General features: G+C 68.5%; 56 protein-coding genes and 1 tRNA gene (1 of these 57 running past the window's edge). 30 read left to right on the top strand and 27 right to left on the bottom strand.

Going from position 1 to position 54,700, the window contains the following annotated elements; genetic code table 11:
* The first annotated feature begins 35 nt into the window (after window positions 1–35).
* Window positions 36–320 (top strand): hypothetical protein, encoded by a 285-nt coding sequence (locus ACQ3HB_RS09480; RefSeq protein WP_430919753.1) that lies wholly within the window; start codon window positions 36–38, stop codon window positions 318–320.
* Between the two features lie 44 nt (window positions 321–364).
* On the opposite strand, the gene ACQ3HB_RS09475 is transcribed toward ACQ3HB_RS09480, so the two are convergent.
* On the bottom strand, window positions 365–1,033 hold the full coding sequence (locus tag ACQ3HB_RS09475; protein ID WP_430919751.1) for a response regulator: 669 nt from the start codon (window positions 1,031–1,033) through the stop codon (window positions 365–367).
* Window positions 1,030–2,751, bottom strand: coding sequence for a sensor histidine kinase (locus ACQ3HB_RS09470; RefSeq protein ID WP_430919750.1), 1,722 nt, complete (start codon window positions 2,749–2,751; stop codon window positions 1,030–1,032). Before ACQ3HB_RS09470 ends, ACQ3HB_RS09475 begins: the two co-directional genes overlap by 4 nt.
* 200 nt (window positions 2,752–2,951) lie before the next feature.
* Here ACQ3HB_RS09470 and ACQ3HB_RS09465 point away from each other — a divergent pair, with 200 nt between their 5' ends.
* Window positions 2,952–4,391, top strand: coding sequence for a CitMHS family transporter (locus ACQ3HB_RS09465; protein ID WP_430919779.1), 1,440 nt, complete (start codon window positions 2,952–2,954; stop codon window positions 4,389–4,391).
* Between the two features lie 39 nt (window positions 4,392–4,430).
* Here ACQ3HB_RS09465 and ACQ3HB_RS09460 read toward each other — a convergent pair whose 3' ends face one another.
* A complete protein-coding gene (locus tag ACQ3HB_RS09460) occupies window positions 4,431–4,907 on the bottom strand; it encodes a LysM peptidoglycan-binding domain-containing protein (RefSeq protein ID WP_430919749.1) in 477 nt (158 codons plus the stop codon).
* A gap of 181 nt (window positions 4,908–5,088) precedes the next feature.
* Between ACQ3HB_RS09460 and ACQ3HB_RS09455 the strand changes: the two genes are divergently transcribed.
* Complete coding sequence (locus ACQ3HB_RS09455; RefSeq protein ID WP_430919748.1) at window positions 5,089–6,087, top strand: Gfo/Idh/MocA family protein; 999 nt, start codon at window positions 5,089–5,091, stop codon at window positions 6,085–6,087.
* An 18-nt stretch (window positions 6,088–6,105) separates the two neighbouring features.
* Here the strand turns inward: ACQ3HB_RS09455 and ACQ3HB_RS09450 are convergent, their stop codons facing one another.
* Window positions 6,106–7,275, bottom strand: coding sequence for a glycosyltransferase family 4 protein (locus ACQ3HB_RS09450; RefSeq protein ID WP_430919747.1), 1,170 nt, complete (start codon window positions 7,273–7,275; stop codon window positions 6,106–6,108).
* A 192-nt stretch (window positions 7,276–7,467) separates the two neighbouring features.
* Between ACQ3HB_RS09450 and ACQ3HB_RS09445 the strand changes: the two genes are divergently transcribed.
* From ACQ3HB_RS09445 to ACQ3HB_RS09435, 3 genes are all read left to right on the top strand, one after another.
* Complete coding sequence (locus tag ACQ3HB_RS09445; RefSeq protein WP_430919746.1) at window positions 7,468–8,679, top strand: ROK family transcriptional regulator; 1,212 nt, start codon at window positions 7,468–7,470, stop codon at window positions 8,677–8,679.
* A gap of 193 nt (window positions 8,680–8,872) precedes the next feature.
* The gene (locus ACQ3HB_RS09440) at window positions 8,873–12,574 is read left to right on the top strand and encodes an AAA family ATPase (RefSeq protein WP_430919745.1); all 3,702 of its coding nucleotides are present in this window, start codon (window positions 8,873–8,875) and stop codon (window positions 12,572–12,574) included.
* Between the two features lie 2 nt (window positions 12,575–12,576).
* A complete protein-coding gene (locus tag ACQ3HB_RS09435; RefSeq protein WP_430919744.1) occupies window positions 12,577–12,798 on the top strand; it encodes a hypothetical protein in 222 nt (73 codons plus the stop codon).
* Between the two features lie 39 nt (window positions 12,799–12,837).
* Here ACQ3HB_RS09435 and mscL read toward each other — a convergent pair whose 3' ends face one another.
* Genes mscL through ACQ3HB_RS09420 form a run of 3 tightly spaced genes read right to left on the bottom strand, consistent with a single transcriptional unit; the run spans window position 12,838 to window position 14,329 of the window.
* Window positions 12,838–13,284: a large conductance mechanosensitive channel protein MscL gene (gene mscL / locus ACQ3HB_RS09430; protein WP_430919743.1), complete on the bottom strand. Its 447-nt coding sequence runs from the start codon at window positions 13,282–13,284 to the stop codon at window positions 12,838–12,840.
* Window positions 13,285–13,336: 52 nt separating this feature from the next.
* Complete coding sequence (locus ACQ3HB_RS09425; RefSeq protein WP_430919742.1) at window positions 13,337–13,705, bottom strand: FmdB family zinc ribbon protein; 369 nt, start codon at window positions 13,703–13,705, stop codon at window positions 13,337–13,339.
* 24 nt (window positions 13,706–13,729) lie between these two features.
* The gene (locus ACQ3HB_RS09420) at window positions 13,730–14,329 is read right to left on the bottom strand and encodes a 5-formyltetrahydrofolate cyclo-ligase (protein WP_430919741.1); all 600 of its coding nucleotides are present in this window, start codon (window positions 14,327–14,329) and stop codon (window positions 13,730–13,732) included.
* Between the two features lie 149 nt (window positions 14,330–14,478).
* On the opposite strand from ACQ3HB_RS09420, the gene galU reads away from it, so the two are divergent.
* The 5 genes from galU to ACQ3HB_RS09395 all read left to right on the top strand — a co-directional run bounded on the left by galU (window position 14,479) and on the right by ACQ3HB_RS09395 (window position 18,246).
* Window positions 14,479–15,375 carry a UTP--glucose-1-phosphate uridylyltransferase GalU gene (gene galU / locus ACQ3HB_RS09415; RefSeq protein ID WP_430919740.1) on the top strand — a complete coding sequence of 299 codons (897 nt, stop codon included), beginning with the start codon at window positions 14,479–14,481 and terminating at the stop codon, window positions 15,373–15,375.
* A gap of 149 nt (window positions 15,376–15,524) precedes the next feature.
* Window positions 15,525–16,178, top strand: coding sequence for a GNAT family N-acetyltransferase (locus ACQ3HB_RS09410; RefSeq protein WP_430919739.1), 654 nt, complete (start codon window positions 15,525–15,527; stop codon window positions 16,176–16,178).
* Between the two features lie 168 nt (window positions 16,179–16,346).
* On the top strand, window positions 16,347–17,345 hold the full coding sequence (locus ACQ3HB_RS09405) for a hypothetical protein (RefSeq protein WP_430919738.1): 999 nt from the start codon (window positions 16,347–16,349) through the stop codon (window positions 17,343–17,345).
* A gap of 191 nt (window positions 17,346–17,536) precedes the next feature.
* Entirely contained in the window at window positions 17,537–18,118 is a 582-nt protein-coding gene (locus tag ACQ3HB_RS09400; RefSeq protein ID WP_430919737.1) for a hypothetical protein, read from the top strand.
* Between the two features lie 52 nt (window positions 18,119–18,170).
* A tRNA-Ala gene (locus ACQ3HB_RS09395) sits at window positions 18,171–18,246 on the top strand.
* Between the two features lie 79 nt (window positions 18,247–18,325).
* Here the strand turns inward: ACQ3HB_RS09395 and ACQ3HB_RS09390 are convergent.
* Window positions 18,326–18,823, bottom strand: a complete 498-nt coding sequence (locus tag ACQ3HB_RS09390; protein ID WP_430919736.1) for a MarR family winged helix-turn-helix transcriptional regulator — start codon at window positions 18,821–18,823, stop codon at window positions 18,326–18,328.
* A gap of 100 nt (window positions 18,824–18,923) precedes the next feature.
* On the opposite strand from ACQ3HB_RS09390, the gene ACQ3HB_RS09385 reads away from it, so the two are divergent.
* Both ACQ3HB_RS09385 and ACQ3HB_RS09380 read left to right on the top strand, forming a co-directional pair.
* A complete protein-coding gene (locus tag ACQ3HB_RS09385; protein WP_430919735.1) occupies window positions 18,924–19,154 on the top strand; it encodes a hexameric tyrosine-coordinated heme protein in 231 nt (76 codons plus the stop codon).
* 59 nt (window positions 19,155–19,213) lie between these two features.
* Window positions 19,214–19,834, top strand: a complete 621-nt coding sequence (locus tag ACQ3HB_RS09380; protein WP_430919734.1) for a TetR/AcrR family transcriptional regulator — start codon at window positions 19,214–19,216, stop codon at window positions 19,832–19,834.
* Here ACQ3HB_RS09380 and ACQ3HB_RS09375 read toward each other — a convergent pair.
* Window positions 19,793–21,301 (bottom strand): MFS transporter, encoded by a 1,509-nt coding sequence (locus ACQ3HB_RS09375; RefSeq protein ID WP_430919733.1) that lies wholly within the window; start codon window positions 21,299–21,301, stop codon window positions 19,793–19,795. The two genes, ACQ3HB_RS09380 and ACQ3HB_RS09375, sit on opposite strands and share 42 nt — an antisense overlap.
* A gap of 60 nt (window positions 21,302–21,361) precedes the next feature.
* Between ACQ3HB_RS09375 and ACQ3HB_RS09370 the strand changes: the two genes are divergently transcribed.
* Entirely contained in the window at window positions 21,362–22,003 is a 642-nt protein-coding gene (locus ACQ3HB_RS09370) for a TetR/AcrR family transcriptional regulator (RefSeq protein ID WP_430919732.1), read from the top strand.
* Window positions 22,004–22,032: 29 nt separating this feature from the next.
* Here ACQ3HB_RS09370 and ACQ3HB_RS09365 read toward each other — a convergent pair whose 3' ends face one another.
* Window positions 22,033–22,626, bottom strand: a complete 594-nt coding sequence (locus tag ACQ3HB_RS09365; RefSeq protein WP_430919731.1) for a TetR/AcrR family transcriptional regulator — start codon at window positions 22,624–22,626, stop codon at window positions 22,033–22,035.
* Between the two features lie 132 nt (window positions 22,627–22,758).
* On the opposite strand from ACQ3HB_RS09365, the gene ACQ3HB_RS09360 reads away from it, so the two are divergent.
* From ACQ3HB_RS09360 to ACQ3HB_RS09345, 4 genes are all read left to right on the top strand, one after another.
* The gene (locus ACQ3HB_RS09360; protein WP_430919730.1) at window positions 22,759–23,820 is read left to right on the top strand and encodes a hypothetical protein; all 1,062 of its coding nucleotides are present in this window, start codon (window positions 22,759–22,761) and stop codon (window positions 23,818–23,820) included.
* A 108-nt stretch (window positions 23,821–23,928) separates the two neighbouring features.
* A complete protein-coding gene (locus ACQ3HB_RS09355) occupies window positions 23,929–24,639 on the top strand; it encodes a DedA family protein (RefSeq protein WP_430919729.1) in 711 nt (236 codons plus the stop codon).
* Between the two features lie 48 nt (window positions 24,640–24,687).
* Window positions 24,688–24,888: a hypothetical protein gene (locus ACQ3HB_RS09350; RefSeq protein WP_430919728.1), complete on the top strand. Its 201-nt coding sequence runs from the start codon at window positions 24,688–24,690 to the stop codon at window positions 24,886–24,888.
* A gap of 305 nt (window positions 24,889–25,193) precedes the next feature.
* Complete coding sequence (locus ACQ3HB_RS09345; protein ID WP_430919727.1) at window positions 25,194–25,847, top strand: MurR/RpiR family transcriptional regulator; 654 nt, start codon at window positions 25,194–25,196, stop codon at window positions 25,845–25,847.
* Here the strand turns inward: ACQ3HB_RS09345 and ACQ3HB_RS09340 are convergent.
* Window positions 25,829–27,301, bottom strand: a complete 1,473-nt coding sequence (locus ACQ3HB_RS09340) for an MFS transporter (protein WP_430919726.1) — start codon at window positions 27,299–27,301, stop codon at window positions 25,829–25,831. The two genes, ACQ3HB_RS09345 and ACQ3HB_RS09340, sit on opposite strands and share 19 nt — an antisense overlap.
* Before the next feature lie 277 nt (window positions 27,302–27,578).
* On the opposite strand from ACQ3HB_RS09340, the gene ACQ3HB_RS09335 reads away from it, so the two are divergent.
* Window positions 27,579–29,051, top strand: coding sequence for a serine hydrolase domain-containing protein (locus ACQ3HB_RS09335; RefSeq protein ID WP_430919725.1), 1,473 nt, complete (start codon window positions 27,579–27,581; stop codon window positions 29,049–29,051).
* Window positions 29,052–29,069: 18 nt separating this feature from the next.
* On the opposite strand, the gene ACQ3HB_RS09330 is transcribed toward ACQ3HB_RS09335, so the two are convergent.
* The 4 genes from ACQ3HB_RS09330 to ACQ3HB_RS09315 all read right to left on the bottom strand — a co-directional run bounded on the left by ACQ3HB_RS09330 (window position 29,070) and on the right by ACQ3HB_RS09315 (window position 33,290).
* Window positions 29,070–29,483 carry a VOC family protein gene (locus ACQ3HB_RS09330; RefSeq protein WP_430919724.1) on the bottom strand — a complete coding sequence of 138 codons (414 nt, stop codon included), beginning with the start codon at window positions 29,481–29,483 and terminating at the stop codon, window positions 29,070–29,072.
* 113 nt (window positions 29,484–29,596) lie between these two features.
* Entirely contained in the window at window positions 29,597–31,711 is a 2,115-nt protein-coding gene (locus ACQ3HB_RS09325) for a heavy metal translocating P-type ATPase (RefSeq protein ID WP_430919723.1), read from the bottom strand.
* A 143-nt stretch (window positions 31,712–31,854) separates the two neighbouring features.
* Entirely contained in the window at window positions 31,855–32,232 is a 378-nt protein-coding gene (locus tag ACQ3HB_RS09320; protein ID WP_430919722.1) for a hypothetical protein, read from the bottom strand.
* Window positions 32,232–33,290, bottom strand: coding sequence for a serine hydrolase domain-containing protein (locus ACQ3HB_RS09315; protein ID WP_430919721.1), 1,059 nt, complete (start codon window positions 33,288–33,290; stop codon window positions 32,232–32,234). Before ACQ3HB_RS09315 ends, ACQ3HB_RS09320 begins: the two co-directional genes overlap by 1 nt.
* Before the next feature lie 275 nt (window positions 33,291–33,565).
* Here ACQ3HB_RS09315 and ACQ3HB_RS09310 point away from each other — a divergent pair, with 275 nt between their 5' ends.
* The gene (locus ACQ3HB_RS09310; RefSeq protein ID WP_430919720.1) at window positions 33,566–34,480 is read left to right on the top strand and encodes an NAD-dependent epimerase/dehydratase family protein; all 915 of its coding nucleotides are present in this window, start codon (window positions 33,566–33,568) and stop codon (window positions 34,478–34,480) included.
* Window positions 34,481–34,591: 111 nt separating this feature from the next.
* Here ACQ3HB_RS09310 and ACQ3HB_RS09305 read toward each other — a convergent pair whose 3' ends face one another.
* The gene (locus ACQ3HB_RS09305) at window positions 34,592–34,816 is read right to left on the bottom strand and encodes a response regulator (protein WP_430919719.1); all 225 of its coding nucleotides are present in this window, start codon (window positions 34,814–34,816) and stop codon (window positions 34,592–34,594) included.
* A 155-nt stretch (window positions 34,817–34,971) separates the two neighbouring features.
* The gene (locus ACQ3HB_RS09300) at window positions 34,972–35,952 is read right to left on the bottom strand and encodes an aldose 1-epimerase family protein (protein ID WP_430919778.1); all 981 of its coding nucleotides are present in this window, start codon (window positions 35,950–35,952) and stop codon (window positions 34,972–34,974) included.
* A 64-nt stretch (window positions 35,953–36,016) separates the two neighbouring features.
* Between ACQ3HB_RS09300 and ACQ3HB_RS09295 the strand changes: the two genes are divergently transcribed.
* A complete protein-coding gene (locus ACQ3HB_RS09295) occupies window positions 36,017–36,844 on the top strand; it encodes a DUF1345 domain-containing protein (RefSeq protein WP_430919717.1) in 828 nt (275 codons plus the stop codon).
* Window positions 36,845–36,876: 32 nt separating this feature from the next.
* On the opposite strand, the gene ACQ3HB_RS09290 is transcribed toward ACQ3HB_RS09295, so the two are convergent.
* Window positions 36,877–38,352, bottom strand: a complete 1,476-nt coding sequence (locus ACQ3HB_RS09290; RefSeq protein WP_430919716.1) for an MFS transporter — start codon at window positions 38,350–38,352, stop codon at window positions 36,877–36,879.
* Between the two features lie 162 nt (window positions 38,353–38,514).
* Window positions 38,515–39,840, bottom strand: coding sequence for a DUF445 domain-containing protein (locus tag ACQ3HB_RS09285; RefSeq protein WP_430919714.1), 1,326 nt, complete (start codon window positions 39,838–39,840; stop codon window positions 38,515–38,517).
* Window positions 39,841–39,921: 81 nt separating this feature from the next.
* On the opposite strand from ACQ3HB_RS09285, the gene ACQ3HB_RS09280 reads away from it, so the two are divergent.
* Window positions 39,922–40,200, top strand: a complete 279-nt coding sequence (locus ACQ3HB_RS09280; protein ID WP_430919712.1) for a metal-sensitive transcriptional regulator — start codon at window positions 39,922–39,924, stop codon at window positions 40,198–40,200.
* A gap of 109 nt (window positions 40,201–40,309) precedes the next feature.
* Here ACQ3HB_RS09280 and ACQ3HB_RS09275 read toward each other — a convergent pair whose 3' ends face one another.
* The 4 genes from ACQ3HB_RS09275 to ACQ3HB_RS09260 form a co-directional block, all read right to left on the bottom strand.
* Complete coding sequence (locus tag ACQ3HB_RS09275) at window positions 40,310–41,500, bottom strand: acyl-CoA dehydrogenase family protein (RefSeq protein WP_430919710.1); 1,191 nt, start codon at window positions 41,498–41,500, stop codon at window positions 40,310–40,312.
* Window positions 41,497–42,570 (bottom strand): DUF4349 domain-containing protein, encoded by a 1,074-nt coding sequence (locus tag ACQ3HB_RS09270; protein WP_430919709.1) that lies wholly within the window; start codon window positions 42,568–42,570, stop codon window positions 41,497–41,499. Before ACQ3HB_RS09270 ends, ACQ3HB_RS09275 begins: the two co-directional genes overlap by 4 nt.
* A 145-nt stretch (window positions 42,571–42,715) precedes the next feature.
* Entirely contained in the window at window positions 42,716–43,483 is a 768-nt protein-coding gene (locus tag ACQ3HB_RS09265; RefSeq protein ID WP_430919706.1) for an alpha/beta fold hydrolase, read from the bottom strand.
* 84 nt (window positions 43,484–43,567) lie between these two features.
* The gene (locus tag ACQ3HB_RS09260; RefSeq protein ID WP_430919704.1) at window positions 43,568–44,395 is read right to left on the bottom strand and encodes an aldo/keto reductase; all 828 of its coding nucleotides are present in this window, start codon (window positions 44,393–44,395) and stop codon (window positions 43,568–43,570) included.
* Between the two features lie 71 nt (window positions 44,396–44,466).
* Between ACQ3HB_RS09260 and ACQ3HB_RS09255 the strand changes: the two genes are divergently transcribed.
* A complete protein-coding gene (locus ACQ3HB_RS09255) occupies window positions 44,467–45,030 on the top strand; it encodes an NADPH-dependent FMN reductase (protein WP_430919703.1) in 564 nt (187 codons plus the stop codon).
* Between the two features lie 215 nt (window positions 45,031–45,245).
* Here ACQ3HB_RS09255 and ACQ3HB_RS09250 read toward each other — a convergent pair whose 3' ends face one another.
* Complete coding sequence (locus ACQ3HB_RS09250) at window positions 45,246–45,644, bottom strand: hypothetical protein (protein WP_430919701.1); 399 nt, start codon at window positions 45,642–45,644, stop codon at window positions 45,246–45,248.
* Window positions 45,645–45,814: 170 nt separating this feature from the next.
* Entirely contained in the window at window positions 45,815–47,023 is a 1,209-nt protein-coding gene (locus ACQ3HB_RS09245) for an MFS transporter (RefSeq protein WP_430919699.1), read from the bottom strand.
* A 96-nt stretch (window positions 47,024–47,119) separates the two neighbouring features.
* Here ACQ3HB_RS09245 and ACQ3HB_RS09240 point away from each other — a divergent pair, with 96 nt between their 5' ends.
* The 6 genes from ACQ3HB_RS09240 (at window position 47,120) to nrdF (ending at window position 52,978) form a co-directional block, all read left to right on the top strand.
* On the top strand, window positions 47,120–48,085 hold the full coding sequence (locus tag ACQ3HB_RS09240; RefSeq protein WP_430919697.1) for an alpha/beta fold hydrolase: 966 nt from the start codon (window positions 47,120–47,122) through the stop codon (window positions 48,083–48,085).
* The gene (locus ACQ3HB_RS09235; RefSeq protein ID WP_430919695.1) at window positions 48,078–48,659 is read left to right on the top strand and encodes a TetR/AcrR family transcriptional regulator; all 582 of its coding nucleotides are present in this window, start codon (window positions 48,078–48,080) and stop codon (window positions 48,657–48,659) included. The genes ACQ3HB_RS09240 and ACQ3HB_RS09235 overlap by 8 nt, the downstream gene beginning before the upstream one ends.
* Window positions 48,660–49,044: 385 nt before the next feature.
* A complete protein-coding gene (gene nrdH / locus ACQ3HB_RS09230) occupies window positions 49,045–49,278 on the top strand; it encodes a glutaredoxin-like protein NrdH (protein WP_430919693.1) in 234 nt (77 codons plus the stop codon).
* Window positions 49,279–49,317: 39 nt separating this feature from the next.
* Window positions 49,318–49,731 carry a class Ib ribonucleoside-diphosphate reductase assembly flavoprotein NrdI gene (gene nrdI, locus ACQ3HB_RS09225; RefSeq protein ID WP_430919691.1) on the top strand — a complete coding sequence of 138 codons (414 nt, stop codon included), beginning with the start codon at window positions 49,318–49,320 and terminating at the stop codon, window positions 49,729–49,731.
* A gap of 23 nt (window positions 49,732–49,754) precedes the next feature.
* On the top strand, window positions 49,755–51,860 hold the full coding sequence (nrdE, locus tag ACQ3HB_RS09220; protein WP_430919777.1) for a class 1b ribonucleoside-diphosphate reductase subunit alpha: 2,106 nt from the start codon (window positions 49,755–49,757) through the stop codon (window positions 51,858–51,860).
* A 143-nt stretch (window positions 51,861–52,003) separates the two neighbouring features.
* Window positions 52,004–52,978, top strand: a complete 975-nt coding sequence (gene nrdF, locus ACQ3HB_RS09215; protein WP_430919690.1) for a class 1b ribonucleoside-diphosphate reductase subunit beta — start codon at window positions 52,004–52,006, stop codon at window positions 52,976–52,978.
* Here nrdF and ACQ3HB_RS09210 read toward each other — a convergent pair.
* Entirely contained in the window at window positions 52,975–53,976 is a 1,002-nt protein-coding gene (locus ACQ3HB_RS09210; protein ID WP_430919688.1) for a DMT family transporter, read from the bottom strand. The genes nrdF and ACQ3HB_RS09210 overlap by 4 nt on opposite strands.
* Window positions 53,977–54,009: 33 nt before the next feature.
* Between ACQ3HB_RS09210 and ACQ3HB_RS09205 the strand changes: the two genes are divergently transcribed.
* Window positions 54,010–54,618, top strand: a complete 609-nt coding sequence (locus ACQ3HB_RS09205; protein WP_430919687.1) for a TetR/AcrR family transcriptional regulator — start codon at window positions 54,010–54,012, stop codon at window positions 54,616–54,618.
* 76 nt (window positions 54,619–54,694) lie between these two features.
* Here ACQ3HB_RS09205 and rox read toward each other — a convergent pair whose 3' ends face one another.
* Window positions 54,695–54,700: the 3' end of a rifampin monooxygenase gene (rox, locus tag ACQ3HB_RS09200; protein ID WP_430919776.1), read on the bottom strand. It continues 1,503 nt past the right edge of the window; the window shows 6 of its 1,509 coding nt (coding positions 1,504–1,509); the start codon falls outside the window, past its right edge — the gene reads right to left on this strand; the stop codon is at window positions 54,695–54,697.

Genomic DNA, 54,700 nt, shown 5'->3' with positions numbered 1-54,700 from the left:
TCGCGCGGTGGCGGGCGCGGTGAGAGGATCGTCGCATGAGTCGTCTGGAACCCGAGCTCGAACGAGCAGTCGCAGCCCTCGCGAAACGCCGCGCGAAAGAACTGGGGAACGGGAAGCCGAGCGAAATCGATCAGGCCGTCGCCAGACTCATCGTGCTCCGCGACCTCCGCGACGCGGTCGTCAAAGAGGAACTCCCGAGGGCGACACGCGATGCGAGGGCGCTGCGCATCCAGTTCAAGGCCCTGCAGGCGGCACTCGGCCACGCATCGCCCACCACGATCCAGATGTGGGCCAAGATGGCGGACGAACTGCCGGAGTGAGGCTGCCGGAGTGAGACTGCCGGAGTGAGACTGATCGGGACCCGTCAGTCCACAGGAGCGTAGCGATGCTCCGGACGACCGGCGGTCCCGTATCGGAGCTGCACCCGCACCAGACCGTTCGCCGCGAGGCCGGCGAGGTAGCGCTGCGCCGTCGCACGGGAGACGCCCACGAGCTCGGCCACGTCGACCGCGGACAGCTCACCGCTCGCGAGGGTGACGGCATCGAGCACCGACTGCTCCGTCGCCGAACGTGAGCGGGCGACGCCCCTGGCGTCACCGGAGTGCAGCACGCGCAGGGCACGTTCGACGGACTCCTGATCGTGTGATGCCTCCGCCGCGAGGATGTTGCGGAAGCGGGCGTATGCACCGAGTCGGTCGGTGAGGAGCGCGGCCGGGAACGGCTTGACCAGGTAGCCGAGTGCGCCAGAGCGGAGTGCGCGCCGGATGGTCGATCCGTCGGTCGCCGCACTCACCACGACGGTGTCGACGTCGAGCTCACGGAGGAGATCCAGGCCGCTGCGATCGGGGAGGAAGACGTCGAGCAGGACGAGGTCGGGTCGAAGGCCCACGACTGCCTCCACAGCTGCGGCGGCCGAGCCGACCGAGGGGAGCGCGGTGAACCCCGCGACCGAGTCGATGACCTCACGGTGGAGACGTGCCACGTGGAAGTCGTCGTCGACCACGAGGACCCGGAGGTCCGTCGCGGCGCTCATCGGAGCGTCTCCTGCGGAACGATGACGCCGGGCAGGCGTGCGCAGAAGACGGCGCCGTGGGCGCGCTCGAGGGGCGTTCCGTCGGCCGGGTCGCGGACACCGGCATCGGAGAGCCAGACGTCTCCGCCGCGGCGGCGTGCGACGTCCCTGGAGAGTGGGAGCCCGAGGCCGAGCCCGTGCACACGATCGTCGCCGCCGCCGCCGCCGCCGTCGCCGTCGCCGAGCTGCGACGGCTGTGGATCCGGATCGACGCCGTCACCGGAGTCCATGACGGAGAGGTGCAGTTCGGAACCGTGGTCGAGGACCTCGACTTCGACCCAGGCGGGTCTGGCCCGCCCGGCGACGGCGGCTGTGATCGCATTGTCGATGAGATTGCCGAGCACGGTGGTCACGTCCTCAGGATCGCACAGCGATCCGGACACGAGGGTTTCGGAACCGAGGGTCAGCAGCACTCCGCGCTCGGCGGCCTCGACGCCCTTCGCGCCGATGAACGCCTGCAGGTACGGCTCGGTCAACCGATCCGCGTGCTCGACCGGGTACTTGAGCGGCCCGTGGTCGAGCACGTTCGCGAGGTAGCTGCGCGCCTCTTCATCCTGACCGAGTTCGAGCAGCCCCGAGATCGTGTGGAGCCGGTTGGCGAACTCGTGGCGCTGCGCCCGCAGCGCCGTCGTCATCGCAGCGACCGCATCGAGCCGACGGGTGAGCGCCTCGACGTCGGTGCGGTCGCGGGCGACGAGCACCCGGCCGAGATCTGAGCCGTCGTGGAAGACCGTCCGCACGTCGACGAAGAGCACACGCTGACCGACGACGAGCTGGACGGGCTCCGCCGAGTCCCCGGAACCGCCGACGAGCTCCGCGAGCACGGCTGGCAGACCGAGCGAGTCGAATCGTCGACCGACGCTGTCCCCCACGCCGAAGAGTCGCGCGGCCTGGTCGTTGCACACCGTGACGATCCCGCCAGGCGAGACCGCGAGCACTCCCTCGCCGACGCCTCCCAGCACGGCCGCCTGGTTCTGGACGAGCGCAGAGAGCTCCTCCGGTTGCAGGCCGAGGGTCAATCGGCTGAGCCGACGCCTGATCAGGATGGAGGCGAGGATGCCGACGAGGATCGAGGCGATGACGCCGAGTGCGATCGGGATGACGTCCCGGACGACGTCGCCGAACACCCGCTGGGGCGCGAGGCCGACGCTGATCTCGCCGACGACATCCTCCGCACCGTGCTCGGTCGCTCCCATCGCGTAGACGGGGACCTTCGCGCGAGCCGACGGACCGAGTGTTCCGGTCTCCCACGAGACGGTCTCCTCACCGCGGAGCGCCGCGTCCGGGCTCGTGCTCACGTGCTGACCGAGTTGGGCCTCGTCCGGGTGGGCGAGGCGGATGCCGCGGTCGTCGGTGATCACGACGAAGAGCGCTCCCGTCCTGGCCTGGACGGCGTCGGCGATGTCGACGAGCGGGCCACGGGCGAGGGCCGCCTGGTCCGGTTCGCCGTCGTCCTGGGACTCGAGGGTGACCTGGCGTCGGACATCGACGTCCTCGGCGACACTCTGCGCGATCGCGAGCGCCGTCGACTGCGCTTCGTGCGCGAGCCGTTGCACCCCGGCCCAGATCGAGATCGCACTCCCGATCGCGATGACGACCGTCACCACGAGCAGCTGCAGGAGCAGCACGTGCGTGGCGAACCGGAGGCGGGGCCGTCTCGGCGTGTCGACGTCGACCATTCTCCGATGCTACGGCCGAGGACGTCCGTCGACGGCTCGGCGGGCCGTGAGCACAATGCGCACAAGGTGCGTCAATCGGCAGATCCGAGCCGAACGCGGAATAGCACGACGCCGAGGACCGGCTCGCCTAGCCTGACACCGGACCGACGGTCCACCGTTCAGACAAAGGAGTCGACGTGCTGGTAATCCTGGGATTCGCGATGATCCTCACCTTCATGGTGCTCATCATGACCAAACGGCTCACCCCCATGGTGGCCCTCATCATCGTCCCGACGATCTTCGGGCTCTTCGCCGGCGCGGGTCTCGGCCTCGGCGACATGGTGCTCGAAGCGATCGGCAACCTCGCACCGACGGCCGCGCTGCTCATGTTCGCCATCATGTACTTCGGGATCATGATCGACGTGGGGCTCTTCGACCCGCTCGTGCGCTTCATCGTCCGTGCGCTCGGCGACGACCCGGCCAAGATCGTCCTCGGGACGGCGATCCTCGCAGCCGCGGTCTCACTCGACGGTGACGGCTCGACGACCTTCATCGTCACGACGGCGGCGATGCTCCCCATCTACCTGCGCCTCGGTCTCAACCCCGTCGTCCTCACGTGCGTCGCCGGTCTCGCGAACGGGACCCTCAACATCGTGCCGTGGGGCGGACCGACGGTGCGGGCCGCGTCCGCCCTCGGGGTCTCGCCGACCGAGATCTTCGTGCCGATGCTGCCGTCGCTCGCCGCCGGGCTCGTCCTGGTCTTCGCGTTCTCCTGGATCCTCGGGTTGGGGGAGCGGAAGCGGGTCGGTGCGCTCGGGATGCTCGGCGAGGGCCTCGGGAACGGGCAGGGCCTCGGCTCCGGCGGTTCAGGCGGTTCCGGGATCGCTGCGGCGGCTTCCGGTGGAGGATCGGCCGCCGCACCGCTGACCGGCGGCATGGCGACGTCGTTCGCCCGTCCGCGCCGCGGATCGCTCGCGACGCTCGTCCGGCCGGACGACACGGCGATGGCAGACACGATGCTCGACCCGGACCGTGACACGCTCCGCCCTCGCCTGATCTGGTTCAATCTCGCTCTCACGATCGCCGTCATGGTGCTCCTGGTCCTCGACCTCGTTCCGCTGCCCTACGTGTTCATGGTGGGCACGGGCATCGCCCTCCTGATCAACTTCCCCAAGCTCGCGCAGCAGTCGAAGGAGATCGTCGCGCACGCGCCGAGCATCGTCGGCGTCGTCTCGATGGTGCTCGCCGCCGGTGTGCTCATCGGCGTGCTGAACGGCACGGGCATGGTGACGGCGATGGCCGATTGGCTCGTCGCGATCATCCCGGACGCGCTGGGTCCGTTCCTCGCCGTCATCACGGGTGTCCTCAGTATCCCGATGACCTTCTTCATGAGCAATGACGCCTTCTACTTCGGCATCCTGCCGATCCTCTCGGAGAGCGCGGCGAACTTCGGGATCACGCCCGTCGAGATGGCGCGGGCGTCGATCACGGGTCAGCCCGTCCATCTGCAGAGCCCGCTCGTTCCGGCGATCCTGCTACTCGTCTCGCTCGCGAGCGTGAACCTCGGCGACCACCACAAGAAGGTCCTGTGGCGTGCGGCGCTCGTGTCGGTCCTGATGCTCGTCGTCGGGGTGCTCGTCGGAGCGATCCCGTTCGGTTGACGGTGACCCGCCGACCTCCCCGCCACCCGATCTCCACAGCTACTTGGTCGTCGTCCAGTCGAGGTTGATGACGTCGCCGATGTAGATGTCGAGTCCGAGACCGGGGATCGACGGGTTCATCCGCAAGAGCTGCTGCTGCGGGACGTCGAAGCGTTGCGAGATCTCGAAGAACGCATCACCGGAGACGACCGTGTAGGAGAGCGGATTGCCGTCGCCGTCCGTCGTGACGGGCCCCTGGGCGCCCGGCATCGCGCCGAGATCGAACGCGGGACCCTCCGGAAGCGGTTCCGCGGGCTTCGCCGGATCGTTCGGGACGATGGGAGCAGGCTCCGGGGCCGGCTGTGGGGCGGCCGCGGGCGGTGGGGTCGGAGTCGGAGTCGGCGTCGGTGTCGCCGTCTCGGTGACGACGATCGTCACGGGAGGCTTCGGCGGTTCCCCGACGCAGGCGGTCAAGGCGGTGCCGAGGACGATCGCCCCCACGACCACCCCCGCCGAACGGTGTGCGAACGTGCTCATCATGTCCCTCCCACATGGCGCCGTCGTCGGATGGTTCGGCATCCGGAATCGCGACAGTGCGGGACAAGCATAGATCGGGGCGCTCGACTGAACGAGTCCCCGAAGGAGGACGTCCGCCCGGACGGACGGCGACGAGCATCCGCTCCAGTAGGCTTTTCCCACACGATTCAAGGGAGAACACATGACGAACGGCACGCAGTCGAACGGGTTGCGCTGGGGCATCCTCGGACCCGGCGGGATCGCGAAGGCGTTCGCGGCGGACCTCGTCCTCCACGGCTTCGACGTCCGTGCCGTCGGTTCGCGCTCGCAGGCGACCGCCGACGACTTCGCTGCCGAGTTCTCCGTGCCCAACGTGCACACGAGCTACGAGTCGCTCGTCGCCGATCCTGAGGTCGACGTGATCTACATCGCGACGCCCCACCCCTTCCACGCCGAGCAGGCGATCCTGGCGCTGAACGCCGGCAAGCACGTGCTCATCGAGAAGCCGTTCACCCTCAACGCCGCCGAGGCGCAGGCCGTCGTGGCGCTCGCCGCAGAGAAGGGCCTCGTCGTCCTCGAAGCGATGTGGAGCCGCTTCCTCCCGCACATGGACCGCATCCGCGAGATCATCGCCGCCGGCACGCTCGGTGAACTGCGCAACGTCACGGCCGGTCACAACCAGCTGCTCTCGACCGACCCGCAGCACCGCATCAACGCCCCCGCACTCGGCGGCGGAGCGCTCCTCGACCTCGCCGTCTACCCGATCTCGTTCGCCTCGGACCTCTTCGGCACGCCCGAACGGATCCAGTCGACCGCGACGATCCAGGACATCGGCACCGACACGGACGTCACGACGCTCTTCACCTACGCTGGCGGTGCGACGGCCGTCACGCTCTCGTCGAGCCGCGCCCCCGGGCCGAACCGCGCATCGATCGTCGGCACGAAGGCGTGGATCGAGATCGACCGCACCTGGCAGGACCCGGCCGACTTCCGCGTCCTCGGTCCCGACGGCGAGGTCATCGAGAGCTACACCTCCGACGTCGCCGGCCGCGGCATGCAGTACCAGGCGTGGGAGCTCGAGCAGATCGTCGCGTCCGGTGAGCTGAGCGGCGCACGCCTGCCCGTCTCCGAGACGATCAGCATCATGGAGACGATGGACGAGATCCGTCGTCAGATCGGCGTGAGCTACCCGACCGAGTAGCGCCGGGCGGTCGGCCCTTCAGCCCTGGCGCCGCGCGAACCGCCGACGGGGCTGGGGCAGCATCGTCGAGGCGCCCGCGTGGAGCTCGACGGCGTCGCTGTAGTGGCCGACGAGGGCGCTGCTGACGCTCTTCCAGGTGCGCGCTTCGACACTCGCGCGGGCGGCGGAGCCGAAGGCCGCCCGTTTGACGTCGTCGCCCACGAGGTCGCGCACGAATCCGGCCAACTGTTCGAGACGGCCGGGTTCGTACAGCCAGCCCGTCCGGCTCGAATCGACGAGATCGACGGGGCCTCCGCGACCCGTCGCGACGACGGGCACGCCCGACGCCATCGCCTCCTGGATGGTCTGGCAGAACGTCTCGGACTCACCGGGGTGCACGAAGACGTCGAGGCTCGCCATCGCGGTCGCGAGCTCATCGCCACCGAGGAACCCGACGAACACTGCTCCGGGGAGCTTCTGTTCGAGCATCGGTCGCAGCGGCCCGTCGCCGATGATGACGAGCCGCGTATTCGGGATGGCCGAGAGCACGGCTAGGTCCTCGACCTGCTTCTCGGCGGCCAACCGGCCGACGTAGCCGATGATTCGCTCGCCCGCCGGGGCGATCGCGTCGCGCCAGGCGAGGCTCCGCTTCGTCGGGGAGAACCGGACCGCGTCGACGCCGCGCACCCACAGCCGCAACCGGTCGACGCCGTGGGCCTTGAGCTGCGCGAGCGCGTGCGTCGACGGGGCGAGCGTGATCGTCGCGCGCCGGTGGATGCGTTCGACGTGCTGCCAGAGGAGCGGCTCCGCGGCGGGGAAGCCGTACCGGACCGCGTACGCGGGGACGTCGGTCTGGTACACCGCGACAGTGGGGATGCCGAGCCGTTCGGCCGCCTGCACGCCGCGCCACCCGAGGACGAACGGCGAAGCGAGGTGGACGACGTCGGGGCTGAAGCCGCGGAGGAGCGTCGTGATGCGCCGGACGCCGCCCGCCGCGAGCCTGACGTTGCGGTAGCGGGGGAGGGCGAACGAGGGAAGCCCGTCCACGCGGGCGGAGCCGTGCTGGTGCGGGGTGTCCCGCCCGCCGCTCGGGGCGATCACGAGGACGTCGTCGCCCCGCTCCGCCAGGTGTTCCATGACCCGCAGGAGCGAGTGGGTGACGCCGTTCATCTGCGGAAGAAACGACTCGGCCACGATTGCGATCCTCACGGGACCATGGTCGGACGGCGGCACGGCGAAGCGGTGCCCTGGAGGGGACGTGTCGGTGACCATCTGGTGACGAGCGGGTGGACCGGTACGTTGAATGGGCCGATCGACCGACTCGGGTCGGTCGGGCGAAACGCGCTGCAATCGGTTCCGCGGAAGCGGGGGAAGCGCCTCCGGACTGGTTTACTTGGCTCTATGAGTGTCGGAGGGTACGTGGACGGGGAGAGCGGCGTCGAGCGCCTCGACACCTTCTCGTACGCTCCGGGCCGCCGCCTCCGCCCGAGCGCGAAGGTCCTCCCCGAGCACGCGCGCGGACACAACCGCGCTCTCGTCATGCAGACGCTCTTCGCGAGCGGAGCCATGAGCCGGGCGGACATCGCCCGCGCCACCGGTCTCACCCGGGTGAGCATCTCCGACCTCGTCGCCTCGCTCATCGCCGACAACCTCATCGTCGAGGTCGGCCTGCGCGAATCCGCGCGACCCGGCAAGCCGGCGACGCTCATCGACATCAACCGCGACGAGTTCCAGATCGTCGGCCTGGACCTCTCCGACACGCGGGTGTTCCGCGGCGCCGTCCTCACGCTCGACGGTGACATCGTCGTCGCCCGCGACGTGGCGCTCGAAGGGGCCAAGGGGGACGAGGCCATCGCGAAGGCGGTGGGGCTCGCCGAAGCGCTGCTCGCGCTCACGAGCGTCGAGGTGCTCGGCGTCGGCGTGGGCTCGCCCGGCATCGTCGACGTCTCCGGCGTCGTCCGCAGCGCCCCCAACCTGCAGTGGAAGGACGTCGACCTCCAGGGCGCGATCGAACGCGTCGCACAGGTCCCCGTCCTCGTCGCCAACGACGCCAACGCCGCCGTGCTCGCCGAGTACTCCTTCGGCGGCGGCGCGAGCGACCTCATGCTCGTCAAGGTGAGCCAGGGCGTCGGCGCCGGACTGCTCGTCGGCGGCCAGCTCATGTTCGGCAGTCGGTTCGCAGCGGGCGAGATCGGGCACGTCGTCGTCGGCACGGACGGTGGGCCGGAATGCGCGTGCGGCAAGCGCGGTTGCCTAGAGGCCTGGCTGGCCGTCCCGCACTTGCGCGGCCTCATCGATGCCGCGGAGGCCGCTGGGCTTCCCGCGGACGAGACCGACGCGCGACGCGCCGAGATCCTGGCGGCGGCGGGGCTCCGTCTCGGCATCTCGCTCGCCGCGATCGTCGGTGCGCTCAATCTCTCGGAGATCGTCCTGAGCGGACCGGAGGACCTCCTCGCCGGAGTGCTCATGGACACGGCGATGGCCACCGTGCAAGCGCGTACGATGACCGAATTCCACGGCGGAGTGCGGCTCCGGATGACCGAGCAGGGCAGCGATATCGTGCTCCGCGGGACCGCCGTCATGGTCCTCTCCGGCATCCTCGGTGTGTCCTGAACCCCGGAGGCGCCGGCACTGTTCGAGGGGCCGCCGGGGACCGCACGCGGCCGAGATCGGGCCCTTCGATCGCGTCTGACCCGGATTCGGGGGCCAAGTCGACGAAAACCCGTGATGATTGCCGGGTATTTCCTCAGTTGGCGTCTAGGGTGCAAGTGTGTGGCGGTTGGAGAAGAGACGGGATGACGCGAACGTGACGTCAGAGTTCGAGCGCGTGTCGGAGGGTGCTGCCCTCCCCGACGGCGATGTCGCGCCCGCGGCAGGCGTCGTCGAGACCGCGCTCGCCGGATGGCGCCGACAGCTCGAGGAGGTCGGCGGACCGTCGCCCCTCCTGCACTTCGTCGACGCGCCGAGCACGCGCGTCGAACTGAGCTCGACCCACCCCGGCGGCCTGCCCCAGTTCATCTCAGGCAAGTCCACGCTGCTCTCGAACCTCATCCGCGACGAGATCGCCCTCCGCGCCGCGAAGCGTGCTGCGGACCGCATCACGACGAAGGGCATCGAGCTCTCCACCGTCCGAGGCATCGACTCCGTCCACCTCGCCGTCGGACTCGCGCAGTGGAAGCACAACGGCGAGGACTTCTGCGCCCCCGTGCTCCTGCGCCCGCTCGCCATCCGCCGCTACGGCCGTGACTTCGAGGTCAAGCTGCGCGGCGGCACCTACGCCAACCCCGAACTCGTCCGTGCACTGCGCGAGCAGTTCGGCATCACCTTCGACGCCGACGAGTTCGTCGCGCTGAGCGAATCGGGCGGCGTGTTCAAGCCGCAGCCCGTCATCGACCGCCTGCGGATGCTCGCGTCCGGCCTCGACTGGTTCAGTGTCCAGCCCCGCCTGCTCGTGTCGTCGTTCGGAGCCGTCGGGCACTCGCTCCTCGAGGACGCCGCGCAGCTCAACCACTCCATCCTCGACGCCGTCGCCGGCGACAACGAAGCCGGTCGCCTCGTGCGCAGCGGGTTCAAGCCGGTCGACGCCCCCGGACAGGACGATCGCCCGCCGTCGACCGACACGCTCCTCCTGGACGCGGACGTCGAGCAGGAGAACGTCATCGCGCAGATCGGCGCGGGCAACTCCCTCGTCGTGACCACGCTCCCCGGCACGGGCGGCACGCAGACAATCGTGAACGCCATCGGCGTTCTCGCCGCGCAGCACAAGCGCGTCCTCGTCGTGAGCCCGCGCCGCTCCACGCTCGACGGCATCCGCCACCGTCTCGACAAGGTCGGTCTGCCCGGCCTCTGCGTCTCTCCGGGAAGCCTCCGTCGCGACATCATCCAGGCGATCACGCGCAACGAACGCGCCGTGCCGCCGCAGGTCGGCGAAGTGGACGACGCCCTCGTCCGCCTCCGTCGTGTGCTGCTCGACTACCGGACGTCCGTCGCATCGACCGATCCCGATCTGCGGGTGTCCGTCGTCGACGCCCTCGACGCCCTTGCACGCCTCTCCAAGCTGCCGACCCCGCCCGGCACACTCATCCGCCTCGACCGCGATTCGCTCATCCGGCTCGCGGCCGGCCGCGATCGCGCTGCGGAAGCCCTCGAAGCGGCCGCATCGCTCGGCGAGTTCAAGTACGGTCCGAGCGACTCGCCCTGGTACGGCGCATCGTTCGACACGACCGACGAGGCGAAGGCCACGCACGAGCTCGCGAAGAAGCTGCACCGCAAGGACCTCCCGCAGCTCCTGCAGCGCGCGTACGACCTCATCGGGCAGACGCAGATGCGCCCGTTCGAATCGATCGACGAGCTCGGCATCTACCTGCGCCTCCTCGCCGACATCCGTGAGACGCTCGACCGCTTCCAGCCGGACGTGTTCGACCGTTCGCTCGCCGACCTCATCGTGGCGACGAGTTCGCGCAAGGACTCCGCAGCGATGTCCTCGGCCAGCCGACGCCGGCTCAAGGCCCTGGCCAAGGAATACCTGCGCCCCGGCGCCCACGTCCCGGACATGAACGGGTCGCTCCGCCGCATCCAGCAGCAGCGGACGCTGTGGCAGCGCTACGTGACGACCGGTGCGCCTCCGGAGGTGCCGATCGGCATCGCGGACGTCGAGCAGGCGTACCAGCGCGTCGCGGAGGACCTCGAGCGCGTCGACGAGCCGCTCGGCATCGCTGGCACGCCCGATCGCCTCGGACGCCTGCCCATCCCCACGCTCGTCCGTACGATCTCCGAACTCGCGACCGAGTCCGAAGTGCTCCACAACCTGCAGGAGCGCACGGCGATCCTCGCCGGCCTCCGGGAGCAGGGTCTCGGAGACCTCCTCGTGGACCTCTCTGACCGCCACGTACCGGCCTCTCGCCTCGCAGACGAGCTCGAACTCGCCTGGTGGCAGTCGATGCTCGAACACGTCCTCATGGAGGATCGCGGACTGCTCGGCGCCAACACGACCGTCGTCGAACGCCTCGAGTCCGACTTCCGCCTCGTCGACGAAGCGCACGCCTCGGCCTCTGGTCAGCTCCTCGCATCGCTTCTCGCGGACACCTGGAAGATCGGTCTCGTCGATCACCCGGCCGAGGGGATGGCGCTCCGCACCCTCCTGAAGCGCGATGGCCAGGTCTCCTCCGGCGAGCTCGAATCCGCCGCTCCGACGCTCTCGCGCATCCTCGCTCCCGTATGGCTCGTCTCGCCGTACGACGTGCCCCGCATCCCGGAGGCGGCGACCTTCGACGCCGTCTTCCTCGTCGACGCGGGTGCGACCCTCCTCGCCGAGAACGTCGACGCGATCCGCCGCGCACGCCAGGTCGTCGCGTTCGGCGACCCCGTCACGCAGAGCCCGTCACCGTTCACGATCGGCGTCGACGACATCGACCACCCGGTCGAGCACGGCGCGGACCACGGCGAGCTGCACCGCGATTCGGCACTCGAACGTCTGAGCGCCGTGCTCCCGACCCTCATGCTCACCCGCAGCTACCGTGCGGGCGGCGAGGACCTCGCCGAGCTCGTCAACGAGCGTTTCTACGGCGGCCAGATCGACTCGCTCCCGTGGGCGGGATCATTCCTCGGCCACGGCAGCCTGAGCCTCGACTACGTGCCGGGCGGCCTCGGCATGCCCGACCCCGTCACGGGCGCCATCGAGAGCGTCGACGTCGAGGTCGAGCGCGTCGTCGAACTCGTCCTCGAACACGCTTCGAACCGTCCGCGCGAATCGCTCATGGTCGTCACCGCGAGCCAGAAGCACGCCGTGCGCGTGCAGCAGGCCGTCCTGGCCGCGTTCGCACGCAGGGCCGACCTCTCCGACTTCCTGCTGCGGGAGCGCGCCGAACCGTTCACGGTCCTCACGCTCGAGCAGTCCGTGGCCGAGAGCCGCGACCGCGTGATCTTCTCGATCGGCTACGGCCTCACGCCGCACGGCCGCGTCCTCTCGGACTTCGGATCCCTCGGTCAGCCCGGCGGGGACCGCTTGCTCGCCGTCGGCATGACCCGTGCCCGTCGCTCGATGGTCATCGTGTCGTGCATGCGGCCAGAGGACCTCGACCAGGCCCGCGTGCAGCACGGCATCCTCGCGCTCGCGCGGATCCTCACCGACACGACCCGTCGCGCCGCTGAAGACCAGGCGACCCACGAAGCGGAACCGATGCTCGTCGACCTCGCCACACGCCTCGAGACGCTCGGAATGCGCGTGGACATGGGCTACCGGGGCAAGCTCGCGCTCGTGGCCGCCTACAACGGCCGAGCGGTCGTGGTCGAGTGCGATGCGCAGCTGGCGGAGACCAGTCTCCGGGAGTCGCTGCGCCTCCGGCCCGACGTCCTGCGCCGCCTCGGCTGGCACTACGTCCGCGTCCACAGCTTCGACCTGTTCGCCGATGCGGAAGCCGTCGCTGTGCGCGTGGCCGCCGTCCTCGGCCTCCACACGACTGAACACCTCGACACCGCGCCGATCCCGGTGCAGGTCCCGCGGCACTGATCGTGACCGATCAGGGCCCTGAGCCCGCTGAGGCGCCCATCGTGCGCTCGAAGCGGTCTCGTCGCGTCCAGCGCCCTGGGGCTCCAGGCACCGATCCTGAACCGCAGCTGCCGAGTGCGCCGGTGAAGGCGTCCGAGGACACTGATCTGGCCTGGGGCGGAGCGAAGCCGTCCACAGGCGGCAACGACGATGAGCTCAAACGGAACGTCCCGCCGCACTGGTGAGTGCGGCGGGACGTGACCCGTGTCGTTCGGGAACGGTTGTCAGCGACCGTCGGTCGTGTCGTCGCGCGCCGGAGGCAGCGGCGAGGACTCGCCGGTCTTCAGCAGGTCGCGGATCTCCGTGAGGAGCGAGAGCTCGCTCGGAGCGGCAGGCTCGTCGGCGACCGTCGGCTTGGTCGTGACCCGCTTGAAGTGGTTCATCGGGACGACGATCACGAAGTAGACGACCGCAGCCACGAGCACGAACTGGATGAGTGCGCCGATGAACGCGCCGAAGGCGACCTTGGCCGGTTCGCCCGTGAGCGTCGGGATCTCGACGACGAACGCCGTGGCGAGGCTGTCCGACTTGAACAGCGCACCGAGCAGCGGGTTGAAGATGTTCTCGACGAGCGAGTTGACGACTGCGGTGAACGCTGCGCCGATGACCACGGCCACGGCGAGATCGATGACGTTCCCGCGCAGGACGAACTCTTTGAATCCCTTGAGCATAAGCACCTTCCAAGTGGAGCGGATGGATCCGACTCCGCTCTACGCTAGCCGCTCAGTTGCTGGAGGCACCACTCGACGCGGGGGCGGAGGAGGAGCTGCTGGAGGAGGAACCGCTCGAGCCGCTGCTGGAACTGCTCGACGAGCCGGAGTCCGACTTCGATCCGCTGGACGAGGAACCGCCCGACGAGGAACCGGAGTCGGAGGACGACGACGATGCGGGCACCGAGGACGACTTCGACGCACCTGCACGCGAATCAGTGCGGTAGAAGCCCGAACCGTTGAACGTCACGCCGACGGCGCTGAAGAGCTTGCGGAGTTTGCCGCCGCACGACGGGCAGACGGTGAGCGAGTCCTCGGTGAACGCCTGCTGCACGTCGAAGGCATTGCCGCACTCGGTGCAGCGGTAAGCGTAGGTTGGCACGTGATCTCCTGAAGGTGTGCTGAATCAGCGGCGCGGGCGCGCTGGGGTGAAGTCGAGGATCCTGGTCGGGGTGACTGCGCCGCCGACCGGCTCGTCGTGCACTTCCCTGGGCACCTGGTCGAGTATTTCGCCGTCGTAGAGGATCGCGTAGACGGGCGGGCACTGCTCCATGGAGCCGAGCGTCTTGTCGAAGTAGCCGCGACCCCAACCCATGCGCAGCCCGGTGCCGTCGACGGCTGCGGCGGGCACGAGGATCAGATCGACGTCGTTGATCGCGATGGGGCCGAGTCGTTCGCCTTCGATCTCCGGTGTCCCGGCGAAGCCTTCCGTCTCGATGCCGGCTTCGCCGACCGTCCAATCGAGCAGGCCGTCGGCCCGGGTGACGGGGAAGAGGATGCGCATCCCGCGCTCCTGGGCCCAGCGGAGGAACGGACGCGTGTCGGGTTCACTGGGGGAGGAGAGGTAGCACGCGACCGAGGATGCGCCCGTGCGTTCGACGAGCGCACGGAGATTGTCGGTGAGTCCGATCGACGCGCGTTCCTTCTCGGACGACGTCATCAGTTCGCGCCGTTCGCGGAGTTCGGCGCGCAGTGCGCGCTTCTCGTGCTCGGCCGGGCTCGTCATGGGAGCCATTCTAAGCGCCAACGGCGCCGAGGCCGGACCTGGCGGGCTGTCCGTCATTGTGGTTCGCTGTCCGCGAACCGGACAATACACCCCCTGTACGGGGTGCGCGGGGCATTCTGTCGCACACGGAAGACCGATAGGGTCGGCCCATGACCTCACGAATCACAAAAGCCGTCATCCCTGCCGCGGGGCTCGGGACCCGATTCCTGCCAGCGACGAAGGCCATGCCCAAGGAGATGCTGCCGGTCGTCGACAAGCCGGCCATCCAGTACGTCGTGGAGGAGGCCGTCAACGCCGGTCTCGCCGACGTCCTCATGATCATCGGCCGCAACAAGAACGCACTCGCCAACCACTTCGACCGAGTGACCGAGCTCGAGCTCAACCTCGCGAAGAAGGGCGACACGCAGCGCCTCGAGAAGGTCAACGAGTCCAGCGAGCTCGCCGACATCCACTTCCTCCGCCAGGGCGACCCGAAGGGCCTCGGCCACGCGGTGCTGCGCGCCAAGCGCCACATCGGAGACGAGCCCTTCGCCGTCCTCCTCGGCGACGACCTCATCGACGCACGCGACGTCCTCCTCGAGCGCATGCTCGAAGAGCAGGAAGGTCGCAACGCGACCATCATCGCGCTCATGGAGGTCGACCCGGACACGATCCACATGTACGGCGCAGCCGCCGTCGAGGCGACCGACGACCCCGACGTCGTCCGAGTGACCGGCCTCGTGGAGAAGCCCGCCAAGGAGGACGCTCCCTCGAACCTCGCGATCATCGGTCGCTACGTCCTGAAGCCGGAGGTCTTCGGCATCCTTGAGCACACCGAGCCGGGCAAGGGCGGCGAGATCCAGCTGACCGACGCGCTCCAGGAGATGGCGGGCGACGTCGAGGGCACGGGCGGCGTGTACGGCGTCATCTTCCGCGGCCGTCGCTACGACACGGGAGACCGCCTCGACTACATCAAGGCGATCGTGCAGCTCGCGGTCGACCGCGAGGACCTCGGCCCGGACCTGCGTCCGTGGCTCAAGGAGTTCTCGGCGAAGCTCAGCGAGTAACCGCTGGCGGCGACCATGCCGCGAGGTCCATCCGAACCACCCGCAGGGCGGCCGATCCGATCGGCTGCCCTGCGGTGTTCCGGGCGAGTGCTTCGCCGGTTCGCGGCCATCGCTCTACTAAGCTCTCGAGAGTCGCGAGAGGGGTGCACATGGTGCAGGTCGTACCGGTACTGAAGCATGGTCGTGTGAGCATTCGCCCGATCCGGGTCCGTGATGCCCGCGCGCTCGAACGCGAACTCATCGAGAACCGCTCCTGGTTGCAGCAGTGGGAGGCGACGAGCCCGTACGGTCCCGTCCAGACCGACGTGAAGGCGAGTATCCGCTCCCTCCAGAACCACGCGCGCACAGGCGGCGGTGTGCCGTTCATCATCGAGTACGACGGCGAATTCGCTGGACAGCTGAACGTCTCCGGCATCACCTACGGTTCGGTCGCATCGGCATCGATCGGCTACTGGGTCTCAGAACGCTTCGCCGGCCGTGGCGTCACTCCGGCCGCCGTGGCCCTCGCGACGGACTACTGCTTCGGTCAGCTGCAACTGCACCGCATGGAGATCTGCATCCGGCCGGAGAACGGTCCGAGCCTCCGGGTCGTCGAGAAGCTGGGCTTCCGCTACGAGGGCCTGCGTCGCCGCTTCATCCACATCGACGGCGACTGGCGCGACCACTTCTGCTTCGCGCTCGTCCGCGAGGAGCTCCCGCACGGCGTGCTCGCGCGCTGGCTCGAGGGGCAGGTGTCCAAGGAGGCCGCCGCGATCCCGGAAGCGGACCGCCGCGCGGCGGCATCGCCGTTCCCGTCGCTCTGAGCGGGTCCGTCGGTCCCCGATCCCGAATCATTCCCCGGCCCCTGACCATTGTGTCGGTCCCTGAGCCTGTCGAAGGGCGGGAATAAACGCTGAGGATCCTCGCAACAGATCTGTGACACACGGGGCGTCGTCGCGTCCTGCAGCGCAAGAGCCTTGTACGGTCATCCCATGGACGGTGGATTCCTGAGCGGTGGGGTGATCATTCTGGTCGCGGCGATGCTGTGGCTGATCTATCTCGTGCCCTCGTGGGTGCGCGACAGTCAGTTCTCGGCCAGCGAGCGGAACGCGATCCGATTGCAGCAGACCCTGCGAGTGCTCGCAGAGACCTCCGAGGTGCCCGAAGCGGTCCGCCTCGACGCCACGGCGCGCGAAGTCGCAGCGCAACGCAAGATCCTCAAGCAGCTCGAAGCGAAGTCGAAGGCGACCGCGGATGCCGCAGCGCGCATCGAGCTCGCCAAGGCCGAGCAGGCGAGACGCGAGGCGGAAGCCCGTGCCGTCCAGGCAGAAGCGGAAGCTCGTGCCGCAGAAGCCGCCGCGCGCTCGGCGCAACGGAACGCCCGCGCCGCACGGATGGCGCGCAGCCGTCGTCGTGCCCGCCTCCTCGCGACGACCATGCTCGTCGCGAGCATCATCGGCCTCGTCTTCGGCACCTCCGCGATTGTCTCAGGCGCCGGTGCGTTCCTCCTCGTCGGCTCCGCGACCGTGACCCTCGTCGCGCTCGGTGCACTCAGTCGCATGTCCGCGGTGTCGCGTCGTGCCACGGCGCCCATCCTCGTGGCCGGCGTCACCGTCAAGCGTGCGGCCTCCGAGCTCTACGAGTACGCGGAACCGGAAGCCGTCGTCGTCCCCACCTCGTGGACCCCGACGCCCATCCCGAAGCCGCTGTACCTCTCCGAGGGGTCCTCGGCCGCGAGCGAACTCGCCAAGGCCGACGCCTACGCGGAACTGCGTCGTGCTGCGATGCTCGAAGCGATGGCGTCCAAGGCGGAGCAGCTCCAGCCGGAGGTCCCGGTCCTCGCCCCCAAGCGTCCCGTCGCCGCTCCGGCTCCCGCCGCAGAGGCTGCGCCGTCCGCTCCAGCCCCCAGCCGCTTCGCGAGCATGGGCGTCATCGACGAGGGCGAGATCGCGGCCTCGTCGCTCCTGCAGCGTCGCCGCGCCGCGAGCTGAGCAGGACGCCTTCGGCGCCCGGCGGACCCGTGGTCCCGTCTCCTGTTCACGTCCCGCACCCCATCGCGTCGGTGCCGCCGATTACACTCGAACGAGTGTGGTCGCTCCGTTGCTCGGTGCGGACCGCACGGTGAGATGAGGGTTCGATGGTCGGGTGGCGCAAGGGTCGGCGAAAGCTGGCACGACCCTACGTGGCGCCGCCTGAGGTCGAGCCGCCTCCCGTCTCCCACGCGGTCGACGACGGGCTGCTGATCGCCCGCTCGTGGGCGGTGGTCGAGGTCAAGAACTGGATCGTCGTCCGTGCCCTGCGGGACGGTGAACCGTACGACCCGGACGCGACTGCGGCTGCCGTACGATTCGAGCTCGGCAGGATGGCCGACGAGCAGGCAGAATACGCCGAGCGCGTCGGGGAGGAGCGGCAGGCCGCGTTCCAGAGGCGCGGGAGCGCCCGGCACCAGCACGACTACCGTGCGGGTGACCTCGCGGCGCTGTCGCGGCGTCGTGCGGTCTACTCCGGCCTCTCGGAAGCGCTCGCGAAAGCCCGCGATGACGAAGCGTTCGTCGCCGAGCTCGCTGAAGCCGCCCGGGAACGCGCGTGGGAGGACATCGCCCGCGCCATCGAGGCGAATCTGGACCGAGTGGCTGATGAACCGGTCGTCGACGACTCGTATCGCAGGGCGCGTGCGCAACGTCTGCGGTGGCTCCGCGACGTCGATCTCGCCCGTCTCATCCGGGAGCACGCTGAGGCGGATGCCGCTGCCGCGAAGTCCTGAACCGCGGTGTCACGGAAGGGCCTTCCGGACGTGATAGCCTGATTCAGCACTTGGGCCCATGGCGCAGTTGGTAGCGCGCTTCGTTCGCAATGAAGAGGTCGCGGGTTCGAATCCCGCTGGGTCCACCAGTGTCTTGCCTTCGGGCGAGCGAAGCCCCGAATCGAGAGATTCGGGGCTTTTTCGTGCCTTGCAGGCGCCGCCTGCCCCTCAGTCGGCGCGGTCCGCGCGCGCGTCGCCGACGGGCGCGCCTGTCACGGTCGCGGTGAGCGTGTGGAGCTGTTCTCGGAGCGCGGCGAACGCCCCGTCGTCGAGACCGGTGGAGGATTCGACCGCGATGCGGACCGGTGTGGCACGCGCCTCCATGGCGAGGCCGTCCGGAGTCGCGTGGATGCGCACGACGCGCTCGTCGCGGTCGCTCCGTTCGCGGCGGATGAGTCCAGAGCGCTCGAGGCGCTGGAGGAGCGGCGACAGCGTGCCGGAATCGAGGCTGAGGCTGTCGCCCAGTTCCGCGACGGTCCGCCCGTCCTGCTCCCACACGGCGAGCATCGCCAGGTACTGGGGGTAGGTGAGATCGAGCTCCTTGAGCAGGGTGCGATACGCGCCAGAGACCGCCTTCGATGCGGCGTACAGGGCGAAGCAGAGCTGATCGTCCAAGCGCGCGTGCGCGATCTCGTCCGTGTCGGCGGATTCGGGGTGCGGTGTCATCGTGGCCTCCGCTTCCATCGTACGGGTGCCGTGTGTACAATTCACTTGCACACAACCTAGTTGTGCACAATTTAGTTTGAAGACAAATGAAGGAGACACCATGTCCGAATCCTGGCTGCCGACGCTGCGCACCGCCGACCCCGAGGCCGGTTTCCAGCTCGCCATCAAGCTCTCTCGCGTCGGGGTGAAGATGACGCAACCCTCTGCCGAGGAGCGGGAGCGGCTTCGCCCGGACTACGCAGGCAATGCCGACAGCCTCATCGCGACGTCGCAGGTCATCGCGATCAACTTCCAGACGGTTGCGGTCGCGAACGACCACTGGCGGAGCTGAGCGGCAGGAGCGTCGTCGCCGTCTTCGTCCGTGGGGCGAATGCTGTTAACGTGAGTCGGATGAGCACTCTCGCCAAACGCCCGATCGGACACCACCACGGCGACCTCCGCAACGCCCTCGTGCTCGCGGCCGTCGACCTCGTGACCGAACGCGGCCCCCACGGCTTCACCTTCGCCGATGCGAGCCGCCACGCGGGCGTGAGCGTCGCGGCCCCGTACAAGCACTTCGCCGATCGGGAAGCGCTTCTCGCGGCCCTCGCGGTCACGGGCTACGAGGAGCAGCGGCGGCGGTTCGCCGAAGCAGTCGCCGCCGCGACGGACCCTGCCGACCAGCTGGCGGCCTTCGCCTCGGCGTACGTGCGCTTCGCCGTGGAGCGACGTCCGCTCTTCCAGGTGATGTTCAGTGCCGGACTCTCGAAGGACCGCTATCCGGAACTCGCCGAAGCGGCCGACGGCGTCCTCGAGGTGCTCCGCGAACCAGCCGAAGCGCTGCGGTCCTCCGCGAAGGAGGCCGTCAACCTCATGCACGTCGTGGCGGCATCGGCCCACGGCTTCGCAGGGTTCCTCCTCGAGGGTGTCTTCGGCGACATCGCGCAGGCCGCCGTCGTCGACAGCACGTGTGCGCAGGCCGCTGCAGCGTCACGGGCGGTCGTCGGACCTGCTTCCCTCCGCCTCTGGTGAACGCGGTGTGGATGCGAGCGCTCGCGGCGTCTCACTGAGCCGGCGGGCCAGGATCGCCCCGAACGCACCCAGGAGCGCAGTGAGGCCGAAGACTCCGAGGAACGCGGGTGTCGTGGCGCCGATGCGAGCGATGATCGCACCGCCGACCCCCGCGATGACGGCGGTCGCAAGGGTCTGGGCGAGTTGCAGGCTTGCGCTCACCCGACCCGCGTGCTCGAGGGCGGTCGCGGCCATCGTCGCGGAGGTCGCGGCGTTGAATGCGACACCCATGCCGACTCCTGCGACGGTCCAGGCGATGACCGCCCAGCCCGCCCAGATGCTCGGGACCGCGACGGCCGCGCCCATCACGAGCTCTCCCAGCAGGAGGACGAGGAAGCCGATCATCGTGGAGCGTACGCGCAGTCCTGGCCTCGCGGCATCGACACGTGCTTGGAGGAACGAGCCGGCCGTCCAGGCGAGCGCGCCGGCGGCGAGGCCGAGCCCTGCGAGGGTGACGTCGAGTCCGTGGATGCTCGTGAGTCCGAGCGGCAGGAACGCCTCGGAGCCGAAGTAGACGGCGCAGAGGAGGAAGCGGAGGACGATCCCGGCCGGTGCGCCCGGGACGGCCCGCAGGGTTCCCGTCGGTACGATGCGGCCGAGGCTCACGAGTGCGGCGGCGAGGCCGATCACGACGACGACGGCGAGGAGCGGGAGCGCGTCGAGTTCGAGACCGAAGAGCACTGCACACGTCGCTGCGGCGAGGACGATCGAGAACCAGACCGGAGCCGGGACGCCGCGACGCCCGGCGACGGGCTCGACGGATCGTCTCGACGCTCGCCGGGCGCCGGGGAGGACGAGGGGGAGCAGCACCAGGGGGAGGGGCGCGATCGCCCAGAAGACGACGCGCCAATCGGCCATCGACGTGATGATCCCGGCGAGGACCGGCCCGACGAGCGAGGGGATCGTCCAAGCCGACGAGAGGAAAGCGAACATCACGGCCTGGAGCTTCGGCGGATAGGCGATGCCCACAAGGCTGTAGGCGGCGGCCATGATCGCCCCCACGCCGAGCCCCTGCACCGCCCGCGCGGCGATGAACACACCCCAGTCCGGCGCGAGCCCAGCGATGAGGCAGCCGACGGCGAAGACGACGCTGCCGACGAGGACGGTGCGGCCTGGTCCCCGTCGGTCGATGTCCGTCCCCGCGATGACGGTCCCGACGATGTTCGCGAGCATGAGCGCGGAGAGTCCCCAGCCGTAGCCGCTCAGCCCGTCGAGATCCGTCGCCACGACGGGCAGGATTGTCGCCACGCCGAGGGACTCGAACGCGACGGCTCCGACGCTGAGGAGGATGCCGATCGTGAAGCCGCGGAGGCCGGGGGAGAAGACGCCGTGCGCTGTCGCCGTGGCGGTTGTTTCCGTCGTCGTGTTCTGTGTTCCTGTCGTCATGTTCGTCGCTTCCGTCGTCGCATCGTTCGGCTCGTGGCCCATCGATCCTCCTCGTTTAATGTTCCGCATCGGAACGAAATGAATCTACGCTACGCTTGGTCTATGACGCAACTGGACCTCGACGTCGCGCCGCCGGCGCTCCGGACCCCGGCGCAGGGAAGGCCTCGCGACACGGCGATCGACGCCAGGGCGACGGAGGCGGTGCTCGAACTCCTCGATCGGATGCCGTACAGCGCGCTGACGATGGAGGGCGTCGCCGCTGCGGCGGGCACGAGCAAACCCGCGCTCCGTCGTCGCTGGAAGAGCTTGCCCGGCGTTGTGGTCCACACGCTCATCTCCGTTCTCGGCACCACGCCGACGCCCGACACCGGCTGTGTCCACTGCGACCTCGTGGCCGGCATCTCGAACCTCGCCGACACCTTCGCCGGCTCATCGGTGACCGGCGCGCTCCCCGGGCTCATCTCTGACCTCGCCGGTGACCCGGAGCTCCGCGAACTGTTCCTCCGCGACTACTTCGAAGCGCGTCGCAGCACGACCAGGACAGTGCTCGAGAACGCGATCGAACGCGGTGAGATCCACCAGGGCATCGACATGGAGCTCACCCTCGACCTCCTCGCCGCCCCGCTGTACTATCGCGCGTTCTTCGGGCATCAGCCGATCGATCGCGGCGTCGCCGAACGAACCGTGCTGAGCGTGCTGAACGGCATCGCGACCCCGGTGTGGAAGCGCCACCACCAGGCGTAGGCGGTTTCCCGCGCGGGTGTTCGGATCCCTCAGCTCGGCAGGTGCTTCGCGACCCGTGCGAGGTAGAGCTCGGCGTCGAAGTCGGCGAAGAGCGCTCGCTGCAGGATGAACCCCTGGCTCGCCGCCACGAAGAGCGGCGTCTGTTCCGTGGCAAGCGCATCGGCCTCCGCCTGCGAGAGGCCATGGGTCCGCCGATGCCACGTGGCGATGTACGCGGTGTACATCGCGCGGAGTCGGATGATGATGGCGGTCGCAAGCTCCCCGAGCGGTTCGTCCGTCATGGCTTCGCCCCAGAGTTGGACGAGGATGGCGGGCTTCTCGACGACGGCGAGCATGCCGTGCATCAGGCTCGCGAGCATGTCGCCCGGCTTCACCATCGGTTCCGCTTCTGCGAGGTTCTCCATGTCGAGGATGAGAGCGCTGACGATGCGGGTCGCGACGCTCTGCACGATGTCCGCCTTGCTCGCGAAGGTGCCGTAGATGGCGCCGGCTGAAACACCGGCCTCTGCGATGATGTCCGCCATCGATGCCGCCTGAAAGCCTTTGCGCAGGAAGGCGCGGAGAGCGGCGTCCTCGATCTCGATGCGCTTGGCGGCGCGGTACTCCTCGGAGACTTTGGGCATGCCCCACCATAAAAGCGAACGATCGTTTTCCGCAATCCGAGCCGATCGTCTTCGGTGGCTCGGGGAAGTTGACACGGGTGGGCTCGACGCGCACAATAAAGAACGAACATTCGTTTTTAGTAAAGGATCCCGATGTCGTCTCCCGTCCCGCCCGGTACCACCGCCGCTCCGCACACCCACTGGCCGCGCGTGTTCGCGATCGGCTTCGGGCTTGTACTCGTCGTCGGCGTGATCATGCTCGCCTTCCTCTGGCCGTCCGTGACCGCGACCGTCAAGGACCTCCCCGTTGCCGTCGTGGGGGAGAGCGCGCAGGTGGACCAGCTCGAATCGGCACTGGACGAGCGCTCGCCCCACACCTTCTCCTTCATCGCGGCCGACGACCGGGACGACGCGGTCGACGCCATCGAGACACGGGAGGCCTACGGCGCGATCATCCTCGGTTCCGCGCCGGAGGTCCTCACGGCCACCGCCGCGAACCCGACCGTGGCACAGCTGCTCGGCTCGCTCCAGCCGGCATTGCAGGGGCAGGTCGATGCGGCGCTCGCCGCGGAGGGCATCCATCCGCCGTCGCCCGTCGTGGTGAAAACGACGGACATCGTGCCGTTGGCGGACAGCGACCCACGCGGCAGCATCCTCGCGGCGTCGTCCTTCCCGCTCGTCCTCGGCGGGATGATCGGCGGAATCGCCATCACGATGCTCGTCGTCGGCGTCTGGCGTCGCGTCGCCGCACTGCTCGTCTATGCGGTGGTCGGCGGACTCGCGATCGCGGGCGTGCTGCAGGGCTGGTTCGGCGGACTGCAGGGCGACTACCTGCTGAACGCGTCCGCCGTGTCGCTGACCCTGCTGGCGATCGGCGGCGTCATCGTGGGAACCGTCGCGCTCGTGGGTCGAGCCGGCGTCGCGGTGGGGCCCGTGCTGTTCCTCCTGGTGGCGAACCCGATCTCTGCAGCGGCGCTCCCGATCGAGTTCCTCGCGACGCCTTGGGGCACCATCGGACAGGGCTTCCCGCCGGGAGCCGCCGCCACGCTACTCCGCGACCTGTCGTACTTCTCGCGTGCCGACACGTCCTCGCAGTGGACCGTCCTGATCGTCTGGGCCGTCGTCGGGCTCCTGCTCTCGCTGCTCGGTCACTTCCGCAATCGCGGTGCGGCGACCGCGGCGGCCAGGCGAGAGGCGACCAGTATCCCGGTGTAGCACCGGCCGCCACGGTGTAGCACCTGAGGGGGAGAGGAAGATGCGACCGGGGGCCGACGCCTGTCGGTTCGGATCTTCGTAGCGTGGAACCATCGCCGCGTCGCAGCGATGACCACCCGCATCCACCCGGATCCGAACACTGGAGCCACCCCGATGGAATTCCTCAGCGACTTCGTCATGTCCCTCGCGGCATCGCCCTGGGTGTACCTCATCGTCTTCGCCGTGGTCGTGATCGACGGCTTCTTCCCGCCCGTTCCGAGCGAGTCGGTCGTCGTCGCCCTCGCGGCGCTCGCGATCTCGGCGGGCACACCGAACCTCGTACTCCTGCTCCTCGCGACGGCGTCAGGCGCCGTCTTGGGCGACACGATCGCGTATCTGATCGGCCGGAGCATCGGCGTGGACCGGTTCCGCTGGATGCGGCGGCCCAAGGTCGCCTCTGCCATCGCCTGGGCCGCCCGCGGGCTCGATCGACGCGCCGCCACTCTTCTGCTCACGGCCCGATACATCCCCGTCGGCCGCGTCGCCGTCAACATGACGGCCGGGGCGACGCGATTCCCGATCCGCCGCTTCCTGCCGCTCGCCGCACTGGCCGCGAGCACGTGGGCCGTCTACTCGGTCGTCATCGGTGTGCTCGCCGGGGCGTGGATGCGCGACAACCCGCTCCTCGGCGCAGGCCTCGCCATCGTCCTCGCGCTCGGCATCGGCTTCGTGATCGACGCGATCGTGCAGCGCGTGGCCAGACGACGCGATGCCGCTGCGGCCACGCGTGCCGTCGGGACCGCCGACGAACAGGCCCAAGCACCGCTCATCGACGCGTGAGCACCCCTCCCTGGGAGCGCATACATGCGGCGCGCGTATCGTTCGGACATGTCATCCCACAGTCTGCTTCCGCCCACCACCGCATCGCTCGCACAGGACATCCGAGACGACCGCGAACGGCAGATGCAGGAACGTTGGGTCGCGAGCACGGAAGCCTTCTGGCAGACCACGGCCCCCACGAGCGGCGGACGCGTGCCTCGGAACGAGCCTGGTCAGGGCGACCGCCGGGGGCGCACGACCTCCCGCTGACGTCGACCGTTCGCGCGGTACGAACGTCGGCTCGACGCCTCACTGGGAATTCGGATTCCCAGTTCGCGGCAATGCTTCCGACAATCGCCTGATCCCGGCCTCGATTCATCCTGAGAACGAGCCGAGAACTGCGTGTTCGGCGGCTTCTTGAGCGGTGAAGGACTCGTCCTCGACCCCCGGCGTCGCTACGATCAGAGCACAGGCACCACGATCCCGAGTCGTGGACACCGCTCGACCCCCACCGAACCGGTACCGCCTCGTCTGCGTTCCGCGCACGACGGTTGACCCCGCCCGAGGAGACGGCCATGAACGACACCCTCAACACCGACCATGAACGCACCGAGACAGGACAACAGCGGCGCTCAGCCTCGCTCCTGAAACACCGGGTGCTCGATCTCGAGGAGCGGCGCATCGCCGAGACCCTCGCCTGGGCTCGCGAGGATCCGTCCCTCGAACGCGCTGCCGCGCTCATCGTGTCCGCCCGCCGTCGGTTCGTCATCGGCGCGTCCACGTCCTTCACCTACGCCTCGCTGCTCGCGGCCGAACTCGGCGCCGCCATCGCGAACGTCACGCTCGTGGACGGCACGATCGTCCGTCCGCTCGACGTCCTGAGCGACGTTCGATCAAGCGACGTCATGATCGCCGTCTCGCTGACGAGGTACCGCAAGTACACGGTCGACGTCGCCGTGCCCTTCGCGAAGGCCGGCGGTCGCCTCGTCGTCATCACCGATTCACCCGACGCGCCGCTCGTACCGTACGCGACCGAGAGCATCATCGTGAAGCCGTCGACCCGTGCCGGCGAGACCGCACCGACCACCGTCGCCGTCGTCATCCACCTGCTCGCGACGCTCATCACCGCGAGCGCCAAGGGCGCCGCACGGCGACTCGTCGAGCGCGAACGCCTCGCGGCATCGCTCGGCGTCTACGTCGACGACGACGCCTACGTCGAAGAGCGCTGATCGTTCTCGTCTGCGACGAGTGACAACGGTGAGGTGACCGTCTCGAGCGATTTTCGTTCGGCGTCCACCCCGAAGATGAACGTCACGACCCCGCCGACGATCATCACGCCCGCTCCGATGAAGTACCCGATCGTGAGCGGGCCGCGGTCGCTGCCGTCACCGATGAGCGAACCGTACAGGAGCGGCGCCACCGAGCCGGCGATCTGGCCGAGCGCGAAGAAGTACGAGATCGCCTGGCTGCGAAGCTCCAAGGGGAAGATCTCGCTGACCGTGAGATACGCGCTCGAAGCGCCGGCCGATGCGAAGAAGAACGAGACGCACCAGAAGATCGTCTGCGTCGCGGCGTTGAGCGTTCCGGCCTGGAAGAGGACCGCCGAGACCGCGAGCACGGCCCCCGAGACGCCATAGGTCAGCAGGATCATCTTCCGCCTGCCCCAGACGTCGAAGAAATGACCGAGGAGCAGTGGGCCGAGCAGATTGCCGATCGCGAACGGGAAGAAGTAGTACTGCGTCGAGCTTGGCGACGTGCCGTAGAAATTCTGCAGGACGAGCGCGTAGGTGAAGAAGATCGCGTTGTAGAGGAACGACTGGGTGATCATCATCGTCGCGCCGACGAGCGTTCGTTTCGGGTACTGCTTGAACAGCACGCTCGCGATGGTCCGGAACGGAACCCGGCCCGTCGCCTGGACCGTGATCGCCTTGTCGTCGGAGACCGGTTCGATCGTGCCGCCCTCGCGCTTCACCCGCGCTTCGATGTCGTCCACGGTCTGTTCCGCTTCAGCCTCGCGGCCGTGCGTCATGAGCCACCGCGGACTCTCCGGGATGTGCCGCCTGAGGTAGATGATCATGAGGCCGAGGATGGGGCCGATGAAGAAGCCCAACCGCCACCCGACGTTCTCAGCGAAGTAGTCCGTGTTGAGGAGAAAGAGGTTCGCCGCCGAGCCCAGTGCGGCGCCGCCCCAGTACGTGCCGTTGATGGCGATGTCGACGCGGCCACGGTACTTCGAGGGGATGAGCTCGTCGATCGCCGAGTTGATGGCCGCGTACTCGCCGCCGATGCCCATGCCCGCGAAGAAGCGGAAGATCATCAGGAACCAGACCGTTGGCGAGAGTCCTGCGATGCCGCTCGCGATGAGGTAGATCGCGAGCGTCAGGATGAAGAGCTTCTTCCGGCCGAGCTTGTCGGACAGGCGTCCGAAGTACAGCGCACCGGTCACCTGGCCGAGGAGGTAGACGGTGCCGAGGAGTCCGACCTCCGTCGCCGACATCCCGAGCGACTTCTGGAACCCGGCCGAAGCGACGATCTGGATCTCGAGGCCGTCGAGCACCCAGGAGAACCCCAACCCGACGACGATGAGCCAGTGGAATCTCGTCCACGGCAGACGGTCCATCCGGGCTGGAACGAGGCTGCGATACGGTTCGCCCTGCTTCGCTGTGGCCGGCGTGCTCGACATGGTGCTCCTTCCGCGCGGAGGCGGGAGCACGAGTGTTCGGGATGTGCCGCATCGGTGCGGCTCCCGGCACCTCCCGGATCGCGGTTCGAGAGTACTCCCGGCGCGGAGCACGCGCTCCCGGACGACGGACCCCTTGACGGGCGCCGGACGGATGACCAGAATGCGCCCTGCCGGGACCGGCTGTGGTCGGCCGGACCGGTGTGCCGACTACGCTCGGAAGGGGCTCCCGCGCGGTTCTGCTGCGGGTTCGCCCGCACGGACGAACGAGGAGGCGCGGATGTCTGCGTTGGACCAGGAGACCGAATCGGCCATCGAAGCGGTGTTCGCGGAACGGATCGCGGACGGCGTGAGTCCCGGGTCGTACGTCGCCTTCTTCGATCGCGACGGCATCGACTTCGAACGCGGATACGGCGTCGCGGCGCTCGGCGGCTCGGCCCCGACCGCAGACACGCTGTTCCGCATCGCGTCGTGCACGAAGAGCTTCATCGCAGCCACGTTGCTGATCCTCCGAGACGCCGGCCGCCTCGATCTCGACACGCCGATCGACGAGTTCGTGCCGGAGTTCCAGCCGGAGACGCCGGCGGGTTCCGTCGTCCGGCCGACCGTCCGCCAGGCCATGACGATGTCGACGGGCCTCCCCACCGACGACCCCTGGGCGGACCGTCAGGAATCGATCACGGTCGACGAGTTCACGGCGATGCTGCGCGCGGGCGTCCGGTGCGCGACCGTGCCGGGCACGGCCTTCGAGTACTCGAATCTCGGCTACGCACTCCTCGGCCAGGTCATCGAACGGGTCACGGGCGAACCCTTCACCCAGGCCGTCACGGAACTGCTCCTGCAGCCGCTCGGCCTCGGTGCGGTGTTCGAGCTGCCGGCGGCGCAGGGCGCGGCGGGTCCATCGGGTGCCCGTGGCGCCTCGGGTGCCCCTGGCATCGCCGCGATCGGCTACCGGTCAGGGATCGACGGGTTCGTCGAGCTGCCGTTCACCGGGCCCGGCGTGTTCTCCTCGATCGGCGGGCTGTTCGCCTCCGCGCGCACCCTCATCGGCTGGGTGCGTTGGTTGGATGCCGCGTGGACGAGCGAGGCGGACGGTCCGGGGTCACCGCTCTCCGCAGCCAGCCGCCGGGAGATGCAGCAGCTCCATCGGGTGGCGCCGCCGCGGAAGCCCGTCGAGGGAGTGCCATCGCCCGAGGTGCTCGGCTACGGGTTCGGGCTCTTCGTGGAACACGACGCGGAGTTCGGCCCGATCGTGTCGCACTCGGGCGGCTATCCCGGATTCAGCGCGCACATGCGCTGGAATCCGCGCTCCGGCATCGGCGTCGTGGCGTTCGAGAACGCGGGGTACGCCGCCGTGTCCGTCCCCGCCGGCGCGGCGCTGCGGCTCGTACTCGCCGATGACGCCGAACCGCTCGACGTCCGGCCGTGGCGGGAGACCCTCGTCGCCGCCATGACCGCGACCGGCCTCGTCACGCACTGGGACGACGACATCGCCGATGCGATCTTCGCGATGAACGTCGCCCTCGACCGACCCTACGCGGAACGTGCTGCCCTCATTGGAGCTGCCGTCGACTCCATCGGCGGCTTCACCGATGAACCGTCCGATACCGGTGCGCCGCTCTGCGACTCTCCCGACCACCTCGTGTGGTTCATGCAGGGGCGTCGCGGACGCTTGCGCTGCGAGGTCAGGATGGGGCCGACCCTCCCGCTGCGGGTCCAGACGTTCGCGGTGACGGCTGAGTCGGCGGGCTGAGCGCGGCGCGCGGGGACGTCACACGGCCTCAGCATCAACCGCGCCGGCCTGAGCGGCCTGCGCCGCGTAGTCAGGGAGTTCCTGCAGGGTCCAGGTGTTGCCGTCGGGATCGTCGAAGCTCACGAACCGACCCCATGAGAGGTCCTGCACCTCGCCCGCGTCGACCCCGTTCGCCACGAGATGCGCACGGGCTTCGTCGGCATTCGGAATGACGACCTGGATCGAGTTCTGCGTGCCCGGTTCCATGTCGGTGAGGCCGGTGCCGAACGCGATCGAGCACGCCGAACCCGGAGGCGTCAGTTGCACGAAGCGGATGCCGCCGCCCGGTTGCTCGTCGTAGTCGGCCGTGAAGCCGACCTGGTCGACGTAGAACGCCTTCGCGCGGTCGACGTCCGTCACAGGGACGAAAATGAGTTCGATCTTCCAGTCCATGATGCTGATGGTCCTTCCCGTCAGGTGGCACTGGTGCGATCGTCCTGCGGTCCGGTGCGTACTGTCAAGAGGGGAATGGCGGCGTTCGTCGAGATCGCGCCCGCTCAGGCCGGTCAGCGTAGAGCGGCCGCAGCACTGACCTCGGGACGCAGGTCGAGGCGTCGGAGGAGCTGGGCGTTGAGTGCGACGACGATCGTCGAGAGTGACATGAGCAACGCACCCACAGCCATCGGTAGGACGAATCCGACCGGTGCGAGGACGCCGGCCGCGAGCGGAACCGACAGGAGGTTGTAGCCAGCGGCCCACCACAGGTTCTGCTGCATCTTCCGGTAGCTCCGCTGGGAGAGTTCCAGGACCGAGAGGACCGACCTCGGATCGGAGCTCGCGAGCACGACGCCCGCGGATGCGATCGCGACGTCCGTTCCTGCACCGATCGCGATGCCGACGTTCGCCTGCGCGAGCGCCGGGGCGTCGTTCACGCCGTCGCCGACCATCGCGACGATGCGGCCCTCCGACTGCAGTTCGCTGACGATCCGGCCCTTGTCCTCCGGCCGGACGCCCGCGACGACCTGATCGATCCCGATCTCCGCGGCGACCGAGTCCGCGACCTGTTGCGCATCGCCCGTGACCATCACCACGCGGATCCCGCTCGCGTGCAATGCATCGACCGCCTGCTTCGACTCCGGGCGCACGTCGTCCGCCAGGCCGATCGCGCCGATGACCGTGTCGTCCCGCAGAACGTGCAGGATGATCGCGCCCTGGGCCTTCCAAGCCTCGGTGCCGGGGAGCGGCTCCAGCCCGTGTTCGCGGAGGAGCCCGGGGCCACCGACGGCGATGCGAGAGTCGCCGACCGTCGCCGAGACGCCGACGGCCGTGGACGCCGTGAAGTCGCTCGCACGCTTCACCGTCACCTCGCGTGCGGAGGCCGCTTCCGTGATCGCAGCGGCCAGCGGGTGTTCGCTGTCCCGTTCCGCAGCAGCGGCGAGGGCGATGAGTTCGTCGTCGGACACGCCGGCGGTCGTCGTGATATGGGTGACGGCCGGCTCGCCCTTCGTGAGGGTGCCCGTCTTGTCGAAGATGACCGTGTCGACCGTGCGCATGGTCTCGAGTGCCGCGCGGTCGGTCACGAGGACGCCGCCCTTGGCGGCTCGCTCCGTCGCGATGGAGACGACGAGGGGGATGGCGAGGCCGAGCGCGTGGGGGCACGCGATCACGAGCACGGTGATGCTGCGGATGAGCGCGTCCTCCGGTGTGCCCCAGATGGACCAGGCGATGACCGTGAGCACGGCGGCGCCGAGCGCGAACCAGAACAGCCACGCGGCGGCACGGTTGGCGAGGAGCTGTGCCTTCGACGTCGAGTTCTGCGCCTCCTCGACGAGCCGACGGATGCCGGCGAGGGTCGTGTCATCGCCGATCGCCGCCACGCGGACACGGATCGCGGTGTCGGTCGAGACCGTTCCCGCGACGACGCGGTCGCCGGGACCGCGCGATACCGGGCGGGATTCGCCCGTGATCATCGACTCGTCGACGTCCGCAGTGCCTTCGGTGATCGTCCCGTCCGCCGGCACGCGCCCGCCGGGGCGCACGATGACGACGTCGCCGACTCGGAGGGCATCGGGTGAGACCTGCTCCACCGCATCGTCATCGGTCATCCGCTCCGCCGTGTCGGGGAGGAGCGCCGCGAGCGACTCCAGGGCGGAGGACGACTGCGCGAGCGAGCGCATCTCGATCCAGTGGCCGAGCAGCATGATGACGACGAGGAGCGCGAGCTCCCACCAGAAGTCGAGTTCGTGGGTCAGGATGCCGAAGCTCGCACCCCACGAGGACAGGAAGGCGACCGTGATCGCGAGCGCGATCAGGAGCATCATGCCCGGCTGGCGACTGCGGATCTCGCTGACAGCGCCCGTGAGGAACGGCTTGCCGCCCCACACGTACATCACGGTGCCGAGGATGGGTGAGACCCACTCGAGGCCGGGCGCAGACGGGAGGGAATAGCCGAGGATCGACGCGAACATGCCGCTCGTGAATACCACCGGAACGGCGATGACGAGCATGATCCAGAACAGGCGACGGAACTGCGCGACGTGGTCGCCGTGCCCTGCGTGGCCGCTGTGGTCACCGTGGCTGGCGTGCTCGTCGTGGTTCTGGTGCTCGTCGTGCGCGTCGCTCGGGTGCGAGTCGTGGACGTGCGGCTGCGTGTGCATTGTGTGCTCGTGCGGATCCGACATGTCCTCAAGCTATACCCCTAGGGGGTATTGGTCAAGCGGTGTGGACGGTGTTCGTCCTGGGCGGAACCGGTCCGCTCACGCAACGTGCCCGTCCGGCATCCTCTGTGGATGGCGGACGGGCACGTGCTTCGTTCGCGCCGAGCTCAGCCGAGGACGAGCGCCGCCGCCGTCCCGGCGACGAGCACGTTGATCGCTCCGAGCGCGACGGGGACCGCTCGCGGCGCACCCGCCCGCAGGTTCGGAAGTCGGGTCCACGCGGCGACGGCGCCACCGACGCCTGTCGCGAAGAGTGCGACCGGGACGAGCCAGAACAGCGGCGACACCATCGTGGACCAGGCGACGAGCTGGTAGGCGAGCAGCATCGAGACCAGGGCGTACAGAGCGCCCGTCACGACCACCAGCCGACTCTTCGCAGCGAAGGGGCCCTTCCTGAGGAGGACCGAGAGCGCGAACAGCGCCGGGATGACGACCGCGAGGATCGGCGGGACGAACATGAACAGCAGACCGATGACCAGTTCCATCACTGCACCTCCATCAGGGCGAGGCCGAGCGGGTCGACTGCCGAAGCGGTGCTCGTGAGGACCACGACGGCACGATCGCGATCGCGGTCGAAGCCGACCCAGGTCGCGAACCCACCGGTCCCGCCGTTGTGCCAGGTGACGTCACCCTGCGTGATCCACGCGTAGCCGATCTCCGCCGACTCGTTCAGCTCCACGCGGGGCGTCGCGGCATCGGCCCCTGGTGCGCTTCCGTCCAGCTGCGCCCTCGCGTACTTCGTCATGTCAGCGAGGGTCGAGCGGATGCTGCCGGCCGGCGCGTTGCCTGAGAGCGTCCAGGGCGCGGCGTGGCGTCCGGAGTTCGTCCGTCCCGTCGGCGCGTCCTGTCGCAGATCGGCGAGCGAGGTCGGCGCGGTCGTCGACTCCATCCGGAGCGGTGTGAAGATGCGATCGGCGGCGAGCGTCGCCCAATCGGTTCCCGCCGCGGCGGCCACGGCATGTCCGAGCAGGGACATGCCGAGATTGGAATACACGAACTCCTTGGGACCGAGTTCGACGTCCTTCGCGGCTTGGACGAGTTCATCGGTCGTGTACGGGTATGGATCGCCCGCCCGGAGCTGGGAGAGGATGGCGGAGAACATCATGGTGCCCGTCTGCGGGAAGGCGGGCAGACCGCTCGTCTGGGTCGCGAGTTCCTCGAGACGGATAGTCGATGCCGGGCTGTCGCCCAGATCGAGCAGGTCACCGAGCTTCGTCGTCGCTTCGACCTCCCCGCGAGCGATCGCGTCGGCGAGCAGTGAGCCCGTCACGGTCTTCGTGACGGAGCCGATCTCGTACTCTGTCGTGTCGGTCGCGCCGAAGTTGGCGGTGCGGACCCGGTCGCCGTCGATCACGGCGACGCTCACCCGCTCGCGGGCCCCGGGGATCTCGGTGAGCTGCTTGCGCACGGTCGCGATGATCGCCTCGTCGCCGGAGACGTCCGCGGACAGCTCGGTGGGCCGGGGGATCAGTAGGACGCCGACCACCGCGGTGGCGACGGCTGCCGCGAGGGCGATGACGAGCGTGCTCCGGCCGCGGATCATCGGATGCTGCTCTGTTCGGCGGATCGTCGGCTGCTCGGATCGGATGGATGAGGGGGCGAATGCAGTCGTTTCTGGGTCACGGTTCGAGCCTAAGAAACCGTCATCTGTTGCGTATCGAGCGGAGGGACCATCTCCGCCCCGACCAGCCTGGCACCCTGGTACGACCCGATGCGCATGCGGCCGCCGATGCGGACGCGACGCAACGTGTCGCCCGGATGCGACGGAACATGTCGCCGGGATCCGCCGATGCCGCGTCCCGCCGCTACAGTCGTGCCATGACCACACAGCTCGTCCTCGGAGCAGGACTCATCGGTACAGGGCTCGTCGAACGGTTGGTCGCTCGCGGAGACAGGGTCGTCGTCGCCACGCGGAGCGGCACGAAGCTCCCCGGGGCGACAGCCGTCTCGCTCGACGCATCCGACGACATCGCCATCGCCGCCGCCGCCGAAGGCGCTCAGACGATCTTCACCTGCGTCAACCCGCCGTACGGCAAGTGGGCGACGCTCTGGCCACCCGTCTTCGCCGCCGTGACGGAGGCGGCGAAGCGATCCGGCGCATCGCTCGTGACCATGGGCAACCTGTACCCGTGCGGCCGGGCTGCGATGCCGATGACGGAGCACTCGCCGGAGCATCCCGCCGACCGGAAGGGCGCGATCCGCGAGGCGGGTTGGGCGCTCGCGAAAGCCGCGAACGACCGAGGGGACATCCGGGCGGTCGAGGTTCGGGCGTCGGACTACTTCGGGCCCGGATCCGGTCCGACCGCCCACCTCGGCGGTCGATTCTTCGAGCCCCTCCTGACCGGCGGGACCGCCCGCGTCGTCGGGAACCCGGCTCTCGCGCACAGCTGGGCCTACCTGCCGGACATCACGGCGACCCTCGTCGCGGCCGCCGATCACCCCGGTGAGTGGGGGCGTGTCTGGCACGTGCCGCCCGCGAGCGACCTGTCCCGAACGGCTATCGCCGATCGCCTGCGAGAACAGTACGGTGCCACCGGACGGCTGTCACCGTACCCGGGCGCACTGCTCGCAGCCATCGGCTTGTTCGTGCCCGACATCCGAGAGGTGCACCGGTCCAGCTACCAGTTCACGGCGCCCTTCGTGAACACCGCGGACGAGACCGTTCGTGAACTGGGCGTGCAGCCGACGCCGTGGGACGAAGCCCTGGAGACGACGGTCGAGTCGTACCGCTGAATGCCGGGCCGACCGATGCGCTGAAGGCTGCGCTCCGAGCCGGCATGCCGTCGAACGACGACTGCGGGTCCCTCGGCTGAGGGACCCGCAGGCTGACGTGGTGCTCGACGACTAGTCGTCGTTCCCGGGGGAGATGTCCTCCGTGGCTTCCTCGTACGTGTAGTTCGCGGTGGTCGGACCGTCGTGGGCTCCGGTGTCCTCGAGACCGCCGACCTGACGGTAGACGAGCTGTCCTTCGCCGAACGGCAGGACGAGTTCAGCGCCCTGACCCTCCTCGAGGGGGATGATCTCGCCGTCGAGCGGACCACCGGTGAGTTTCGCAAGTGTCTGTGACATGGTTCCTCCTGTTGTCGTCAGCCTAGTCTCGGCTGCCCGGAGAACCGGGCGGGCGCCCGGCGCGGGGTGGATCGGGGCGGTGCTGGTCGCACGGCGGTGCTGGTCGGGGCGTTCCCGCGAGCGTGCCGCGTGATGCTGGGACGTGCTGTGCCGCGTCAGAGCGCGAAGATCGTCCAGGACGCCGCGTGCGAGCCCTCTGGAGCGAGGACGACGAGGTCCGTCCCGGAGTTGAACGCGTCAGGCGGGCACGTCATCGGTTCGACGGCGAGCCCGATGCGATCGAGCTCCGCGACGGGCTGGTCTGCTGTATGCACCTGCACCCACGGAAGTTCGGCGCCCCACGTGATCGCAGCGCCGGAGCCGTCCGAAGTCAGCACGCGGACGGTGAACGTCGGCGTCGCGGCCGCGTCGTCGGTGTCGTCATCGCTCGTGAGGCTCGTGAACGCGTGGTCGATGAAGGTCGACCCGATCGGGCGCGGGTCGCGGAAGTCGAAGGTGCCGTCGTCCGCCGTCGCGACGTCGACGAGCGCGTCCGGGATGAGTCGCTCACCCGTGAAGGTGAAGACGTCCGAAGCCGGCAGGTCGAGGAACCACTCGTCGACGCGACCGGGGCCGGCCACGAGGTACGGGTGCGGGCCGGTGCCGTACGGTGCAGCGGAGTCGCCGGTGTTCACGGCCTCCACCGTCGTCGTCAGACCGTTCTCGTCGAGCGAGTAGGTCGTGGTGAGGGCGATGCGATGCGGGTACCCGGGCTGCGCCTCGACGACCGTTCGCAGCGACACGCGGTCGGCCGGTCGCGTGGCCTCGTCGTCGACCGGCTGCCAGTCCAGCCAGGCGGCGAGACCGTGGAGTGCATGGCCGCGCGCGGGTTCGGTGAGCGACAGCTGGCGCGCTTCACCATCGAAGGAGTACCTGCCGTCGATCACCCGGTTCGGCCACGGAGCGAGGACGGCGCCGCGGAAGAACGGCCGCACCTCGTCCTCGGCGAAGGGCACGACGAGGTCGCGGCCGGCGAAGGTCAGGCGTCGCAGGGTCGCACCGACACTGGCGATCGTGGCGCGGTACTCACCTGCCACGAGCTCGAATTGGGAACCGGAGACGGGTACGCGTGAAGTCACGGCTCCATCCTTGCGCATCTCGCCGTCGGGATGCGGTATCGGCGACGTGGTGCGTCCTCCCGCTGCGCGATAGTCTGCACGCATGAGCGAGGATGCGGCGAAGAGCGGGGCGCCTGACGAGGGCGTCGAAGCGCCACTGCACACGTCGGAGACGGCAGAACTGTCCGAGGCCCCGGCAGCGGCCGAGGAACCGGCAGCGACTCCCGCCCGCGTGATCGCCACACCACGGACCGCCCTCGGCGTCATCGGCTTCTCGCTCAACCTGCTCACACAGTTGGCGATGGTCGTCATCGGCTTCCTCTTCATCTCCGCCGACGACTACGGAGAAGGGTTCTGGGCACTCCTCCTCTGGTGCATGATCGGAACCCTCTATGCGGCGACCGTGATCGTGGTGCTCTGGCGGCTGAGCGCAGCCGACCGACCGGCCACGGAGCATCGGATGAGCCGTCTCGCCCTCAGCCGGCCAGCGCGCATCGTGTCCACCGGTGCGACGATCCTCGCGAGTTTCGTCGGCCTGGGCGCGGCGGTCGAGCTGCTCGCGCTCCGCTCGGATCCGGAGTGGCAAGGCCTCATCGAGATCATCGGCGTCTGGGCGATGCTCCTCGCGTGGGGCTTCCTGCACTGGGGCTTCGCCCAGATCTACTCGCAGGGCTACTACGCGAACCCCGCCGTCCCCACACTGCGGTTCCCGAACACGCCGTACCCGACGATCACTGATTTCGTCTACTTCGCGTTCACGATCGGGACGACGTTCGCCGCCTCCGACGTGGAGACGCTGCGCCCGCTCGTCCGCTGGCGGATCGTCTGGCACTCGGTGCTGAGCTTCTTCTTCAACGGCCTCATCATCGTGCTCGCGCTCAACACCATCACGGGGTCGTCCGGCGCGCCGTTGGACATCCGGATTCCGTAGCTCGGGCAGTTCGTGCCGCTCTGCACGGCGACTCAGTCGAGTGCTTTGCCCCGCATATCGGACAGGGCGAGCGCGGCGACGGCCGCGACGACGAAGAACCCGGCGAAGACGGAGAACAGCAGGGCGTGTCCGACGAGCAGGAGCGCCGGTACGGAGAGCGGCGCGATGATCGAGGCGATTCGGCCGACGCCTGCAGCCCAGCCCGCACCCGTCGCACGGAGGCTCGTCGGGTAGAGCTCGGGCGTCACGGCGTAGAGCGCGCCCCAAGCACCCAGGTTGAAGAAGGAGAGCAGCATGCCGAAGGTGATGATCATCGGCTCGCTCGTGGCCGTTCCGAAGCCGATCGCCGACGCGGCCGAGCCCGCGAGGAAGAGCGCGAGCGTCTGCTTCCGGCCCCACGCCTCCACGAGCCACGCCGACACCGCGTAGCCGGGGAGCTGCGCAAGGGTGATCACGAGCGTGAAGCCGAAGGAGCGGACGAGGGAGAATCCGGAGGCGACGAGGATCGTGGGGATCCAGATGAACGCTCCGTAGTAGGAGAAGTTGACGCAGAACCAGACGATCCAGAGGGCGCCTGTGTCGCGGCGTTGCGCCGGGGCCCAGAGCGCGCGCAGGCGCTGGCCGGCCGTGATGCGGGGGACCACGGGTGCGTCTGGGGACGGCGTCGTGGACGAGGCGGATGCGGGTGCCGCATATGCGGCCGAGGACGTGGACGGCGTCGACGCCGCGGAGGACGTCGGGGCTCCCGTCGCCGGGTCTCCTGCTGGCAGGGCCGGTGAAGCGACGCCGGCAGATGCCTCGAACCGCCGGACGACGAGCTCGGCCTCGGTGTATCGCCCACGAGATTCGAGGAACCGGACGGACTCCGGCAGGCGGAACCGGACGAGCGCCGCGTACACCGCCGGCACCGCTCCGAGCGCGAGCGCCCAGCGCCAGCCGGCATCGCTCAACGGGACTACGAGGTAGCCGATGAGCGCGGCGACGATCCACCCGAACGCCCAGAACGCTTCGAGCAGCACGATGATGCGGCCCCGGATCCTCGGTGGCGCGAACTCGCTCGCGAGCGTCGAGGCGACGGGGAGTTCAGCGCCGAGGCCGAGGCCGACGATCACCCGCAGCACGATGAGGACGCCGAGTGACCAGGAGAGCGCCGAGAGGCCCGTCGCGATGCCGAAGATCAGGAGCGTGATCGCGAAGACGTTCCGGCGTCCGACGCGGTCGGCGAGGAGACCGCCGAGGCTCGCGCCGATCGCCATGCCGACGAATCCCGCGGAGGCGATCCACGACAGCTCCGTATTGCCGAGCTGCCACTGGACGGCGAGCTGGGCGAGGACGAAGGACACGAGACCGACGTCCATCGCGTCGAGCGCCCAGCCGACCCCCGATCCGACGAGCAGGCGGCGGTGCGCGCCGGTGAAGGGGAGGGCGTCGAGGCGTTCCGTGCGGCTGCGGGTGTCTGCGGGTGTCGTCGTCACCGCTCCATTCTGGCCCTCCTGCGCCGTCCCCATGCCCTCCTGGTGTCTTCACAATTCCGGAAGTGGTGTGACAGGAGGGACGAAGGAAGCGTTTGCCGGCTGAAATAAGCGCTTTCCGGGCCCAGCGTTCCGGAAGTGTGCAAGAACGACAGGACGGGGAAGGAGAAGAGGGAGAGCGGAGAGAGGCGAGCAGGACTAGAAAGCGGCGAGGACCGCCTGGGCGACCGTGAAGATCGCCAGACCGGCCAGCGCACCGACGATCGTGCCGTTCAACCGGATGAACTGCAGGTCGCGACCCACGAGCAGCTCGATCTTCTCCGTCGTCTCGCGTGCATCCCATCGCTCGACCGTGTCCGTGATGATGCTCGCGATGTCGTGCCGGTACCTGGTGACGATGTAGGCGAGCGCGTCACCGACACGGCCGTCGACCTTCGCGGAGAGCGAGCGATCCGTCGTCAAGCGCACGCCGACATCGGCGATCGTCGAAGCGATGCGAGCCCGCAGCAGACTGTCCGGGGCGTCGAGCGCGTCCACGAACGCGGCCTTCGCCGCGGTCCACGTCTTGCCGGCGAGTTCGCGGACGCGGGGGCTGTCGAGGATGCCGTGCTTCGCCTGCTCCAGGCGCGCCATCGTGTCTGGGTCGTGCTGCAGCTGACCGGAGAGCTCGACGAGGTAGCGATCGAGGGCGACGCGGAGTTGGTGGTGCGGATCGGAGCGCACGGCTTCGAGGAACGACACGGCCTCGCGGTAGAGCTTGTCGTCGACGAGGCGGTCGACGAACGACGGCACCCAGCCCGGCAGGCGACTCGACACGAGCTTCGTGAACGCGGTCGGATTGGCAGCGAGCCAGTCGGCCGTGCGGTCGACGAGGAGGTCGACGGCGTCGTGATGGGCGCCGGAACCGATGATGTGCTCCGCCCACCGGCCGATGTTCGGCGCCCACTCCGGATCGATGAGATGCTTCGTGGCGAGTGATTCGACGAGCTCGCGGACATCGTCGTCGGACAGCGTGTCGAGCAGACCTCGAACCGCGACCGACGCCTCCGTCGTGAGGCGTTCAGCGTTCTTCGGCTCGCTCAGCCAGCCGCCGAGCTTCTCGGACACGCTGAAGGTCGCGAGCTTCTCGCGGATGACGTCCTCGGACAGGAAGTTCGTCTCGACGAATTCACCGAGGCTCACCCCGATCTCGTCCTTGCGCTTCGGGATGATCGCCGTGTGCGGGATCGGGATGCCCAGCGGGTGCCGGAAGAGAGCTGTCACGGCGAACCAGTCGGCGAGGGCGCCGACCATCCCGCCCTCCGCTGCGGCGCGGACGTACTCGAGCCACGGGTACCTCGACTGCAGGGCGAACGCGACGGCGAAGATGAGCGCCATCAGGATGAGGAGGCCCGTCGCGAGCCGCTTCATCGCTCGCAGTCCGCGGAGCCGGTCCGCGTCCGCTGCGGAGAGCCCGCCTGGCTGCGGACCCGAACCGCCGGACGTCGCGCCGTTCGTGGTGCTCGTACTCGTCGTCACCGTCATCCGCCCATCCTAGGCACGCCCGATGACGGGATCGCTTCACATCGCGCGGTCATCGGTACCCCCTGGTGGTACTCTGAGCGCGTGATTGAGGACATCAAGAAGCGTGCACTGCACCGAACGAAGATCCTCGAGGGCCAGATGCGCGGTCTCGAGAAGATGATCGAGAACGAGGACTACTGCATGGACATCATCACGCAGTCGCTCGCCATCCAGAAGTCGCTCGGCTCGCTCAACAAGCTGCTCGTGGAGAACCATCTCCTGACGCACGTGTCGCACATGTTCGAGGAGGGCGGCGAGCAGAAGGACGCCGCCGTCGCCGAGCTCCTCCGCGTCTTCGAGCTGTCCAACAACCGGGGCTGACCCGCCGTCCCGGACCCCCCACCCCGACCCCACCCCTTCCGCCGAGGGGTCGCAACGTGCGGGTGTCCGGCGTGCGCACCCGCGATTCGGGACCCCTCGGCAGCAGGGTTCAGGGGACGAGGGGACCGAGGTACGCGCCCGCTACCGTGGCGTGGGCGGACTCCGCATCGGACGGGTGGAACATGCCGGCCAGGACGTCGCGGTAGAGGCGGCCGAGCTCGCTCGAGGAGAAGTAGCTGCCGCCACCGGACACACGGATCGCCTGGTCGACGACCTGCCGAGCCGTCTCCGTCGCCCGCACCTTCAGTCCGACGAGCTTCGGGAACCACAGGGCGCCGTGGTCGACGCGCTCGTCGACGTCCGCCGCGATGGACGCGAGTTGCGGGAGGACGCCGTCGTAGGCGATCGCGGCATCGGCGATCCGCCATCGGATGTCGGGATCCTGCGCATAGGCCGCGCCGCCGTTCTTCTTCGACGTCCGGCGCTTCGCCGTCTGCACGGCCAGCTCCAGCGCCCGCTCGCCGATGCCCGTGTACACGGCGGCGATGAGCGTCTCGAAGCACGCGAAGATCCCGAAGACGATGGGATCGGGATTGGGACCGGGATCGATGCGGCGCACCACCCGATCGGCCGGTGCCGTCGCGCCCTGCAAGAGCGTCGTCCGACTCTGGCTCGCCCGCATGCCGACCGTGTCCCAGTCGTCGCGGATCTCGAAGCCGCCGCCCTCGCGTGACACGAATCCGTACACGACCTTCGGTGCGTCAGGGGAGGTCAGGTCGAGACCGGTCGTGCCGAGCTGCGTCCACGCCGGCGACAGCGACGTGAAGATCTTCGTGCCGAAGAACGAGTACGAGCCGTCGTCGCCCGGCCGCGCCTCCGTGTCCGAGCCGAAGAGGACGAGGTCGTTGCCGGCCTCGCTGACGCCGAAGGCGAAGAGCTCGCCGGCGGCGGCACCCTCGAGGACGAACGCGAGCGAGTCGTCACCGCGGTCGCGGAGGAGCTTCGCGACGCCCGTCCAGACGAGGTGCATGTTGATCGCGAGGGCCGTCGCCGGGGCGGCCGTGGCGAGCCGCGACTGCAGGAGGGTCACCTCGCGGAGCCCGTAACCGAGCCCACCGAGCGACGTCGGTACGAACGCCCGCAGGTAGCCGACCTCCCGGAGCTCCTCGAGATCACGATCGAAGAAGGTGTTCTCCCGGTCGTGGACGACGGCGCGGGAGCGGATCCGTTCGACGAGGTCGTCCGGCAGGATCGTCGCCGGGTCGAAGGGGACGGATGCTGATGCGCTCGGAATGGTCACTCCTCCAGTGTCCCAGTGCCCGGGCGCGTCTCGCCAGGTGCGTCGGTCGCGGGCTGCGAGTGCTGGGCCGGAGTGGCAGGCTGCTGTGCCGGGGCGGCCGGGTGCGGTCCCCGGCCGGCAGGGTGCGCCGGAGGAGCAGACGGACCCGAACGCTGACGCGGACGGCGCAGAGCGAGCCGGATCACGAGGAGCACCACGAGTCCGAGGACGAGTAGGAGGCCGATCCACGGTGCGAGGAAGCCGATGACGACGACGAGGCCGCTGCCTGCTGTGAGGAGCGCGTTCCAGCCGGCCACCAGGCCGCCCCAGAAGTCGGACGGGAGAGCGGAGCCCGCGGTGCCTGGCGCGATGACGCTGATGTACACGGACGAGTAGTCGACCTGATCGCCGAGGGCGTCGCGCTGGGCGACGAGCCCGTCGAGTTCCGCCTGGCGTTCGGACAGGCTCGTCTCGGCCGCGAGGAGGTCTGCCGTGGACGTCGCTTCCTTCATGAGCGCGAGGAGGCGGTCGACGGATGCCTGCAGCGCGGTGATCCGCGCGTCGAGGTCGGCCGCCTGCGTCGTGACGTCGACCGTCGAGATCGAGACGCCCGTCACAATCCCGAGGGCCTTCATGTCATCGAGGACACGATCGAAGTCGTCCTTCGGGATGCGGACCGTGAGGTTCGCCTGCGCCGTCTGGTTCGCACCGGCAGGGCTCTCATCGCGCGTGTCGACACGGCCGCCCGCGTCGAGCACGATCTTCGACGCCTTGTCCGCGAGCTTCGCCGGATCGGCATCGGTGAGGGTGAGTGACCCCGTGGTGACGACCTGCGGCTGCACGCTCGTGCCGTTCCTGGCCGTTCCGGATGCATCAGAAGCGCTCCCGTCAGGAGCGATGCCGCCGCCCTCCGCGCCGGGCAGCTTGACCTGCGGGTCCATCGGGACGACGGGGATCGTCCCGCCGCCGTTGGTTCCGGGAGCCGACGACCCAGCCAACGAACAACCGCTGAGGAGCAGACCTGCTGCGAGGACGATGGCGAGGGACGAGGTGACCGCGGCGGTGCGGCGGCGGGAAGTCATGCGTCTCATGGACCAACCATAGGGAGCACACAGGCTTCCGCGGCGGAGGGAGTCCTGGGAACCCGGTCACGATCCGGTCTCGCGGGGCTGGGAGTCCGCCGGTGGAGCTGAGCTCACGACCCGGGCTCAGGTCCCCGGGCTCAGGAGCGACCGCTCAGCGAACGGGCAGCTCCGCCCACTCCGCGATGGCCTTCATCGTCTCCGTGGGACGCTCCCGCTGGACGTTGTGCCCCGCGCCGACGATGACCGTCATGCTGAGCTTCGGGTTGTTCGCGAGCACCTCCGCGGCGACCGCGCCGGTGAAGAGGCTGTGGACGGCAGGGTCCGCAGCGATCACGAAGGTGGGGACGCCGATGTCGGCCGTCTGAGCTCGCACGTCCCACGGCTGGTTCTGCTCGCTGGTCTGCTCGATCGCCCATCGGCTCGCTTGAGAGACCGCCTGCACCTTGAGTTCGACGTCCTGGTCGTGCCACGCCGGGTTCTTCGCTCGGACGGATTCGATCGTGTTGTCTGCGAACGACGCCTCCTGGCTGGCGCGGATGATGGTGGCGTCGCGGTCATCGAGGAGGATCGCCGGGTCGATGAGCACGAGCTTGCGGGTCCACGACGGATCGGACGCCGACGCCACGGCGCTCGCCGCACCGCCGAGCGAGTGCCCGACGACGAGGTCCCACACGCCGCCGCCGTCTGGCCTCGTCGCGGCGAGGTCCTCCGCGTACGCCTCGACCCGGTAGTCGTGGGTCCTCGGCGCGAAGCCGTGGCCGCGGAGGTCGACCGCGGTGACGTGCCAGCCGCGCTCGGCGAGGTCCGTGCCGATGCGCCACGTGCTCGGACCGTTGCTCCCGAGACCGTGCACGACGAGTGCGGTGCGGGTGGCTGAGGCGTCGCCCCAGATCGTTCGGGGCAGGGTCACAGCGGTCATGTCCAGCAGCTTAGGGCGCGGAGATGACCGGTCGATGCGCGTGACGCGCGAAGACGAGACAGGTCCCTGAGATGCGGCCGCCTCTCAGTCGAGGTCGTCCGGGTCCTTGCCCGTGCGCTCGCCGCTCTCGAGGCCGGCGATCGCGGCCAGGTCGTCGGCGTCGAGTGCGAAGTCGAACACGTCGATGTTCTCCCGGATGCGCGACGGCGTGACGGACTTGGGGATCACGACGACGCCGAGCTGCACGTGCCAACGGAGCACGATCTGCGCGACAGAACGGCCGTGCTTGGCCGCGATCGCATCGAGGACGCCGTTGCCGAGCACCTTGGCGCGGGCGAGCGGCGACCACGCCTCGGTCACGATGCCGTGGGACGCGTCGAACGCGCGGGTGTCGTGCTGGGGGAGCCACGGGTGCAGCTCGACCTGGTTGACCGCCGGCACGACCTCCGCTTCGCCGAGGAGACGTCGGAGGTGGTGCGGGTGGAAGTTCGACACGCCGATCGAGCGGGCCCGCCCCTCGGCGCGCAGGCGTTCGAGCGCCTTCCAGGTCTCGATGTAGCGGTCCTGTTTCGGCGCCGGCCAGTGGATCAGGTACAGGTCGACGTACTCGAGCCCGAGGAGGTCGAGGCTCGTGTCGAAGGCGCGCAGGGTTTCGTCGAAGCCCTGGTCCGAGTTCCAGACCTTCGTCGTGAGGAAGACCTCCTCGCGCGGGACCGCGGACTCGCGGATCGCCCGGCCGACGCCTCGCTCATTGCGGTACAGCGTTGCCGTGTCGACGTGCCGGTATCCGGCTTCGAGCGCCGTCGTGACGGCTGCGGTCGCCTCGTCATCGGCGATCTTGTACACGCCGAGCCCCAGCTGTGGGATTGATCGGCCGTCGTTCAGGGACAGAATGGGGGAAGGCGTCGACATGCTCCCATTCAACACGACCATCCTGGATCGGGGCGGTCGATGCATCGCGAACGCCGATGGGAAGGAACCGCATGCCGAAGCTCATGATCGTGGTGGGGAGCGTCCGACCGAAGCGGGTGGGCGGTGCTGTCGGGGAGTGGGCCCGTGGCATCGCATCCGCCGACGGCCGCTTCGAGGTGGACTACGTCGACCTGCGCGAACTCGCGCTCCCGTTCATGGATGAGGAAGCGCATCCGCGACTCCGCCGGTACACGCAGCCGCACACGATCGCCTGGAGCGAGCGGGTGGACAGCGCCGACGCCTTCCTCTTCGTTACGCCCGAGTACAACTACAGTTACGCGCCGGCGGTCAAGAACGCGCTCGACTACCTCATGCACGAGTGGGGCCGGAAGCCCGTCGGCATCGCGAGCTACGGCGGCGTGTCCGCCGGCACCCGCGGCGTGGTCGCGCTCCGCCCGGTGCTCCAGGCGCTCGGCCTCGTGAGCACGGGCGCGAACGTCGAGATCTCCTACGTCGCGAAGCAGGTGGAGGAGGGCGTCTTCACGCCGACCGAGCGGCAGACCGCCGTGCTCGGCATGCTCCTCGACGAACTCGTCGCGCTCGATGGGGCGCTCGCGCCGCTCCGGCAGGCGTAGCGGCGGGCGCTCTGGGGCGGTCGCTCGACGATCGAGCGACCGCCCCGGAAGCGGGGTGTACGCGCGGGCAACTCGTGGTCAGGTGACCCCGAGTGTCCAGCTTTCGTCTTCGCCGCGGTGTAGGTCGTGCGAGGCCGCCCGCCGATCCCCAGTGACGCGAGCGAGGCCGATTCGATCCGGGTCGTCAGTTCGCACCGTTGCGCGTCTTCGCGTGCTCAGGGCGTGTCGTCGTGCGCTTCGGCCGTGTATCGGACCGGCGAGTCGAGGACATCAGCCGAGGGCGGCCACGCATCGAGGCGCTGTTGCACTTGTTCGACGTCCGCCGGGTCGGAGAGGAAGTGTTCGACCGGGTCATTGGTGATGAACGGTTCATACCCGCTGACGCGGACATACTGGACCAGGCCCTGTGGAGCGGGAACCTCGCAGTAGATGATGTACTGGCTGTGCCGTTGGTCTCTGGCCCAGGCTTCTACTTCGAGCACGTCCCTGGCGTCGTGAACCTGGAAGCAGTTGACGACGAGCCCCTCTTCGAGACTCCAGAAGTCGACCCGGTACACGGGGGTGATGATCGTGTCGGTATCTGCCGGAAACGTTTCTGGTTCCTGGATGCGCATGGCAACAGTGAACCACGCGCTCTCCGGGAGCCCGTACCGCGACCGAATCGCGGGAGTGCCCCGTCACGATTCGGGCCGGCCCCATCACGATGGTCGTACGCGGGCCGTGCTGCCGCCGGCCAACGGCGTAAGCGACTCGCGGCCTCGAGTGCGAAGCCGACCGGGCGATCCTAGGAGGGCTGCGTCGAGATCGGCTCGGTGTCCGGGATGGGGCTCGCGTCCCGGCCCCGGAGGTCGGGGTGCCAGCGGTGGCCGATCCACGGCAGCACGAAGCCGAGGAAGGCGAACGCGCCCGCGACCCAGAACGCGCCCACCGCGCCCGTGCCGTCGATGAGGAAGCCGGCGGCAGCCGATCCCATCGCCGCACCGATGAGCTGTCCTGTGCCGACCCAGCCGTACGCCTCAGCGGTGTCGCTGAACTTGACGCTCGCCGAGACGATCGCGAACAGCACCGCGAGGGCCGGGGCGATGCCGATGCCCGCGATGAAGAGGGTGACCGACAACCACCAGACGTTGAGGAACAGGCTCGCGATGGCGAGGCCGAAGAACACGATGAAGATGCGGCGGGCGAGCGCGAACGGCCCGATGGGCGTGTGGCCGAGGGCCAGGCCGCCGGCGAGGGAGCCGACCGAGAAGATGGCGAGGACGATGCCCGCCTCCAGGCCGTCGTGGCCGAAGGTGGCGACGACGCCCGCTTCGACGGCGGCGCAGGCGCCGATGAGGAGGAAGCCGGCGATCGTCGCGAGGAGCACGGGAGGACGCTTGAGGACCTGACCGAGCTTCCTGCGGCTGCGCGGGATGCGGACGCGGCCGACCTCCGGTGAGGCGATGAACCACAGGCCGCCGCCGATCATGATGACGGCCGCGAGCAGGATGCCCCACACGGTGCCGACCTGCGTGGAGACGAACGTCGTGACGACGGGGCCGAGGACCCAGATGATCTCCTGCGCCGAGGCGTCGAGCGAGAAGAGCGGCGTGAGCTGCTGCGAGGTGACCATCTTCGGGTAGATGGTGCGGACGGCGGGCTGCACGGGGGGCGTGCTGAGGCCCGCGACGAAGCCGACGATCATGTAGAGCGGAACCGTCATCGGCACGAGGGCGATGATCGACACCGTCGTCGCGCAGACGGCGAGCGTCAGGAGGAGGACCTTGCGGATGCCCCAGACGCCCATCCAGCGGCTCGTGAGCGGACCGGCGATGGCCTGGCCGATGCTCGTGGCTGCGAGGACGAGGCCCGCCGCACCGTACGATCCGGTGACCCGCTCGACATGGAGCAGGAAGGCGAGCGACAGCATGCCGAACGGGAATCGTGCGGTGAGCTGAGCCACGATGATGCGCCCCACGCCGGGGGTCTGAAGAAGGTCACGGTAGCTGCTCACTGTGTCCAGTCTATGCGGACGACGGGCCTGCTCAGGAGGGAATCTCCGGCGAAATCGGCTCTTGCGCTTAGCCGTAAAGCTAACTACATTAGCCACATGAACACGGACCAGAATGCCGGCGCCAACGCGGGCCGAAACGTGCGCCGCAACGCGGCCGCATCGGCAGCATCGCGCACGACCCGATTCCTCGACGTTCCGGGCGGCCGAATCGCCTACGACGTGGCGGGATCGGGCCCGCTCGTGGTCCTCGTCCCCGGGATGGGCGACCTCCGCAGCACCTACCGCTTCACCGTGCCGGCGATCGTCGCCGCGGGTGGAACGGCCGTCTCGGTCGACCTGCGGGGTCACGGGGACAGCACCGCGGACTTCCCGGGGTACGGCGACGAGGCGACCGCCGGAGACATCATCGCCCTTCTGGCGCACCTCGGATCACCGGCCGTCGTGGTCGGCAACTCGATGGGTGCCGGTGCGGCCGTCATCGTCGCTGCCGAGCGACCAGAACTCGTCGACGGGCTCGTCCTCGTCGGGCCCTTCGTGCGGAACCCGGCCGCCGCCTCGCCGTTCATGCGAGGCGTCATGCGCGTGCTCATGGCCCGGCCGTGGGCCGCGACCGTCTGGAAGCGGTACCTGTCCACGCTGTCGCCCGCCGCCAAGGCCGCCGACTTCGAGGCGCATCGCGATGAGATCGTGCGCAGTCTCCGCCGTCCCGGCTACGCGAAGTCGTTCAGTCTCACGACCAGGCTGAGTCACGATGTCGCGGAGCGGCGACTCGGCGACGTGGCGGCCCCCGTGCTCGTCGTCATGGGGGAGAAGGACCCGGACTTCCCCGATCCCGTGGCCGAGGCGTCGTGGATCGCCGACATGCTGCGCGGGTCCGCCGTGCTCGTCGCTGGCGGCGGGCACTACCCGCAGTCCGAGCGGGCCGAGGACTTCGCCGCGGCCGTCGTGCCGTTCCTCGCGACGGTGTGGGGTGGGCCGAGCGCCGCCGATGCGGGTGACGCCGACGCCGACGCTGCGGCTGCCGATGCCGCCGGTTCCGACGGTTCGGGCGACCGTGCCTAGGGCGGGGCTCAGTGCGGAGATCGTCGTCCGCGAGGCGGCGATCGTCGTCGACGAGTCCGGTGTCGACGCGCTGACGCTCGCGGTGGTCGCGGAGCGGCTCGGCGTCCGTACGCCGTCCCTCTACAAGCACGTCGACGGGATGCCGGCGCTCCAGCGAGGCATCATGCTCGCCGCCAAGACGGACCTCGTGGCGACGCTCGGGCGTGCGGCCGTCGGGAAGGCGGGGGGCGACGCCATCCGCGCCATCGCCATCGCGTACCGCCGCTGGGCGATCGCCCACCCGGGCTGGTACCCGACGACGGTCAGGGCGCCCGTTCCCGGCGACGAGGAGGATCTCGCCGTCTCGGAGGCCTTCACGACCCTCGTCTTCGCCGTCCTCGGAGGCTACGAGTTGCGCGGGGACGACGCCATCGACGCGACCCGCTTCCTCCGCTCCGCCCTGCACGGATTCGTCGCGCTCGAGACGGGCCACGCCTTCGAACTGCCGGTCGACATCGACCGGAGTTACGCCCGACTCGTGGACAGCGTCGTGACCGCCCTCTCCACGTGGTCCGCTTCCGGAGGCCAGCGGTAGGCCGATCCGCGGTCCACCCACTACCACTGTGGGTAGCGAGGCGCAGGTGCACCCACATGTGGTGGTGGGGACACGCCCGCGACACGCCGACGTGCCGACGAATGTCGGTGGTGCGGGGGAAAATTGCTCCTGTGGATAACTTCTCGGCCACAGGGGTCCGAAAGCCCGGTGAATCGGCAATTTTCGGCCCCTCGAACGCGTTGCACCAAGAGACGAACCGGTGGATAACTCGCCCAAAACGGTGGAGAACCCGGTGGAAAACTACAGACGTGTAACTACTAGCCCTTGTGGTGCTTCTGAAGCGCCGGAACTATATGTAGTATTGGAACCCCGGCGTAGGGCGCCGGGAAGAACACAAGATTTTGAGGGGAAGGCAGAGAAAGCTATGGCAATCACCGTCTACACGAAGCCCAGCTGCGTCCAGTGCACGGCAACCTACCGCGCGCTCGACAAGAAGGGGATCGAGTACAACATCCTCGACCTCTCCGTCGACGAAGGAGCTCTCGAGCAGGTCAAGGCCCTCGGCTACCTGCAGGCACCCGTCGTCATCACGGAGGAAGACCACTGGTCGGGCTTCCGTCCCGACAAGATCGAGGAACTCGCGGCGCGTCTCGCGTAGTGCAGGTCCACATCCGATTCACCCCGTAGGAGACCCAGCGTGAACACACGTCTGATCTACTTCTCCAGCATCTCGGGGAACACTCATCGCTTCATGGACAAGCTGGAGATGCCGTCACTGCGCATCCCGTTGTACGCGAAAGACGCGGCCATGAAAGCCGTCGATCCGTTCGTCCTCATCACGCCGACCTATGGCGGAGGCAACGGGGAGGGCGCCGTACCCAAACAGGTGGTCAAGTTCCTCAACGACGAGGACAACCGATCACTGCTCCGCGGGGTCATCGCCGCAGGCAACACCAACTTCGGTGAAGCCTACGGTCTCGCTGGCGATGTCATCGCCCGCAAATGCAAGGTTCCCCACCTGTACCGCTTCGAACTCTTTGGAACCCCGGACGATGTGCGCACCGTCCAAGAAGGATTGGACTCATTTTGGTTGCAACACCAACTTCCGTGATCGACGCCCCGTCGACGAGCCAGATGGATTACCACTCGCTCAACGCCATGCTCAACCTCTACGGCCCGAACGGCGAGATCCAGTTCGACAAGGACCGTGAAGCAGCTCGCGAATTCTTCCTCCAGCACGTCAACCAGAACACGGTCTTCTTCCACTCCCTCAAGGAGCGCCTGGACTACCTGGTCGAGAAGGAGTACTACGAGCAGGCCGTCCTCGACCTGTACCCGTTCGAGTTCATCCAGAAGCTCAACGACCTCGCCTACTCGAAGAAGTTCCGCTTCCAGACCTTCCTCGGCGCGTTCAAGTACTACACCTCCTACACGCTCAAGACGTTCGACGGAAAGCGGTACCTGGAGCGTTTCGAGGACCGCGTCGTGATGACCGCCCTCGGTCTCGCGAACGGTGACCAGAAGCTCGCCGTCGCCCTCGTCGAGGAGATCGTCGCAGGCCGGTTCCAGCCGGCCACCCCGACGTTCCTCAACTCGGGCAAGGCCCAGCGCGGCGAACTCGTCTCCTGCTTCCTCCTCCGCATCGAGGACAACATGGAGTCCATCTCGCGCGGCATCAACTCGGCCCTCCAGCTGTCCAAGCGCGGCGGCGGCGTCGCCCTGTCGCTCTCGAACATCCGCGAGTCCGGTGCGCCCATCAAGCAGATCGAGAACCAGTCGAGCGGCATCATCCCCGTGATGAAGCTCCTCGAGGACTCCTTCAGCTACGCCAACCAGCTCGGCGCCCGCCAGGGAGCCGGCGCGGTGTACCTCAACGCGCATCACCCCGACATCCTGCGCTTCCTCGACACCAAGCGTGAGAACGCCGACGAGAAGATCCGCATCAAGACGCTGTCCCTCGGCGTCGTCGTCCCCGACATCACCTTCGAGCTCGCGAAGAAGGGCGAGGACATGTACCTGTTCTCCCCGTACGACGTCGAGCGCGTCTACGGCGTGCCCTTCGGCGACATCTCCGTCACGGAGAAGTACCAGGAGATGGTCGACGACCCGCGCATCAAGAAGACCAAGATCAACGCCCGCGAGTTCTTCCAGACCATCGCGGAGATCCAGTTCGAGTCCGGCTACCCCTACATCGTGTTCGAGGACACGGTGAACGCGGCCAACCCGATCAAGGGCCGGATCAACATGTCCAACCTGTGCTCGGAGATCCTCCAGGTCAACACGCCGACGACCTACAACGAGGACCTCTCGTACAAGGAGATCGGCAAGGACATCTCCTGCAACCTCGGTTCGCTGAACATCGCGCTCACGATGGACTCGCCCGACTTCGGTCGCACGGTCGAGACGGCCATCCGCGGCCTCACCTCGGTGTCGGACCAGAGCCACATCGCATCGGTCCGCTCCATCGAGGACGGCAACGACAAGTCGCACGCCATCGGCCTCGGCCAGATGAACCTGCACGGCTACCTCGCTCGTGAGCACGTCCACTACGGCAGCGTCGAGGGCATCGACTTCACGAACATCTACTTCTACACGGTCCTGTTCCACGCACTGCGTGCATCGAACCTGATCGCCAAGGAGCGCAAGCAGACGTTCGACGGCTTCGCCGACTCGACGTACGCATCCGGCACGTTCTTCGACAAGTACACCGACCAGGTGTGGGAGCCGGAGACCGACCGCGGCCGCGAGCTGTTCGAGCAGGCAGGCGTGCAGATCCCGACGCAGGCCGACTGGGTCGCCCTCAAGGCGTCCGTCCAGGAGTACGGCATCTACAACCAGAACCTGCAGGCGGTCCCGCCCACCGGTTCGATCTCGTACATCAACAACTCGACCTCGTCGATCCACCCGATCGCCTCGAAGATCGAGATCCGCAAGGAAGGCAAGCTGGGCCGCGTCTACTACCCGGCTCCGTTCATGACGAACGACAACCTCGAGTACTACGAGGACGCCTACGAGATCGGTGCCGAGAAGATCATCGACACGTACGCCGCGGCGACGCAGCACGTGGACCAGGGCCTCTCGCTCACGCTGTTCTTCAAGGACACGGCGACGACGCGCGACATCAACAAGGCTCAGATCTACGCGTGGAAGAAGGGCATCAAGACCATCTACTACATCCGTCTCCGCCAGCTCGCGCTGGAGGGCACGGAGGTCGAGGGCTGCGTCAGCTGCATGCTCTAGCGGTTCACGCCGCCGTGCGTCATCCTTGGCGCATCGCACTTCGACAGGCTCAGTGACCGGAACTCCGGTCCCTGATCGGGCTCCGGTCCCTGAGCCTGTCGAAGGGCCCACCACACTCACTTCCGCAGAAGGACACGAAACACATGTCAGAGAAGCTCAAGCTCGTCGACCGGGTACAGGCGATCAACTGGAACAAGATCGAGGACGAGAAGGACGTCGAAGTCTGGAACCGCCTCGTCAACAACTTCTGGCTGCCCGAGAAGATCCCGCTGTCGAACGACGTCCAGTCGTGGAACACGCTCACGCCCGCCGAGCAGCAGCTCACGATGCGCGTGTTCACGGGCCTGACGCTCCTCGACACGATCCAGGGCACCGTCGGCGCCGTCGCGCTCATCCCCGATGCGATCACCCCGCACGAGGAGGCCGTCTACACGAACATCGCGTTCATGGAATCCGTCCACGCGAAGAGCTACTCCTCGATCTTCTCCACGCTGAGCTCCACGAAGGAGATCGACGAGGCGTTCCGTTGGTCGGTCGAGAACCCGAACCTGCAGAAGAAGGCGTCCATCGTCATGGACCGCTACCACGGCGACGACCCGCTCAAGCGGAAGGCGGCGTCGACGCTGCTCGAGTCCTTCCTCTTCTACTCGGGCTTCTACCTGCCCATGCACTGGTCGAGCCGCGCCAAGCTCACCAACACGGCGGACATGATCCGCTTGATCATCCGCGATGAGGCCGTGCACGGCTACTACATCGGATACAAGTTCCAGAAGGGTCTCGAGAAGCTGACCCAGGCGGAGCGCGACGACATCAAGGACTACACGTTCTCGCTGCTGTTCGAGCTGTACGAGAACGAGGTCCAGTACACGCAGGATCTGTACGATGAGGTCGGCCTGACCGAGGACGTCAAGAAGTTCCTGCACTACAACGCCAACAAGGCCCTCATGAACCTCGGCTACGAGCCCATGTTCCCGAAGACCGTCACCGACGTGAACCCGGCGATCCTCTCGGCGCTCTCCCCGAACGCGGACGAGAACCACGACTTCTTCTCCGGGTCGGGTTCCTCGTACGTCATCGGCAAGGCCGTCGTCACCGAGGACGAGGACTGGGACTTCTAAGCACCAACAGCTGAACGACACCCTTCGACGGGCTCACGGACCGATGGTTCCTGAGCCCGTTGTCGCGTTGGTGCGGGCGCAGGCTCCTGCGGAACGCCGGGGCGCGCGGGAAGGACGACGAGGGAGACGGCGACGCCGGCGAGGAGGAGGCCGGTGATCGTCAGGGCGGTGAGCGGCTCGCCGAAGAGGATCGCTCCGAGCACCGCGGTGGTCGGAGCCACGAGGAAGAGCAGTGCGTTGAGGGCCGTGATGCCGATGCGCCGCATGAGGACCCAGTAGAGCCCGTAGGCTGCGAGCGTCGGGACGGCCGCGAGGAACAGGATCGTCAGCCAGAAACTCCAGCTCGCTGGCGGCAGGAGCGTTCCGGTCGCGACCGCGAGGACTGCGAACGCGACAGCGGCGACCGAGGTGTGCACGGTGAGCGTGTCGAAGACCGACATCTCGACGGGATGCTTGCGCTCCCAGAATGTCCCGAACACCAGACTCGCCATCGCGCAGAGCGGGAAGGCGTACGCCCAGAGCGGTGCGGTGGTGCTCGCGATGTCGTTCGCGACGATCAGCACGACGCCGAGCGCGCCCAGTGCGAGGCCGACCCACTGCAGGGCGCGGACGCGCAGGCCGAGGAGCGGGCCGACGAGCGTCGCGATCACGATCGGCTGCACGGCGTCGATGAGTGCTGTCGTCCCGGCGCTGACGCCGAGTCCGATAGCGAGGTAGATGGGCAGGACATAGCCGAATTGCGAGCTCAGACCGATCACGGCCTGCGTCGTGAGTGCTGGTCTGCTGGGGCGCCGGATTCCCTGCGCGCGGTGTCGGATGATCGCGATGAGCACGAGTCCGGCTGCGAGCGGAACGAAGCGCCAGACCAGGATCGTCATCGGCGTGACGTCGGCCGTGCCGAGCTTCGCCGCGAGGAATCCGGAACTCCAACTGAGCACGAACGCCGCCGAGAGCGCCACCAGGCCGAGCTTCGAAAGTATACCGATCTGTTTACTCATGGAGTCGAGTATACAGAGTGGTATATTTTTCGCATGGCCGTCTCGGAACTCATGCCGCTCGAAGCGGCGCCCGTGCTCACGAAAGCTGCTCGCCGTGTGCTGGACGCCGCGTCCGCACTCTTCTACGAGCAGGGCATCCACGCGGTCGGCGTCGACACCATCGCGGAAACCGCTGGTGTCACCAAGAAGACGCTCTACGACCGGTTCGGCTCCAAGGAGGCGCTCGTCGTCGCGTACCTGCAGGATCGGGATCGTCGGTGGCGGACGTCCTTCGAGTCCTCGCTCGCCGAGACCGCCGAGCTGTCCGGCATCGATCGCGTCCTCGCCGTCTACGACATCTCCGAGCGCTGGGCGGAACACAACAGCACCAAGGGCTGCAGCGCCATCAACGCTCAGGCGGAGATCCCCGACGCGAGTTACCCGAGCCACGCCGAGGTGGTCAGGCAGAAGGTGTGGATGCACGCCGTGTTCCGGGAGCTGTGCGTCGAAGCGGGCGTCGTGGACTCCGATGCCGGAGCCGACGAGCTCGCGCACGCGCTCATGCTCCTCTACGAAGGCGCCCTCGTCACGCTCGGCATGGGCACGTTCGAGCACCCGTTCCGGAGCGCGCGGCGGGCGGCGGAGGCGTTGCTCGGGCGCTGATGACCGTGCGTCCGCGGACGCCGTCGGGTCGCGCCGAGAAGGAAAACCGCGCGAGGGAAGGACGGAGGACGAGGACTCATCC

It is taken from the genome of Plantibacter lichenum, from assembly GCF_050587525.1.
Classification (GTDB): domain Bacteria; phylum Actinomycetota; class Actinomycetes; order Actinomycetales; family Microbacteriaceae; genus Plantibacter.
The sequence above is the reverse complement of the archived record's forward strand: the minus strand, read 5'-3'. Positions and strand labels throughout refer to the sequence as shown.

Excerpts from the sequence above, each read along its gene's own strand:
- ACQ3HB_RS09335 (WP_430919725.1), top strand. The coding sequence starts at position 27,579 with ATGTCTGCGTTGGACCAGGAGACCGAATCGGCCATCGAAGCGGTGTTC.
- ACQ3HB_RS09380 (WP_430919734.1), top strand. The coding sequence starts at position 19,214 with ATGAGCACTCTCGCCAAACGCCCGATCGGACACCACCACGGCGACCTC.
- nrdH (WP_430919693.1), top strand. The coding sequence starts at position 49,045 with ATGGCAATCACCGTCTACACGAAGCCCAGCTGCGTCCAGTGCACGGCA.
- ACQ3HB_RS09270 (WP_430919709.1), bottom strand. The coding sequence starts at position 42,570 with ATGAGACGCATGACTTCCCGCCGCCGCACCGCCGCGGTCACCTCGTCC.
- ACQ3HB_RS09355 (WP_430919729.1), top strand. The coding sequence starts at position 23,929 with ATGACCACCCGCATCCACCCGGATCCGAACACTGGAGCCACCCCGATG.
- ACQ3HB_RS09350 (WP_430919728.1), top strand. The coding sequence starts at position 24,688 with ATGTCATCCCACAGTCTGCTTCCGCCCACCACCGCATCGCTCGCACAG.
- ACQ3HB_RS09265 (WP_430919706.1), bottom strand. The coding sequence starts at position 43,483 with ATGACCGCTGTGACCCTGCCCCGAACGATCTGGGGCGACGCCTCAGCC.
- ACQ3HB_RS09475 (WP_430919751.1), bottom strand. The coding sequence starts at position 1,033 with ATGAGCGCCGCGACGGACCTCCGGGTCCTCGTGGTCGACGACGACTTC.
- nrdF (WP_430919690.1), top strand. The coding sequence starts at position 52,004 with ATGTCAGAGAAGCTCAAGCTCGTCGACCGGGTACAGGCGATCAACTGG.
- ACQ3HB_RS09305 (WP_430919719.1), bottom strand. The coding sequence starts at position 34,816 with ATGTCACAGACACTTGCGAAACTCACCGGTGGTCCGCTCGACGGCGAG.
- ACQ3HB_RS09460 (WP_430919749.1), bottom strand. The coding sequence starts at position 4,907 with ATGAGCACGTTCGCACACCGTTCGGCGGGGGTGGTCGTGGGGGCGATC.
- ACQ3HB_RS09385 (WP_430919735.1), top strand. The coding sequence starts at position 18,924 with ATGTCCGAATCCTGGCTGCCGACGCTGCGCACCGCCGACCCCGAGGCC.
- nrdE (WP_430919777.1), top strand. The coding sequence starts at position 49,755 with ATGGATTACCACTCGCTCAACGCCATGCTCAACCTCTACGGCCCGAAC.
- ACQ3HB_RS09470 (WP_430919750.1), bottom strand. The coding sequence starts at position 2,751 with ATGGTCGACGTCGACACGCCGAGACGGCCCCGCCTCCGGTTCGCCACG.
- ACQ3HB_RS09410 (WP_430919739.1), top strand. The coding sequence starts at position 15,525 with ATGGTGCAGGTCGTACCGGTACTGAAGCATGGTCGTGTGAGCATTCGC.
- ACQ3HB_RS09360 (WP_430919730.1), top strand. The coding sequence starts at position 22,759 with ATGTCGTCTCCCGTCCCGCCCGGTACCACCGCCGCTCCGCACACCCAC.
- ACQ3HB_RS09295 (WP_430919717.1), top strand. The coding sequence starts at position 36,017 with ATGAGCGAGGATGCGGCGAAGAGCGGGGCGCCTGACGAGGGCGTCGAA.
- ACQ3HB_RS09455 (WP_430919748.1), top strand. The coding sequence starts at position 5,089 with ATGACGAACGGCACGCAGTCGAACGGGTTGCGCTGGGGCATCCTCGGA.
- ACQ3HB_RS09315 (WP_430919721.1), bottom strand. The coding sequence starts at position 33,290 with ATGATCCGCGGCCGGAGCACGCTCGTCATCGCCCTCGCGGCAGCCGTC.
- galU (WP_430919740.1), top strand. The coding sequence starts at position 14,479 with ATGACCTCACGAATCACAAAAGCCGTCATCCCTGCCGCGGGGCTCGGG.
- ACQ3HB_RS09480 (WP_430919753.1), top strand. The coding sequence starts at position 36 with ATGAGTCGTCTGGAACCCGAGCTCGAACGAGCAGTCGCAGCCCTCGCG.
- ACQ3HB_RS09285 (WP_430919714.1), bottom strand. The coding sequence starts at position 39,840 with ATGACGGTGACGACGAGTACGAGCACCACGAACGGCGCGACGTCCGGC.
- ACQ3HB_RS09390 (WP_430919736.1), bottom strand. The coding sequence starts at position 18,823 with ATGACACCGCACCCCGAATCCGCCGACACGGACGAGATCGCGCACGCG.
- ACQ3HB_RS09255 (WP_430919703.1), top strand. The coding sequence starts at position 44,467 with ATGCCGAAGCTCATGATCGTGGTGGGGAGCGTCCGACCGAAGCGGGTG.
- ACQ3HB_RS09240 (WP_430919697.1), top strand. The coding sequence starts at position 47,120 with ATGAACACGGACCAGAATGCCGGCGCCAACGCGGGCCGAAACGTGCGC.
- ACQ3HB_RS09465 (WP_430919779.1), top strand. The coding sequence starts at position 2,952 with ATGATCCTCACCTTCATGGTGCTCATCATGACCAAACGGCTCACCCCC.
- ACQ3HB_RS09310 (WP_430919720.1), top strand. The coding sequence starts at position 33,566 with ATGACCACACAGCTCGTCCTCGGAGCAGGACTCATCGGTACAGGGCTC.
- ACQ3HB_RS09405 (WP_430919738.1), top strand. The coding sequence starts at position 16,347 with ATGGACGGTGGATTCCTGAGCGGTGGGGTGATCATTCTGGTCGCGGCG.
- ACQ3HB_RS09205 (WP_430919687.1), top strand. The coding sequence starts at position 54,010 with ATGGCCGTCTCGGAACTCATGCCGCTCGAAGCGGCGCCCGTGCTCACG.
- ACQ3HB_RS09210 (WP_430919688.1), bottom strand. The coding sequence starts at position 53,976 with ATGAGTAAACAGATCGGTATACTTTCGAAGCTCGGCCTGGTGGCGCTC.
- ACQ3HB_RS09290 (WP_430919716.1), bottom strand. The coding sequence starts at position 38,352 with ATGGGGACGGCGCAGGAGGGCCAGAATGGAGCGGTGACGACGACACCC.
- ACQ3HB_RS09300 (WP_430919778.1), bottom strand. The coding sequence starts at position 35,952 with ATGCGCAAGGATGGAGCCGTGACTTCACGCGTACCCGTCTCCGGTTCC.
- ACQ3HB_RS09325 (WP_430919723.1), bottom strand. The coding sequence starts at position 31,711 with ATGTCGGATCCGCACGAGCACACAATGCACACGCAGCCGCACGTCCAC.
- ACQ3HB_RS09345 (WP_430919727.1), top strand. The coding sequence starts at position 25,194 with ATGAACGACACCCTCAACACCGACCATGAACGCACCGAGACAGGACAA.
- ACQ3HB_RS09340 (WP_430919726.1), bottom strand. The coding sequence starts at position 27,301 with ATGTCGAGCACGCCGGCCACAGCGAAGCAGGGCGAACCGTATCGCAGC.
- ACQ3HB_RS09365 (WP_430919731.1), bottom strand. The coding sequence starts at position 22,626 with ATGCCCAAAGTCTCCGAGGAGTACCGCGCCGCCAAGCGCATCGAGATC.
- ACQ3HB_RS09370 (WP_430919732.1), top strand. The coding sequence starts at position 21,362 with ATGACGCAACTGGACCTCGACGTCGCGCCGCCGGCGCTCCGGACCCCG.
- ACQ3HB_RS09420 (WP_430919741.1), bottom strand. The coding sequence starts at position 14,329 with ATGACGAGCCCGGCCGAGCACGAGAAGCGCGCACTGCGCGCCGAACTC.
- ACQ3HB_RS09445 (WP_430919746.1), top strand. The coding sequence starts at position 7,468 with ATGAGTGTCGGAGGGTACGTGGACGGGGAGAGCGGCGTCGAGCGCCTC.
- ACQ3HB_RS09330 (WP_430919724.1), bottom strand. The coding sequence starts at position 29,483 with ATGGACTGGAAGATCGAACTCATTTTCGTCCCTGTGACGGACGTCGAC.
- ACQ3HB_RS09320 (WP_430919722.1), bottom strand. The coding sequence starts at position 32,232 with ATGGAACTGGTCATCGGTCTGCTGTTCATGTTCGTCCCGCCGATCCTC.
- mscL (WP_430919743.1), bottom strand. The coding sequence starts at position 13,284 with ATGCTCAAGGGATTCAAAGAGTTCGTCCTGCGCGGGAACGTCATCGAT.
- ACQ3HB_RS09250 (WP_430919701.1), bottom strand. The coding sequence starts at position 45,644 with ATGCGCATCCAGGAACCAGAAACGTTTCCGGCAGATACCGACACGATC.
- ACQ3HB_RS09375 (WP_430919733.1), bottom strand. The coding sequence starts at position 21,301 with ATGGGCCACGAGCCGAACGATGCGACGACGGAAGCGACGAACATGACG.
- ACQ3HB_RS09260 (WP_430919704.1), bottom strand. The coding sequence starts at position 44,395 with ATGTCGACGCCTTCCCCCATTCTGTCCCTGAACGACGGCCGATCAATC.